This window comes from Halorubrum sp. DM2 (assembly GCF_901686465.1).
Lineage (GTDB): Archaea > Halobacteriota > Halobacteria > Halobacteriales > Haloferacaceae > Halorubrum.
This window is the reverse complement of the sequence record NZ_LR594487.1, coordinates 592894-648746: the sequence shown is the minus strand read 5'-3', so window position 1 is coordinate 648746 and position 55853 is coordinate 592894. Positions and strand designations below refer to the sequence as shown.

General features: G+C 68.2%; 55 protein-coding genes. 36 read left to right on the top strand and 19 right to left on the bottom strand.

Going from position 1 to position 55853, the window contains the following annotated elements; genetic code table 11:
* The first annotated feature begins 68 nt into the window (after positions 1-68).
* Positions 69-428, top strand: a complete 360-nt coding sequence (locus tag QOL69_RS03395; RefSeq protein ID WP_048076356.1) for a hypothetical protein — start codon at positions 69-71, stop codon at positions 426-428.
* A 1-nt stretch (position 429) separates the two neighbouring features.
* Here QOL69_RS03395 and gfo6 read toward each other — a convergent pair whose 3' ends face one another.
* Positions 430-1515, bottom strand: coding sequence for a D-xylose 1-dehydrogenase Gfo6 (gene gfo6, locus QOL69_RS03390; protein WP_283402035.1), 1086 nt, complete (start codon positions 1513-1515; stop codon positions 430-432).
* Between the two features lie 141 nt (positions 1516-1656).
* Here gfo6 and QOL69_RS03385 point away from each other — a divergent pair, with 141 nt between their 5' ends.
* Both QOL69_RS03385 and QOL69_RS03380 read left to right on the top strand, forming a co-directional pair.
* Complete coding sequence (locus QOL69_RS03385) at positions 1657-3105, top strand: 2,5-dioxovalerate dehydrogenase (protein ID WP_048076358.1); 1449 nt, start codon at positions 1657-1659, stop codon at positions 3103-3105.
* A 119-nt stretch (positions 3106-3224) separates the two neighbouring features.
* Positions 3225-3680, top strand: a complete 456-nt coding sequence (locus tag QOL69_RS03380; protein WP_283402034.1) for a universal stress protein — start codon at positions 3225-3227, stop codon at positions 3678-3680.
* 86 nt (positions 3681-3766) lie between these two features.
* On the opposite strand, the gene QOL69_RS03375 is transcribed toward QOL69_RS03380, so the two are convergent.
* Complete coding sequence (locus QOL69_RS03375) at positions 3767-5773, bottom strand: endo-1,4-beta-xylanase (protein WP_283402033.1); 2007 nt, start codon at positions 5771-5773, stop codon at positions 3767-3769.
* Between the two features lie 178 nt (positions 5774-5951).
* Here QOL69_RS03375 and QOL69_RS03370 point away from each other — a divergent pair, with 178 nt between their 5' ends.
* The 5 genes from QOL69_RS03370 to uxaC all read left to right on the top strand — a co-directional run bounded on the left by QOL69_RS03370 (position 5952) and on the right by uxaC (position 11248).
* On the top strand, positions 5952-6971 hold the full coding sequence (locus QOL69_RS03370; RefSeq protein ID WP_283402032.1) for a GDSL-type esterase/lipase family protein: 1020 nt from the start codon (positions 5952-5954) through the stop codon (positions 6969-6971).
* Between the two features lie 75 nt (positions 6972-7046).
* Complete coding sequence (locus QOL69_RS03365) at positions 7047-7817, top strand: SDR family NAD(P)-dependent oxidoreductase (protein ID WP_283402031.1); 771 nt, start codon at positions 7047-7049, stop codon at positions 7815-7817.
* 57 nt (positions 7818-7874) lie between these two features.
* A complete protein-coding gene (locus QOL69_RS03360) occupies positions 7875-8849 on the top strand; it encodes a mannonate dehydratase (RefSeq protein WP_283402030.1) in 975 nt (324 codons plus the stop codon).
* Between the two features lie 5 nt (positions 8850-8854).
* Complete coding sequence (locus QOL69_RS03355; RefSeq protein WP_283402029.1) at positions 8855-9820, top strand: polysaccharide deacetylase family protein; 966 nt, start codon at positions 8855-8857, stop codon at positions 9818-9820.
* A 60-nt stretch (positions 9821-9880) separates the two neighbouring features.
* Positions 9881-11248 carry a glucuronate isomerase gene (gene uxaC, locus QOL69_RS03350; protein WP_283402028.1) on the top strand — a complete coding sequence of 456 codons (1368 nt, stop codon included), beginning with the start codon at positions 9881-9883 and terminating at the stop codon, positions 11246-11248.
* Between the two features lie 322 nt (positions 11249-11570).
* Here the strand turns inward: uxaC and xacR are convergent, their stop codons facing one another.
* A complete protein-coding gene (xacR, locus tag QOL69_RS03345) occupies positions 11571-12326 on the bottom strand; it encodes an HTH-type transcriptional regulator XacR (protein ID WP_048076364.1) in 756 nt (251 codons plus the stop codon).
* Positions 12327-12471: 145 nt separating this feature from the next.
* On the opposite strand from xacR, the gene QOL69_RS03340 reads away from it, so the two are divergent.
* On the top strand, positions 12472-13401 hold the full coding sequence (locus QOL69_RS03340; RefSeq protein WP_283402027.1) for an NAD-dependent epimerase/dehydratase family protein: 930 nt from the start codon (positions 12472-12474) through the stop codon (positions 13399-13401).
* A 56-nt stretch (positions 13402-13457) separates the two neighbouring features.
* Here QOL69_RS03340 and QOL69_RS03335 read toward each other — a convergent pair whose 3' ends face one another.
* A complete protein-coding gene (locus QOL69_RS03335) occupies positions 13458-14396 on the bottom strand; it encodes an endo-1,4-beta-xylanase (RefSeq protein WP_283402026.1) in 939 nt (312 codons plus the stop codon).
* 93 nt (positions 14397-14489) lie between these two features.
* Between QOL69_RS03335 and QOL69_RS03330 the strand changes: the two genes are divergently transcribed.
* Positions 14490-15932 carry an MATE family efflux transporter gene (locus QOL69_RS03330; RefSeq protein WP_283402025.1) on the top strand — a complete coding sequence of 481 codons (1443 nt, stop codon included), beginning with the start codon at positions 14490-14492 and terminating at the stop codon, positions 15930-15932.
* 216 nt (positions 15933-16148) lie between these two features.
* Here the strand turns inward: QOL69_RS03330 and QOL69_RS03325 are convergent, their stop codons facing one another.
* Positions 16149-17663, bottom strand: a complete 1515-nt coding sequence (locus tag QOL69_RS03325) for a phosphoenolpyruvate carboxykinase (ATP) (protein ID WP_283402024.1) — start codon at positions 17661-17663, stop codon at positions 16149-16151.
* A 220-nt stretch (positions 17664-17883) separates the two neighbouring features.
* Here QOL69_RS03325 and QOL69_RS03320 point away from each other — a divergent pair, with 220 nt between their 5' ends.
* The 4 genes from QOL69_RS03320 (at position 17884) to QOL69_RS03305 (ending at position 21548) form a co-directional block, all read left to right on the top strand.
* Positions 17884-19455, top strand: coding sequence for an FAD-dependent oxidoreductase (locus QOL69_RS03320; RefSeq protein ID WP_283402023.1), 1572 nt, complete (start codon positions 17884-17886; stop codon positions 19453-19455).
* A 239-nt stretch (positions 19456-19694) separates the two neighbouring features.
* Positions 19695-20318, top strand: coding sequence for a rod-determining factor RdfA (gene rdfA, locus QOL69_RS03315; RefSeq protein ID WP_283402022.1), 624 nt, complete (start codon positions 19695-19697; stop codon positions 20316-20318).
* A gap of 199 nt (positions 20319-20517) precedes the next feature.
* Positions 20518-20895 (top strand): YccF domain-containing protein, encoded by a 378-nt coding sequence (locus QOL69_RS03310; protein ID WP_283402021.1) that lies wholly within the window; start codon positions 20518-20520, stop codon positions 20893-20895.
* Positions 20896-20984: 89 nt separating this feature from the next.
* Positions 20985-21548, top strand: a complete 564-nt coding sequence (locus QOL69_RS03305; protein ID WP_283402020.1) for a hypothetical protein — start codon at positions 20985-20987, stop codon at positions 21546-21548.
* A 49-nt stretch (positions 21549-21597) separates the two neighbouring features.
* Here QOL69_RS03305 and QOL69_RS03300 read toward each other — a convergent pair whose 3' ends face one another.
* Positions 21598-22338, bottom strand: coding sequence for a competence/damage-inducible protein A (locus tag QOL69_RS03300; RefSeq protein ID WP_283402019.1), 741 nt, complete (start codon positions 22336-22338; stop codon positions 21598-21600).
* Positions 22339-22425: 87 nt separating this feature from the next.
* On the opposite strand from QOL69_RS03300, the gene QOL69_RS03295 reads away from it, so the two are divergent.
* Positions 22426-24882: a penicillin acylase family protein gene (locus QOL69_RS03295; protein WP_283402018.1), complete on the top strand. Its 2457-nt coding sequence runs from the start codon at positions 22426-22428 to the stop codon at positions 24880-24882.
* On the top strand, positions 24879-25217 hold the full coding sequence (locus tag QOL69_RS03290) for a hypothetical protein (RefSeq protein ID WP_283402017.1): 339 nt from the start codon (positions 24879-24881) through the stop codon (positions 25215-25217). The genes QOL69_RS03295 and QOL69_RS03290 overlap by 4 nt, the downstream gene beginning before the upstream one ends.
* A 68-nt stretch (positions 25218-25285) precedes the next feature.
* Here QOL69_RS03290 and QOL69_RS03285 read toward each other — a convergent pair whose 3' ends face one another.
* Entirely contained in the window at positions 25286-25651 is a 366-nt protein-coding gene (locus tag QOL69_RS03285) for a cupin domain-containing protein (RefSeq protein ID WP_283402016.1), read from the bottom strand.
* 154 nt (positions 25652-25805) lie between these two features.
* Here QOL69_RS03285 and QOL69_RS03280 point away from each other — a divergent pair, with 154 nt between their 5' ends.
* The 6 genes from QOL69_RS03280 (at position 25806) to QOL69_RS03255 (ending at position 31488) form a co-directional block, all read left to right on the top strand.
* Positions 25806-26681 (top strand): DUF7260 family protein, encoded by an 876-nt coding sequence (locus QOL69_RS03280; protein ID WP_283402015.1) that lies wholly within the window; start codon positions 25806-25808, stop codon positions 26679-26681.
* 466 nt (positions 26682-27147) lie between these two features.
* Positions 27148-28203, top strand: coding sequence for a ring-cleaving dioxygenase (locus QOL69_RS03275; RefSeq protein ID WP_283402014.1), 1056 nt, complete (start codon positions 27148-27150; stop codon positions 28201-28203).
* A gap of 40 nt (positions 28204-28243) precedes the next feature.
* Positions 28244-29101, top strand: coding sequence for a TatD family hydrolase (locus QOL69_RS03270; protein ID WP_283402013.1), 858 nt, complete (start codon positions 28244-28246; stop codon positions 29099-29101).
* An 86-nt stretch (positions 29102-29187) separates the two neighbouring features.
* Positions 29188-29769 (top strand): DUF2150 family protein, encoded by a 582-nt coding sequence (locus tag QOL69_RS03265; RefSeq protein ID WP_048076377.1) that lies wholly within the window; start codon positions 29188-29190, stop codon positions 29767-29769.
* A gap of 281 nt (positions 29770-30050) precedes the next feature.
* On the top strand, positions 30051-30932 hold the full coding sequence (locus QOL69_RS03260) for a DUF7504 family protein (protein WP_052334909.1): 882 nt from the start codon (positions 30051-30053) through the stop codon (positions 30930-30932).
* A gap of 73 nt (positions 30933-31005) precedes the next feature.
* Positions 31006-31488: a DUF456 family protein gene (locus tag QOL69_RS03255; RefSeq protein ID WP_283402012.1), complete on the top strand. Its 483-nt coding sequence runs from the start codon at positions 31006-31008 to the stop codon at positions 31486-31488.
* A gap of 28 nt (positions 31489-31516) precedes the next feature.
* Here QOL69_RS03255 and QOL69_RS03250 read toward each other — a convergent pair whose 3' ends face one another.
* The 5 genes from QOL69_RS03250 to QOL69_RS03230 all read right to left on the bottom strand — a co-directional run bounded on the left by QOL69_RS03250 (position 31517) and on the right by QOL69_RS03230 (position 34883).
* Positions 31517-32326, bottom strand: coding sequence for a DUF63 family protein (locus tag QOL69_RS03250; RefSeq protein ID WP_283402011.1), 810 nt, complete (start codon positions 32324-32326; stop codon positions 31517-31519).
* The gene (locus QOL69_RS03245) at positions 32326-32775 is read right to left on the bottom strand and encodes a universal stress protein (protein ID WP_283402010.1); all 450 of its coding nucleotides are present in this window, start codon (positions 32773-32775) and stop codon (positions 32326-32328) included. Before QOL69_RS03245 ends, QOL69_RS03250 begins: the two co-directional genes overlap by 1 nt.
* Positions 32776-32963: 188 nt before the next feature.
* On the bottom strand, positions 32964-33386 hold the full coding sequence (locus tag QOL69_RS03240; RefSeq protein WP_283402009.1) for a hypothetical protein: 423 nt from the start codon (positions 33384-33386) through the stop codon (positions 32964-32966).
* 188 nt (positions 33387-33574) lie between these two features.
* Positions 33575-34495 carry a DNA adenine methylase gene (locus QOL69_RS03235; protein ID WP_283402008.1) on the bottom strand — a complete coding sequence of 307 codons (921 nt, stop codon included), beginning with the start codon at positions 34493-34495 and terminating at the stop codon, positions 33575-33577.
* A 94-nt stretch (positions 34496-34589) separates the two neighbouring features.
* A complete protein-coding gene (locus tag QOL69_RS03230; protein ID WP_048076381.1) occupies positions 34590-34883 on the bottom strand; it encodes a DUF7344 domain-containing protein in 294 nt (97 codons plus the stop codon).
* Between the two features lie 337 nt (positions 34884-35220).
* Here QOL69_RS03230 and QOL69_RS03225 point away from each other — a divergent pair, with 337 nt between their 5' ends.
* Positions 35221-35508 (top strand): hypothetical protein, encoded by a 288-nt coding sequence (locus tag QOL69_RS03225; protein ID WP_283402007.1) that lies wholly within the window; start codon positions 35221-35223, stop codon positions 35506-35508.
* A gap of 101 nt (positions 35509-35609) precedes the next feature.
* Here QOL69_RS03225 and QOL69_RS03220 read toward each other — a convergent pair whose 3' ends face one another.
* Positions 35610-36668: an NAD(P)/FAD-dependent oxidoreductase gene (locus tag QOL69_RS03220; RefSeq protein ID WP_283402006.1), complete on the bottom strand. Its 1059-nt coding sequence runs from the start codon at positions 36666-36668 to the stop codon at positions 35610-35612.
* 170 nt (positions 36669-36838) lie between these two features.
* Positions 36839-37387, bottom strand: a complete 549-nt coding sequence (locus QOL69_RS03215; RefSeq protein WP_283402005.1) for a universal stress protein — start codon at positions 37385-37387, stop codon at positions 36839-36841.
* Between the two features lie 476 nt (positions 37388-37863).
* On the opposite strand from QOL69_RS03215, the gene QOL69_RS03210 reads away from it, so the two are divergent.
* The 3 genes from QOL69_RS03210 (at position 37864) to QOL69_RS03200 (ending at position 41408) form a co-directional block, all read left to right on the top strand.
* Positions 37864-39579, top strand: a complete 1716-nt coding sequence (locus QOL69_RS03210) for an L-lactate permease (protein WP_283402004.1) — start codon at positions 37864-37866, stop codon at positions 39577-39579.
* Between the two features lies 1 nt (position 39580).
* Positions 39581-39763 (top strand): hypothetical protein, encoded by a 183-nt coding sequence (locus QOL69_RS03205; RefSeq protein WP_048076384.1) that lies wholly within the window; start codon positions 39581-39583, stop codon positions 39761-39763.
* Between the two features lie 220 nt (positions 39764-39983).
* Positions 39984-41408 (top strand): OFA family MFS transporter, encoded by a 1425-nt coding sequence (locus QOL69_RS03200; RefSeq protein WP_283402003.1) that lies wholly within the window; start codon positions 39984-39986, stop codon positions 41406-41408.
* Between the two features lie 71 nt (positions 41409-41479).
* On the opposite strand, the gene QOL69_RS03195 is transcribed toward QOL69_RS03200, so the two are convergent.
* Entirely contained in the window at positions 41480-41893 is a 414-nt protein-coding gene (locus QOL69_RS03195; RefSeq protein ID WP_283402002.1) for a hypothetical protein, read from the bottom strand.
* Positions 41890-42519, bottom strand: coding sequence for a class I SAM-dependent methyltransferase (locus QOL69_RS03190; protein WP_283402001.1), 630 nt, complete (start codon positions 42517-42519; stop codon positions 41890-41892). Before QOL69_RS03190 ends, QOL69_RS03195 begins: the two co-directional genes overlap by 4 nt.
* A 146-nt stretch (positions 42520-42665) precedes the next feature.
* Between QOL69_RS03190 and QOL69_RS03185 the strand changes: the two genes are divergently transcribed.
* From QOL69_RS03185 to QOL69_RS03175, 3 genes are all read left to right on the top strand, one after another.
* Entirely contained in the window at positions 42666-43466 is an 801-nt protein-coding gene (locus tag QOL69_RS03185) for a pirin family protein (RefSeq protein WP_283402000.1), read from the top strand.
* A gap of 381 nt (positions 43467-43847) precedes the next feature.
* Positions 43848-44021: a hypothetical protein gene (locus QOL69_RS03180; protein WP_283401999.1), complete on the top strand. Its 174-nt coding sequence runs from the start codon at positions 43848-43850 to the stop codon at positions 44019-44021.
* A gap of 602 nt (positions 44022-44623) precedes the next feature.
* Positions 44624-45142 carry a DUF7979 domain-containing protein gene (locus QOL69_RS03175; RefSeq protein WP_283401998.1) on the top strand — a complete coding sequence of 173 codons (519 nt, stop codon included), beginning with the start codon at positions 44624-44626 and terminating at the stop codon, positions 45140-45142.
* Between the two features lie 46 nt (positions 45143-45188).
* On the opposite strand, the gene QOL69_RS03170 is transcribed toward QOL69_RS03175, so the two are convergent.
* Positions 45189-46250 (bottom strand): succinylglutamate desuccinylase/aspartoacylase family protein, encoded by a 1062-nt coding sequence (locus QOL69_RS03170; RefSeq protein WP_283401997.1) that lies wholly within the window; start codon positions 46248-46250, stop codon positions 45189-45191.
* Positions 46251-46404: 154 nt separating this feature from the next.
* Between QOL69_RS03170 and QOL69_RS03165 the strand changes: the two genes are divergently transcribed.
* From QOL69_RS03165 to QOL69_RS03155, 3 genes are all read left to right on the top strand, one after another.
* Positions 46405-47760, top strand: a complete 1356-nt coding sequence (locus QOL69_RS03165) for a putative ATP-dependent zinc protease (protein ID WP_195155700.1) — start codon at positions 46405-46407, stop codon at positions 47758-47760.
* A gap of 72 nt (positions 47761-47832) precedes the next feature.
* Complete coding sequence (locus QOL69_RS03160) at positions 47833-48285, top strand: ribbon-helix-helix domain-containing protein (RefSeq protein WP_283401996.1); 453 nt, start codon at positions 47833-47835, stop codon at positions 48283-48285.
* 24 nt (positions 48286-48309) lie between these two features.
* Positions 48310-48573, top strand: coding sequence for a hypothetical protein (locus tag QOL69_RS03155; RefSeq protein WP_283401995.1), 264 nt, complete (start codon positions 48310-48312; stop codon positions 48571-48573).
* A gap of 18 nt (positions 48574-48591) precedes the next feature.
* On the opposite strand, the gene QOL69_RS03150 is transcribed toward QOL69_RS03155, so the two are convergent.
* Entirely contained in the window at positions 48592-49236 is a 645-nt protein-coding gene (locus tag QOL69_RS03150) for a DNA-3-methyladenine glycosylase family protein (RefSeq protein ID WP_283401994.1), read from the bottom strand.
* Positions 49237-49410: 174 nt separating this feature from the next.
* Between QOL69_RS03150 and QOL69_RS03145 the strand changes: the two genes are divergently transcribed.
* Entirely contained in the window at positions 49411-51393 is a 1983-nt protein-coding gene (locus tag QOL69_RS03145; RefSeq protein WP_283401993.1) for a 3-hydroxyacyl-CoA dehydrogenase/enoyl-CoA hydratase family protein, read from the top strand.
* Between the two features lie 476 nt (positions 51394-51869).
* Here QOL69_RS03145 and asd read toward each other — a convergent pair whose 3' ends face one another.
* Positions 51870-52916 carry an aspartate-semialdehyde dehydrogenase gene (gene asd, locus QOL69_RS03140; protein ID WP_283401992.1) on the bottom strand — a complete coding sequence of 349 codons (1047 nt, stop codon included), beginning with the start codon at positions 52914-52916 and terminating at the stop codon, positions 51870-51872.
* Between the two features lie 156 nt (positions 52917-53072).
* On the opposite strand from asd, the gene QOL69_RS03135 reads away from it, so the two are divergent.
* The 3 genes from QOL69_RS03135 to QOL69_RS03125 all read left to right on the top strand — a co-directional run bounded on the left by QOL69_RS03135 (position 53073) and on the right by QOL69_RS03125 (position 55773).
* On the top strand, positions 53073-54758 hold the full coding sequence (locus tag QOL69_RS03135) for a Na+/H+ antiporter NhaC family protein (RefSeq protein ID WP_283401991.1): 1686 nt from the start codon (positions 53073-53075) through the stop codon (positions 54756-54758).
* A 291-nt stretch (positions 54759-55049) separates the two neighbouring features.
* Positions 55050-55295 carry a UPF0175 family protein gene (locus QOL69_RS03130; protein ID WP_283401990.1) on the top strand — a complete coding sequence of 82 codons (246 nt, stop codon included), beginning with the start codon at positions 55050-55052 and terminating at the stop codon, positions 55293-55295.
* Positions 55285-55773 (top strand): PIN domain-containing protein, encoded by a 489-nt coding sequence (locus QOL69_RS03125; protein ID WP_048076396.1) that lies wholly within the window; start codon positions 55285-55287, stop codon positions 55771-55773. Before QOL69_RS03130 ends, QOL69_RS03125 begins: the two co-directional genes overlap by 11 nt.
* Positions 55774-55853 lie beyond the last annotated feature (80 nt).

The window sequence follows — 55853 nt, the reverse complement described above, 5'->3', positions numbered from 1 at the left end:
AGAGCCTCCCGCCGTTCTCGACTCCGGGCGACAACAGGATTATTACCCGCACGCCGTAACGGCAATCCATGACACGGTACGTCCCAGACTGCGACGACGGGCGGCTGACCCTCGTCTCGGAGGCGGGCGACGATCGCGTCGATATCGGCACGATCGACGACGTGATTACGGCGATCGGCGACTCGACGCACTCGATCGAGTACGACCAGAAACAGCGGACCCAGCCGTGGCTCGACACGGACGACGGAACGCTAGCGATCGACGTCCGCGAGGCGGTGACGACGCTGCCTCACACCGACGAGACCGTCGACGAGCTCCGCGAGTACGACATGAGCACGGAGCGCTACGGACTCCCGCTCCGGACCGTCAAGTTCGCAAACGAACTGTTGGATATTCTGGACGCGCAAGGAACGGCGGATCCCGCGTAGCTCACACCCGAACGGTGTCCCCGGTCTCCGCGGCGTCGTAGATCGCTTCGAGGGTTCGCATATCGACGAGCGCGTGGTCGCCGTCGGGGCCGATGGGGGCCTCGCGAAGCACGCGGTCGGCGAAGTAGTCGAACTCCTCGGTCATCTCGTCTCGCATCACGTCCTGCCGGCCGTCGGCGACCTCCAAGCGTCGCCCGTCCCTGTGGAGTCGGAGCGTCTGTTCGGGCTGTCCGAGGAAAGCCGGTTCGAGAATCAGTTCGCCGTCAGTGCCGACGACGCGGAGGTGACCCGTGTACGCGGCGTGTTGGCCGGCGGTACAGGCCGCCTGGGTCCCGTCGTCGAACCGAACGGTGAACGCGGCGTGTTGGTCGGGCACGTCGCGGAACGCCTCGTCGACGGACCGCATCTGGGCGGTCACGCTGACGGGGTCGGCGTCGAGGACGAAGCGCGCGGTGTTGAGCGGATAAATCCCGAGATCCATCACGCTCGCTCCGTATCCGACGAGGTCCGGGTCGAGACGCCACTGCTCGGCGTCGCCGGAGACCGTTTCGAGCATCTGCTGGCTCATGCTCCCGTGAACTCCCACGGGGTCGCCGATGGCCCCCTCCGCGATCAGTTCGCGCATCCGCCGGACCTGCGGGTCGGTCTGCATCCGATAGGCGACCATCAGCGGGACGTCTTCGGTGGCCTCGACGAGCCGTTCGGCGCGTTCGCGGGTCGCCTCTACGGGCTTTTCACAGAGGACCGCCTTCCCGTGTTCCGCCGCGGCTTCGGCGTACGGGAGGTGTAGCGCGTTCGGCGTACAGACGTACACCGCGTCGTACTCGTCGGTCGCTTCCCCGTCCGTGAACTCCTCGTAGGTGAGTGCGGTCTCGACTGACGGAATCCCCTCGGCGGCCGCGGTCGCCTTCTCGCGGCTACTGCTGACGAGGACGGTCGTCTCACAGAACTCCGTCTCCTCGACCGCGGGAATCGCCTGCTCGCGGGTCCACCACCCGAGACTGATCATCGCGACGCGGAGCGTCCCGGACTCCAACTGCTGCCAGTCTCGATCCCTCACGCTCGCAAGGTAGTCGGAAGCGGACATGGCAGCACGTTCACGGCGATTGAGAAAAGTGTATTGGACGACGCACGCCGCTGCGCGAGAACGGAATTCCTCCGTTCAGCTGACACCCGCCGACCCGTTAGAACCGTAAGAATAGTATGGGTCAACCACGCACATGGAAACGTGCCAGAGCTTAATCATAACTACGTCGGCGGAGAGTGGACCTCCTCGGAGACGGGAGAGACGTTCGACGTTCACAATCCCGCAGCCCCCGACGAGACGGTAGCGAGCTACCAGCAGTCCAGCGCGGCGGACGCCGCCGAAGCGGTCGAGGCGGCGGCCGCCGCACAGGACGAGTGGGGGGACACGCCCGGTCCGGAGCGCGGACGGATTCTCCGGCGGGCGGGGACGAGCCTCGCCGATCGGAAAGACGAGATCACCGAACTGCTCGTCGAGGAGGAGGGGAAGGCCCGTCCCGAGGCGGCCGGCGAGGTACAGCGCGCGATAGACATCTTCCACTACTTCGCGGGGAAGGCCTCGGACCTCGGCGGGACGGTGAAGGGGTCGAGCAGCCGTGACACGACGCTGTACACGCGCAAGGAGCCGGTCGGCGTCGCGGCGCTGATCACGCCGTGGAACTACCCCATCGCCATCCCCGTGTGGAAGCTCGCTCCCGCCCTCGCGGCGGGCAACTCGGTGGTCATCAAACCGGCGAGCGCCGCTCCGGGCGTCGTCCTCGCGGTCACGGAGGCCTTAGACGAGGCCGGGCTCCCCGACGGCGTGCTCAACGTCGTCACCGGGCCGGGCAGCTCGGTTGGTAGCGAGTTCATCACGAGCGAGGGGACCGACGTGGTCTCTTTCACCGGCAGCGGGCAGGTCGGCGAGATGGTCTACGATCAGGCCACGGACGCCGGGAAACGGGTCCAGACGGAGATGGGCGGGAAGAACCCGACGCTTGTCGCCGACTCGGCCGATCCCGCGGAGGCGGCCGAGATCGTCGCGACCGGCGGCTTCGGCACGACCGGTCAGTCGTGTACGGCGTGTTCCCGCGCTATCGTCCACGAGGACGTGTACGACGAGTTCGTCGACGAGCTCGTCGCCGCCGCCGAGGCCATCGACATCGGCCCGGGGCTGGACCACGAGATGGGCCCGCAGGTCAGCGCCGACGAGCTGGAGTCGACGCTGGAGTACGTCGACATCGCCCGCGACGAGGGCGCGACGGTCGCGGCGGGGGGCGGGCAGCCGACCGGCGACGCGGTCGAGACCGGCCACTTCGTCGAGCCGACCGTCCTGACCGACGTCGACAACGACGACACGATCGCCTGCGAAGAGGTGTTCGGCCCGGTGATCGCCGTCATCGAGGTCAGCGACTTCGACGAGGGGCTTCACGTCGCCAACGACGTGGAGTACGGGCTCTCGGCCAGCGTGGTCACCGACGACCACACCGAAGCCAAGCGGTTCATCGACGACGCGGAGGCGGGCGTCGTGAAGGTCAACGAGAAGACCACGGGGCTCGAACTCCACGTTCCCTTCGGCGGGTTCAAGCGCTCCTCGTCGGAGACCTGGCGCGAACAGGGCGACGAGGGGTTAGAGTTCTACACGATCGAGAAGACCGTCTACGACAACTACTGAACCGATCGTGTCCGTCTCGCAGGCACCGTCCGATAGATAACCGGCCTCGTTTGTCCCATTTCCGGCCGGTTCCCTTTCGAGAGACGAGTTTTATACGGGACGGGTTCGTGAAGACAGCCATGGAGGACGCATTCGTAGCCATCGACGACCCGGACCACAGCAGCGACTTACTCCGAGAAGCCGCCGCGTACGCCGTCGGGGCGGACGCCGAACTGGTGTTGTACTTCCCGCTGACGCCGGAGGAGTTCGAGGAGTCACAGGAGTCGCTCGACAAGATCGGACGTGTGGAACACAAAGACTACGCCGACGAGGACGCACAGACCGTCGCAAAGCAGTTCGTCGACGACATCGCGCGCGAGCCGCTCGCCGACTTCGACGTCGAGTACAGCGTCGTCACGGACGTGACCGAGGAGATAGACGCGGGTCGCATCATCGAGCTCGCGGAGGAGCGCGGCTGTGACCACGTGTACACGACGGGACGAAGACGGTCTCCGACCGGAAAAGCGATGTTCGGCGACACCACCCAACAGCTCATCCTCAACTTCTCCGGATTCGTCACCGTCCGCACGAACTGACCGGAGACGCACGGTGTCGAGGGCGGCCGTCGGGAGGGTTCGTCCGGCGATATCGCTCCCACTCTCGTCTGTGTTCCGATTCCCGATTACCTCACATTACCTTGCGGGGAACCGCCTCTGCGGTTCCCGTTTCCGCGCCCCTTGCCCCCGCCGTTTCCGGGCGGGGACAGTTCGACGGTGACGGTCTCGGTCTCGTCGTCGACGGTCGCCTCGACCGTCTCCGAGAGCGCGCCCTTCTCGGCCGTGATCCGGTACTCGCCTTTGAATCCTCCCGTGGCGTACGTCCCATCGCCGTCGGTCTCGCCGGACTCCTCGGTCCACCACTCTCCGAAGACGAGGTCGAAGTACTGCTCGCCGTTCTCTCGGAGCGTCCAGTCGGAATCGAAGTACGCGCCGGTCGGCCGCCAGTGGTCGTCTTCCCAGAACCCCCACGAGAGGACGCCCTCGACCGCCTCCTTGCTGAACGCCATCGTCAGGAAATCCCGCGTGTAGTCCGTCTGTACCGCGACGTCCTGAGCGTTCCGGCGGTCGAAGATCTCGATGTCGAACTCCGTAACCAGCAACGGGAGTCCGAACTCCGCGAACTGGTCGAAGCCGGCTTCCATGTCCGCGATATCGAGTATCTGATTGTACTGCTGCTGGTGGTGGCCCATGAACCCGATGCCGTCGATCGGGTAGTCGTTCTCGACGAGGTGTTCGATGTAGTCGAGATACTGATCGCGCTGCCACTGGCCACCGATAGCCCCCATCTCGTTGGTGTACAGCTCGGTGTCCGTGACGTCGTCGGCCGCCTGCCACCACTCGTCGACGGCCTCCCAGCCGAGGTCGGGGTCGTCCCGGAAGTTGGACTGCCAGACGGGGTGGTTGTGTACGTCCCACTCCGTGACCTCGCCCTCGAACTCGGCGGCGTGTTCGGCGATCTTCTCGGTGATCTCCGCCTGAATCTCCTCGGCGGACTTCTCCTCTGCGTCTTGGATGTTCATCCCGCCGCCGCCGTCAGTCTGGTACTCCTCCCAGAGGAGGTAGTGGCCGCGAGTCGGAACGTCACGCTCGTTCAGCCAGTCGAGGGTCGCCCGAATGTCTTCCCTATCCATGTCCCATTCGCCCTCCCACGCGGGGAACTTGAGGCCGTTCTCGACGACGGCCTTGTTGAAGTTCTCGCTGAACGTCTCCCGATAGATCCGGTCGTCTTCGCTGTCGCCGGTGACGTGTTCGACCGAGACGGCGCTCCCGAAGTCGAACTGGTGTTCGACCATCTCGACATTGACGGACGCACCGTTCATGGGCTGGCCGCCGGGGTTCCGTACCTCGACCTCGATGTCCGTCGTCCGGTGCTCCTCAATGCGTGCTTGGGCATCCTCGCGCCAGTCGGCGTCCGGACTCCGGCCGTCGTAGTGGTACGGCGGGAGCGTGTCGAGTCCGACACCGGTGTCGGCGTAGTCAAGGAGTGCGACGCCGCCGACCTCGATGGTCTGCTCCGCGGAGCCGACCTGCAGTTCCAGCGCGAGGGTGTCGCCGGCGGCGGGCGCGTCACCGACCTCGACGGGGAAGAAGTACCGCAGCCACTCCTCGGAGGCGTCGACGTTGTCGCCCCGCTGGACGAAGTTCTCGCCGACCGGCTGCCCGTCGGCATCAACGTATCCGAACCGCGCGCTCGCTTCGGCACCGTCGTCGCTACGGATCCACGCGACACCGAGAAGCCGGTCGCCGGGTTCGATGCTGTGTTCGGTCACCGGTCCGCGGTACGCGACCGCCGTCGAGTCGTCCGTCTCGGGGACGTCGAGGCGTTCTGCTCGCGTGTGTGGGACGCTGTCGCTGTCCACGTCGAAGGCTGTCGCCGAACCGCCGCCGACCAGCGAGAAGGCGTCGGTTGCTTCCGCTTCGGTGGAGCCGTAGACGTACGACCCCTCGGGGAGTTGTTTTTGCTGTCTGCTCGATGCCGTGAGTTCCGCCTGTAGCGCCTCGCGGTAGCTCGCGTCCGCGTCGGCGGCTTGGGCCGCGGTGGGTCTCGCGGCCGCCGCGACACCGAACGCGCCGAGCGCTTTCAGAACGGTTCGTCGACTACTCTTGCGGCTAGTGCTAGGTTCTCTCATGGAGTGTGATCACTCCATTCACACTAACGGAGTACTATTATTTAATTATTAATGCTATTATTCTATGCCGTTGCCCGCGTAATTCTCACTCGGTATCGGAGCAGATACAACGGTCACGACCGGCGTGAAGCGACCGCGCTCCGACAGTCTCATACCGTTGACCGCTGATGGCGTGTATATGAAATCGCCGGCGTATTCGTCCGTCTCGTTACACAACGTTACGGAGACCGTTCCAGCGGAGTGGACCGAGGAGGGGGAACGCCTCTGTCGGGTCCCCGCGGCGGTCGGCGCGGAGCTAAACGAAACGGCCCGCGAGCGCGTCCGGTGCCCGACGGGGAGCGAGATCCGCTTCGTTCCGGGGAGTGACGACACCGACGTCGAGGTGACCGTCTCGGCCGCCGAGGAGACGCACGTGCGGGTCTTCTGGGGTGTCTTCCAGCCGTGGGAACCGACCGAGATCGGGCCGGAGCCCGAAACGCTGACGCTCGGCGTTCCGGACCGCCTCGCGGACCTTTCGCCGGGGACGCGGGCCGGTCGCTTCGATCGGCGCGTCTGTCGAATCCGCTTCGAACGCCGAACGGGGGTCGCACTTCACGACGTCTCCGGGGCCTGCCGACCACCGCGCGAGAGCGAACTGCCCGACACGCGCTATCTCGCGTACGGAACCTCCATCACGGAAGGTGCGGCGGCGTCGGCGCTCCACACCGACTACGTCACTCACGTCGCCCGCCGACTGGGCTACGACGCGCTGAACCTCGGGTGTTCGGGCTCCGCGTACTGCGAGGAAGCGATGGCCGAACACGTCGCCGGCCGCGACGACTGGGACGTCGCGACGCTCGGGCTCTCGGTCAACATGGCCAACACCGGCGGGTTCGCCCCGGAGACGTTTCGCGAGCGCGCCGAGACCTTCGTCGACACCGTCGCCGGCGCACACCCGGATACGCCCGTCGTCTGTGTCACGCTGTTCCCGTATCACGACGACCTCACGGCCGCCGGCGACGCCGAACACGCCGCGGCGTACCGGACGGCGCTCCGCGAGGTCGCCGCCGCGTCTCCGCACGAGAACCTGTCCGTCGTCGACGGCCCGGACCTCCTCGATCCCACCGGGTTGACCGCTGACCTCCTCCATCCGGGTGACGCCGGGATGGCCACCATCGGAGACCGACTGGCGGAACGCCTCGACGCGGTCGTCGAGTGAGACACGTCTCGGACGTTGGGCCACCGAACGCGGCGTTCCACCACGTATAAATCACCGGCGACGGAACGGTCGCGTATGTCTACAGATAGCATGCCGTCCGTGAGTGTCGAGGGAAAGACCGCCGTCGTCATCGGCGGCACGAGGGGAATCGGCCGCGCCATCGCGCTCGGGTTCGCCGAGGACGGTGCCGACGTCGTCGCGACCAGCCGCTCCGCGGACGCCGTCGAGCGCGTCGCCGAGGAACTTCGCGAGCGCGGCGCGGCCACCGCCGAGGTGACGTGTGACGTGACCGACGCCGACTCCCTCGAAACCCTCCGTGACACGACCATCGAAGAGGTCGGCGACGTCGACATCCTCGTCAACTCGGCGGGGACGGTCGCTCAGTCGCCGATCACCGAGATGACCGACGAGGAGTGGCAACAGGACATCGAGGTCGATCTCACCGGCGTCTTCACGGCCTGCCGGGTGTTCGCCCGGGAGATGGACGCCGGGAGCATCATCAACATCTCCTCGATGTCCGCCGACCAGGCCCGGGAAGCCCGGGCGGCCTACTGCGCGGCGAAGAGCGGCGTGAACGGGCTGACGCGCGCCGCCGCGGCCGACCTCGCGCCCGACATCCGCGTGAACGCCATCGCGCCCGGCTTCGTCAAGACCGAGATGGCCGGCCCGAAGCTCGACGACGGCTCCGAGTTCCGCGAGACCGTCGACGAGCGCACCCCGATGGGTCGAGTCGCCACGCCCGACGAGATGGTCGGGACCGCGCTCTACCTCGCGAGCGACGCCGCCTCCTTCACGACCGGCGAAGTGATCACCGTCGACGGCGGGTACGACGACAGCGCACAGTAACTCGGGGCCGAACCCCGCACACGGAACTACTATTGGGAGCGTCCACGAAGCCGACGCATGGACACGTCACTGATGTTGCCGCCGCGACCGGACCGGCGATGGACGCTCGCCCGCCAGCTCGGCGTCAAGGCCGCGGTCGTCCGGTTCTGGGGCGAAGAGGAGTGGTGGACGTACGACTCGCTGCTCGCGACGAAGAACCGGTTCGCCGACCACGGGCTCTCCTTGGACGTCGTCGAGGACCGCCCGCCGATGACGAAGACGGTACTCGGTCGAGACGGTCGCGACGAGGAGATCGAGACGGTCAAGCGGCTCATCCGCAACATGGGGCGGGTCGGCGTCGACGTCTACTGCTGGGTGTGGACCGAGAACCCGGTCGGCGTCCTCCGCACCACAGACGAGGTGCCACTACGGGGAGACTCTCGGACGACCGCCTACGACCACGAGCAGTCCGAGCGCGCGCCCGACTATCCCGTGGACATCACCGAGGCGGAGCTCTGGGAGAACTTGGAGTACTTCCTCGACGAGGTCGTCCCGGTCGCCGAGGAGGCGGGCGTGAAGCTCGCGCTCCACCCCGACGACCCCCCTGTCGACTCCGTCCGCGGCGTCCCCCGGCTCGTCAGCTCCGTGGAGAACGTTCAGCGTATCTTAGATCTCCACGACAGCCCGAACCACGGGCTGACGTTCTGTCAGGGCAACTACGCCGCGATGGACGCCGACGTGCCGGAGACGATTCGACGGTTCGGCGACCGCATCCACTTCGTCCACTTCCGGGACGTCGACGGGACGCCCGAGGAGTTCGTCGAGACGTGGCAGGACGACGGCCCGACGGACATGCTCGCCGCGATGGAGGCGTACCGCGAGGTCGGGTTCGACGGCCCGATTCGCCCGGACCACGTCCCGCGGATGCTCGGCGAGGACCACCGCGACGACGCGCAGGCCGGCTACACCGACATGGGGCGGCTGTTCGCCGTCGGCTACATGACCGGCCTCTTAGAGCAGACCCGACCGGCCGGCGACGGGCGGGCGGAGTGAGCGCCGTGAACGACCCGTCCCCGCCTCCAGCGCCGCCACGCGACGACGTGTCTCGCCCGTCGGGCGAACCGGGGAATCTACGCGTCCTCGACTGGGCGGGCTTCCGGAGCGCGGTCTCGTACACCTTCGACGACGCGCTCCCGTCGCACGTCGAGCACTACGGGGCGCTTCGGGCTGCCGGTGCCGACGTCACCTTCTACGTCCCCAGCGACCGCGACGCCTCGGCCGACGCCTGGCGGGCGATCGCCGCCGACGGCAACGAACTCGGCAACCACACCGCGAGCCACCCGCACGGCGACCTCACGGGCGGTAGCTTCGGGACGCCGCGGGAGAGCCGGCGGGCGGAGCTGGATGCGTGTGCGTCGTACCTCACGGAGGACCTCGACCAGCCCGGCGTGTCGACGATGGCGTCGCCGTTCGGCGACCGCGGCTGGCGTGACGCCGCCCGAGAGACGGGGCTGTTGCTGAACCGCGGCGTCGGCGGCGGGACCGTCGCACCCGACGGCGAGACGGACCCCTACGAGCTGCCCAGTTACGTCGCTCAGGCGGGAGACACCGCGGAGACGTTCGACCGGCTGGTCGACGACGCGCGCGACGCGGGCGAGTGGCTCCTGTTCACGTTCCACAGTATCGCGCCGACCGACGAGGAGGGGTACGCGCCGGTCGCGGTCGACGAACTCGCGGCGAGCATCGAGCACGCGGCGACCGCCGGCGATGTCTGGGTCGACACGGTCGCTCGCATCGGGTCGTACTGGCGGGCACAGCGATTCTTCGAGGGAGTGACTCCGACCGAAGTCGGAGACGAGACCGTCTGGGAGTGGGAGTGTCCCGACGCGTTCCCGGACGGCCACCGTCTCCGGGTCACCGTCGACGGCGGCACGCTCGAACAGAACGGACGCCCCCTACCGTGGAACGGACGGGGCTACTACGAGGTTTCACTGGACGCGGAGTCGCTGACGTTGACGCCCTGATCGGACGCGCCGACCGCCAGTGTCGGGAGTTTTATTGTTGGTCTCGCTGGAACGGCCGGTATGGGATTCATCGACGAGGAGTACCTGCTCGACTCCGAGACCGCCGTCGACCTCTACGACGCTATCGCGGACCTGCCCGTCGTCGACCCGCACAACCACATCGACCTCCGGGAGGTCGTCGACGACGAGCCGTGGAACGACATCTGGGAGGTCGAGGGCGCAACGGATCACTACGTCTGGCAGCTGATGCGCAAGCGGGGCGTTCCCGAGGAGAAGATTACGGGAGCCGCCGGCAACCGGGAGAAGTGGGACGCGCTGGCCGAGGTGTTTCCTGACTTCGCGGGGAACCCGACGTACGACTGGGTCCAGCTCGACTTAAAGCGCCGGTTCGGTATCGAGCAACCGTTGAACGCCGACACCGCCGACGAGATCTGGACGGAGACGAAACGCCAGCTCGCGACCGACGCCATGCGGCCCCAATCGGTCCTCCGTGAGATGAACGTCGAGGTGCTGTGTAGCAGCGACGACCCGACCTCGCGGCTGGAGTACCACGAACGCGCCGAGACCGAGGTTCGGGGCGTCGAGGTCCGGCCGACGTGGCGGCCGGACCGCGCGCTGAAAGTCGAGACTCCGGCGTGGGAGTCGTTCGTCGACGAACTCGACGCAGTCACGGAGCCGGCCGTGGACGACTTCGAGGGCTTTCTGGACGCGCTCGCGGAGACCCACGACTACTTCGTCGATCACGGCTGTGTGGCCTGCGACATCGGGACCGGGACGACGCCGGTCTCGCGGCCCGTCAGCGTCGAGCGCGCCGGCGACGTGTACGCGAAGGCGCGCCGCGGTGCGAGCCTCTCGGAGGCGGAGGTCCGCGACTACAAGGCGTTCCTGCTGGAGTTCGTCGGCGAACTGAACAGCGAGGCGGGCTGGACGACCCAGCTTCACGTCGGCGCGGTCCGCGATTACCGGGAGTCGCTCTACGACGACCTCGGGAAGAACGCGGGCGGGGACGTGTCGACGCAAGACGTCGACCTCGTGGACGGGCTGGACTACTTCCTCGACCGCTTCGACGGCGAGATGGAGATCGTCGTCTACACGCTCGACCCGACGCACTACCCGAGCCTCGCGGTCGTCTCCCGCGCGTACCCGAACGTGAGCGTCGGGCCGGCGTGGTGGTTCAACGACAGCCCGATGGGGATCGAAACCCAGCTGGAACGGGTGGCGTCCGTCGACCTCCTCGCGAACCACGCCGGCATGGTCAGCGACTCCCGGAAGCTCGTCTCCTACGGCTCCCGCTTCGAGATGTTCCGCCGGTCGCTCGCGAACGCCGTCGGCAGGATGGTCGACCGCGGCCGGCTCCCCTACGACAACGCCGAGCGTCTCGTCGAGCACGTCGCCTACGATCGCCCGAAAGAGCTGTACGGGCTCTGAGGCGGCACCGGCGAGGATCCCGTAGACACAGGGCGATGTACCGCGGCTTTCGCGGTGGATCGAGACGCGGACGACGCCGGGCAGGCGCTCGGTTGGAGCGCGGGCGAGGGAGTGGCCTCGTTCGTCGAGTTATCTGATATATTCTGATATACAGAACATTTATCTGGATGTCTCGCCGGTAACCATTACAGTCGTACAATAGTAATAGTAAGCCAGAAATGAACGAGATACCCCGCCGAATTTCGGCGATTATCGCGGACAGCTCCCCCACCAACCGGAATCGAAACGCGTCGAACAACTGTTCTGTATAATAGAACGGGTATCAGTAGTTGATGTTCAGTTCGACGACGTTGGCCGCGCTGAGCACGCGTTCGGGGAGCCGGCCGTGGAGGTCGTCGTCGCTGACGCGGCTGGCGGGCGCGGACACGCTGATCGCGCCGAGGACCTCGTCCGAGGAGTCCTTGACCGGGGCCGCGATACAGCGCAGCCCTTCGAGCCGCTCCCCGTCGTCGATGGCGTATCCGCGGTCGCGGACGCCCTCCAGCGCGTCGAACAGCTCCTCGCGGGAGCCGACGCTCCGGGAGGTCTTCTGTTCAATTCCGTGCTGCTCGATGATCTCCTCGACGCGAGACTCGGGCAGGTACGCGAGGATCGCCTTCCCGAGTGCGGTGGTGTGGAGATGGGTCCGAAGCCCGGCGTATGTGTCGAGGTCGACGGCGTCCTCCCCCTTCGATCGCATCAGATAGACGCCCATCCCCTGTTCCTCGACGAGGAGGTTCGCGAGCTCGCCGGTCTCGTCCGCGAGCGACTTCACCTCCGGCTCGGCCACCTGATAGAACTCCATCGACTTCCGGGTAGACCCCCCGACTTCGAGGAACTTCAGCCCGAGCTGGTACTCGTCGCCGGATTTCAGCACGTATCCGTGCTTTCGTAGCGTCGTGAGGTGGTTGTGAACGGCGCTTTTCCCCATCTCCAGCCCGTCCGCCAGCTCCGTCACTCCGCACGGCTCGCGGTCCATCAGCTCCTCGACCAGCGCGAGGGTCTTTTCGGTGGTTCGAACCGGATGTTTTGCGTCCATACCGATCAATTACGACATATAGCAGTGATAAATGTTCTGGATAACAGAACAAAAATGAGATCACTCGCGGCGGTCGATGCGTGCTGAACGCACGGATCGCACCCGGACCCCGTGTTTCATTAGATTCCCCGTCGTGACTCCGAGCGTGAGTTCAGCATCAGCCGATGTCGTCGTCACGGGCGCGCTCGGTGGGGTCGGACAGTGGACGGTCGACAGACTCGTCGCGGACGGCCGCGATGTCGTCGGCCTCGACCGGCGACTCCCCGCCGAAGGCGGTCCCGAGGGTGCGTCGTTCTTCGAGGTCGACCTGACCGATCAGGGCGAGACGCTGGAGCTCGTCGCGAGCGCCGACCCCGACGCCGTCGTCCACCTCGCGGCGATTCCGGACCCGACCGGTCACGCCGAGTCACGCGTGTTCACGAACAACACGGAGAGCGCGTACAACGTCCTCGACGCCGCCGGTCACGCCGGTGCGGACGTCGTGTGGGCGAGCTCCGAGTCCGCCTACGGGTTCCCGTTCGCCGACGAGGTGCTGAAACCCGAGTACGTCCCCGTCGACGAGGCGCACCCGCTCCGGCCGGAAGACGCCTACGGCGTCTCGAAGGAGGCCGGCGAAGCAGTCGCCCGATCGATGGCGCGGAAACACGACGTCTCGATCGCCTCGATCCGGCCGTCGTGGGTACAGTACCCCGGCGAGTACCTGACCGAACAGAACCGTGAGGCCTTCGACGTCGACGCGCTGGCCGCTCGCTCGACGGACGACCCGCCGGACGGCGGTATCGGGAACTTCTGGTCGTACGTCGACGTCCGCGATCTCACGTCGATGGTCACGGCGGCGGTGGACGCGGAAGTCGACGGCCACGAGGCGTACCTCTGTCACGCGGCGGAGAACTACCTCGGCGTCGACACCGCCGCCCTCTTCGACGCGCTGTTCGACGAGGCTCCGCCGTGCGACACCGACGGCGACGAGTCGGCGTTCACCACCGCGAAGGCCGAACGCGACCTCGGGTGGACGCCCGAACACACCTGGCGGGAGGCGGCCGACGAGGACGTCGACGGCCCAGAGTTCGCGTAGCGTCGGCGGCCGGCGTCGCTGTTCGTCGAGTGCCTCGCTGTTCGTCGAGCGCCTCGCTATTCCCCGAGCGCGTCGAGGACGGCCCCGTGCGCGGGCTTGCGCCGGAACTCCTCGTCGAACAGGAGCGGCGCGTCACCGAATCCCCGAGCCGGGAGCCACGACTGCCCGTCGTCGACGCCCCACGTGACGACCGTGTCGACGCCGGCGTCGACGGCGGCCGAGACGACGTCGTAGTAGTACTCGGCCTGCTCGTCGCGGTCCGCGACCGCCTCCCCGATGCCGACGTCGAGTTCGGTGATGTGGACGTCCAGCCCGAGGTCGGTGAGACGCTCGACGTTCGCGGCCACGTCCGCGGGCGGCACCACGTCGTCGAAGACGTGTAACTGGAGGCCGACGCCGTCGACGGGGACCTCGCGGGCGACGAGGTCTGACACGAGGTCGTACACCTCGTCGGCCTTCGCGGACAGCCCGTCGGCTCCGTAGTCGTTGTAGAAGAGGTCGGCGTCCGAGACCGCGGCCGCGTGTTCGAACGCGCGGTCGATGTACTCCGGTCCGAGCGCGTTCAGCCACGCGTTCTCCCGGAGCCCGCCGTCGTCGTCGACCGCCTCGTTGACCACGTCCCACGCGTCCACCCGACCCCGGTACCGGCCGGCAACCGTGTGGATGTGGTCGCTGAGCAGCCGTCGCATCTCCGTGTCCGAGCGCGCCCACGGCCGGACCCACTCGGGGTACATTCGGTGCCAGACCAGCGTGTGGCCGCGGACGTACATGTCGTGGCGGGCCGCGAAGTCGACGATGTCGTCGGCGGCCGCGAAGTCGTAGCCGGACTCGCCGTCCGCCAGCGGCCCCCACTTCATCGCGTTCTCCGCGGTGACCGCGTCGAACTCGCGGGCGACGGTCTCCCGGTAGTCGGTGTTCGTCCGGAGCGATTCGACGTCGACGGCGGCACCGATGTGGACGTCCGCGTCCGCTGCGGCGTCGCGAAGCGTTCGCATAGCTGGTCTTTGCGGGGATTCGTCTTGAAACCGGGGGACTCCGGAGCTGCGTCGACAACACTTATTTAACGGCTGTGAGTGGCGTCGCGTACGGTGGTCCGGCTTCCGAACCCGCTCCGACTGCTTCTGCTGGGCATCGGCGCGCTGCTCGCCCGGCTCGGACTCGTCGGCCGCGAGCGAGCAGAGGAGACGACGGACCTCGCGTTGCCGCGCATCGTCACCGGCCTCGCGCGGATGTCCAAAAGCGTCGCGGACACCGCGATGGTCGGCGTCGCGCTCGGGCAGACGGCCATCGCCGGGATGGGGTTCGCCGGCCCGTTCTGGGGGGTGTCGTTCGCCGTCGGCGGCGGGATGGCGGCGGGCACCATCGCCTTGGTCTCCCAGCACTTCGGTGCCGACGACCGCGACGAGCTCGGTCAGGTCGTCCGGTCGAGCGTCGTCCTCGCGACGGCGATCGCGCTCCCGGTCGCGGCGCTGTTCTGGCTGACCCCCCGGTCGCTCGTCGGGGTGCTGTCGGACGACCCGGCGGCGGTCGCGTACGGGGCCGACTACCTCCGCGTACTCGCGGTCGGCGTGCCGTTCGCCGTCCTCAACCAGATCGGGTCTCGCGCGCTCGTCGGTGCCGACGACGCGTGGACGCCCATGGTCGTCCGCTCCGGCGGCGCGGCCGTCAACGTCGCCCTCAACGCGGTCTTCATCTTCGCGCTCGACATGGGCGTCGTCGGCGCGGCGCTGGGAACGGTCGTCGCGGGCGTCCTCGTCACGGTCGCGTTCGCGGTCGGCTTCGCCGCCGGTCGGCTCCCGCTGGTCGGCGCGTTCCCCGTCCGCGTCGACTGGTTCGGGGGCTACCTCCGACGGGAGATGCTTCGAGATCTGCTCTCCATCGGTATCCCCGTGGTTGGCCGGAGCTCCGTGTGGACGGTCGCGCGGTTTCCCCTTCTCGCGCTGTTGGCCGCGTTCGGCTCGCACGTCGTCGCCGCGTACGTCATCAGCCGCCGGGTCTGGGGGCTGATGAACGCGCCCGGCTGGGGGTTCGGACTCGCGGCGTCCAGCCTCGTCGGGCAGGCCTTGGGGACGGGCGACGAGGAGGCCGCCGAGCGGTACGGCCGCGAGATCACCGCCTTCACCGTCGCCACGTACCTCGTCGCGGCGGCCACGGTCGCGGTGTTCGCGCGACCCATCGTCCTCGTGTTCGTCGACGACCCGGCGTCGTCCGCCGTGCCCGTCGCCGTTCCGCTCGTGTACACCGCCTGCGTCGCCATCGTTCCGCAGGGAGTCACGAACGCAGTCGCGGGCGCGCTCGACGCGACCGGCGACACCAACTGGCCGTTCTACGCTCGCGCCGTCGGCATGTTCGGGTTCGCCATCCCGCTCGTCTACCTCGGCGCGACGACGACGCTGGGACTGTTGGGAGTGTATCTCTCCTTCCTCGCGGAGAGCGTCCCGGGCGCGGTCATCAACTACTACCGGTTCCGCTCCGGGGCGTGGAAGGCGATCAGTCGCGGGTATCGACCGGACGCCGCGGTCGACGACTGACTGCTCTGTCCGGAGTGGACTCGTGTCGACGATCAGCGATAAAGAGTTATGTGTCCGTCGAACACAGGGGAGTGTATGCGGTCGACGTGTCCACAGTGTGGCGGTAGCGTGACCCGAGAACACGGCTCGCTGGTCTGTCAGGCGTGTGGATACACGCCGAACCACGGCGCTGACTGATCCGACGGTCAATACCTCCGAGAAGCCGTCGTCTGACGCTCAGTACGTCGCGTCCACGATCTCCTCGTCGAGCGTCCCGAACCGCGCGAGGTACTCGCGGCGATCGGCGCGCAGCGCCGCCTGTGCGTCCGCGAACCCGTCGACGCGGTCCGCGACCGCGAACCGGTCGACGTCGACGCCGGGAACCGACGCCGGGACCGTGAGGTCGAGGTCGTCGTCACGGGTCCACTTGACGGTCCCGCGTGCGATCCCTTCCAGAATCGCGACCGTCTCCTCGACGCCGACATCGACCGGGTCGTCGGTTCCGACCACGCCCGTGTTGATGACGTAACACTGGACATCGAGGGTCGCGATGAGATCGCGGAATCGATTGCCCTCCTCGCCTTCCGGCCCGACGATGAAGGGGTTCGTGCCGACCACGCGGATCGACTCGCCGACCCGCGAGGGGTCGCCCGCGCTCGTCTCGACCGACTCCCCGAGCATGAACGCGACCGCCGCCTGCGCGTCGGTGAGCTTCGCGACCGGCGGCATCAGGGGGTTACGCGTGATGAAAAACACCTGATCGACGGTGGGGAGGTCGACGTCCTCGGAGGCGCTCGCGAGCCGGTCGCGGCGAATTACGGCGCGCGCATTTCGGCCGTGTCGGGGTTCGTCGAAGTGGACGCTCCCGTCATCGTCGACGGCGACGTTTTCGAGGGCCGCGCTCTCGTCGGTGGCCGCGTCGTGGAGTTCGGGCTGCTCGTCGGCCGCTAAGCCGAGCGTCTTGATGTAGAGGCCGCCGCCCTCGCTGCCCGCGACCGTCCCCGACGGGAGGAGCGCGCAGACGTCGTCTTGGATCATCTCGACGCCCTCCGGATCGTCGAGCCAGAGGCCGTGGCTCGTGAGCGTCGACTTCCCCGTCCCGGAGAGTCCGAGGAACAGCTGGCCGACCTCGCGGCGGCCGTCCGCGTCGTCGAGGGTGACGCGCTTGCTGCCGGCGTGGAGTCCGAGCCCGCCACGCTGTTTCGCGCGCAGCATGAACAACCGCAGGAACGACTTCTTCGCCTCGCCGGTGTAGTCGCTCCCGAGGACCGTCGTGACGCCGGCTTCCGGGAGAATACGGATCGTCGGTTCCGGCGTCGCGTCCGGTAGCTGTACGGTGACGAAGTCGGGGTCGGCTTCCTCGGCCGGTTCGAGGAGCTTCGCCCACGCGAGCGCGATGCGGCCGTACTCCTCGGGAACGAACAGCCGGCAGACGTGAGCGGCGTCCCCGTGACGACCGACCACGCGGTCGACACAGACGACGTCGTTGTGGGGGTCTCGAACCCAGTCGAGAGCCTGCTCGAAGACGCGGAAGTCGTCGGCGTCGAAGCCGTCGTCGACGGCGTTCTTCGTCCGCTCCGCGCTCCGAGAGCGGTACTCGCTGACGTACGCGGGCGCGCCGTAGTCCGTCGTCGTCTCAAGATGCGAGGAGTAGCCTCGCAGCGTCGCCAGCGACGGGTTGTACGTGATGTGGTCGGCCGTCTCCGGGTCGGGATAGTCAGTGACTGTCGGGCTGTCACGAACGTCTGCCATGGTACAGGGCTGTCAGAGCGAGGGTAATAAGGTTGGTATCCAAGCATATTTGCTCCAAAATAGTACTCCGAGTCCGTGTTCATCTCTCCGACTCCGTGTTCAGCTCTCCGACTCCGTGTTCAGCTGTCCGGCAACCGGACGGCATCAGTTATTTCCTACAGGATTGATCCACACAGAACCGTTGAACCTATTATCAGCAAGTACGAGTTGTGTGGTACCGATGAACAAGACGGTAGACGAAGTGACTATCGTGGGGGGCGGCGACGTCGGGTTGCTGACGGCACTGAGCGTCCGGCAGATGAACCCGGATGTGGACGTCTCCGTCGTCGACGACTTCCAACAGGCGGTTCCGCAGGTGGGGAAGAGCACGTACCGCGAAATCCAGGGCATCCTCCACGGCGCGCTCCAGCTCGACGAACACGAGTTCATCGCGGAGGTGAAGCCGATATGGAAAGCATCGGTGTACTTCCGGGACTGGTGTGACCGCCCGTCATTCCAGTTCCCGTTCGACGCGCCGACCAAATACCCGGACGCGAACACGCCGAACGCCGTCGAGCACTTCTATCACCACTACGACGAACTCTGCGACAGCCCCGACCACCGCACGCGAGGCGAACAGATTCTCGCGCAGGGCAAGTCGCCGTGGTACTACGGGTCGGACGGTGACCTCGACAAGTACGACGATGTCGCCTATCACCTCAACACCAAGCGGTTCAACGGATTCTTGCGGAAGCACTGCCGGGAGCGTGGCGTCTCACTCGTCGACGACGAAATCACCGCCGTCGAGACGGACGGTTCGCGAATCAACGCAATACAGGGCAGTCAGCGGCGCTACGAGGCGGACCTCTACGTGGATGCGACCGGATTCAACCGAATCCTCCGGAGCGAGCAGGATGTCGAATTCCGTGATTTCGATTTCCCGTTGGACGCGGCGCTTAACGTCCGGATTGACCGGTCGCTGTCCGATGTCATCCCGGCAACCGTCGTCGAGACGGGCGATCACGGGTGGTTCTGGCAGATCGACACGTACGACAACCGCGATCTGGGGTACGTGTTCAGCACCGAGTACACCGACGAGGAGACGGCGATGACGGAGTTCCGCGAGTTCGTCGCGGAGGTCGCCCCGGGCGATGCCGGAGACGCCCTCACCGACGCCGAGACGGAGGTCGATCGATACGACTTCGAGTCCGGCTACCACGACCGGGCGTGGGTCCGGAACTGTCTGGCCATCGGGAACGCCCAGGGGTTCGTCGAACCGTTACAGTCGACCGCGCTCACCGCCAACGCCTCGCTCGCGGTGCGGTTCGCGAACCTGCTGTCCTCGCACGGCCGAGTCGTCGACGACGCGATCCGAACGGCGTTCAACGAGTCGGTCCGCCGCGCTTGGGAGTCCATCCACGACTTCGTCGGTGTCCACTATAGATACGCGTCAGGCGAGACGCCGTTCTGGCGGGAAGTACGGTCGACGGGCGTCAACTCTCGCACAGACAGGATCACCGACGAGTTCGACCGATACGGGTACGACTGGACCGTCGATCACGAAGACGGCGGCGACCTCTCTGAACTCGATATCTTCCTGCTGCCGGATTTCTACACGGTCATGCGGAGCATGGGCGCTACGTCGGATTTTTACGATGAGAACGAGTTCAACGTGAGCGACGAGGTCGCCAACGAGCGAGACGGGTTCTACCGGAACGTCGAACGGCAAGTCGAGAACGACCATCTGACGGTCGAGGAGTTCTACACGGGGATCTTGAACTTCACGGCCCCGGAAGACGGTGTTGGCGCGTAGAGTATTTCTCGTATTTTTGCTGTCAACGAGACTCTGTGGCTACAAACATAAGATATCATATTATTCTACTAAAGTCAAAGAAGTTTGAAATATATTTCGGGTGGATCTTGGAGTGTCCTCGATTAGAACTGTGGACGGAGTCGACGAGTTATTCTCCGGAGTTTCGGTGCCGGCGTACTCCGGACGACGACGGGCTGGCACACCGGTGTTTTTGTCACCACTGCGGTCGAACTGTCGGTATGACCGCTGAAGCAAGCGATACGAACACGAAGGTCGCCCGAGTGATCCGGAAATACGACCTCGACGGGATGGGCGCGAACTTGGAGACGGCGTGGACGGGTGAGTCGGGCGAGCGAACGAGCCTGCGGGATCTCGCCGACGAGTTCAATGAAGCGGTGCTGGAGGCGGCTCTTCGCGAGGCGAACGTCTCATCGGTTAGCGTGAACGTTTCGAGCGCGTACGACGCTCTCCGAGGAGAATCCGGATCGTCGAAGACCCGGACCCGCCGTCACCTCGAACGTGAAGGGATTGATGTCGACGAGCTGACCGGGGATTTCGTTACCCACCAGGCGATCCACACGTACCTCACCAAGGAGCGGGAGGCGAGCCTCCCCGCGGCGGGCGACGGCATGGTGGAGCGGAAGGTCGAGACCATCGAGAAACTGGTGGGTCGCCTGTCAGCGGTCGCTGAGTCCGCTATCTCTTCGCTCGCGAGCGCGGACGAACTGGACACCGACGGGTACGACGTACTCGTCGACGTGCGCGCCGTCTGCCCGCACTGCGGCGCGGACGTGCCGATTGGAGAACTCATTCGCCGAGGTGGCTGCGGCTGTACGGCAAAATCCGAAGCCGCCGAGGAGTAAGTCGGGTCGCGGACGGTACCGTGGAGTGAAGTCCGTCTCTCAGGCGGAGCGTATCCGGCGACAGGGCGGCAGAACCGATTCCCCTCTGTGACCCAAATAGTAATTTTCCAAGGTATTATCTAAATCTGATATATGTCGTCCAGTCGGGGCAGTCGAGGGCGACGACACCGGTTTACCGTCAGGGGGGCAACCCTAGCCAATGGCACAACGATCGCTTCCGGTTCGCGCGCTGTGGTTCGTGTTCGTCGGCTGGTGGGCGACGCCGATCGTCGTCAACGTCGCGTGGGCGCTCAACGTCACGGTTCTCCTGCTGCCGGTCGGCATCAAACTGATCAACCTCGTGCCGACGGTGCTCACGCTCGCGGAGCCGCGGTCGCTCTCGGAGCCGGAGTCGGCGCGCGGGCAGCGCTCGCTCGCCGTCCGGGGAATCTACTTCCTCCTCGTCGGCTGGTGGCTGAGCCTGCTGTGGGCGAACGTCGCGTCCTTGCTCGCGATCACGGTCGTGGGGCTCCCGGTCGCGGTCTGGATGCTCAACCGGCTGCCGTACGTCACGTCGCTGTACCGGTTCCACGGCTAATCTCCGCGGACACCGCCCGGTCGGCAGAGCCAATCCGGCGGGCGGCGCGCGGGCACAAGAGGTAATTCGCTGGCACCGAGTGAGGACGCATGGACGACACGCCGCTGTACGAGCGGATGCGACGGTACGAGACGTTGGCGAGCGAGGCACGTAAGGCAACGAAAAAGCGCGACAAGATGGGCAAGGCGATCGGACGGCGACTGGCGACGTCGGTGACCGACGCCGTCGAGCGAGAGGGGGCGAACGTCGAGGTGCTGGGTCAGTCCGCGGACGGGGATCGGTATCGGTTCGCGGCGCGACTCGACCGGGCGGCGCTCGTCGCCGCGCTGACGGAGACGCTCCCCGACGGGTTCGTCGTCTCGCACGTCAACGACGACGGGACGCTCTCCGTGGAGTGGACCGGCGACGAGCGGACCCCATCGAAGCGCCAACACGGCGCAGTCTTGAAAGCCGTCATCGCCGAGGAGATGGTCGTAGACGACGACGGACTGGTCGAGTCGGTGCCGACGCGCGACCGGGTGCTCGCGCGGGCGGTCGAGTTGGGACTCGACGAGGACGACGCCGCCGCGCGGCTGGACCGGCTGGCGACGCTGGAGGTCGTCGACCTCGACGACGGGTACGTCTACCCGGACGAGAATTTCTCGCGGTACTGACCGCGGTCGGCGAGCGGGGCAGCCGAGGACGACTCCAATCCGGCCGCGGTCACCAGTCCCGCGAGACCGGCGTCTCGCTGGCGTCGACGTTCGCCAGCAGCCACGCCGCGGCGTCGCCGAGCGCGTCGTCGTCGGTGGCGGTCACCTTCAGCCGGTTGTGGTCGGCCTCGCGATCAGGATAACAGCCGACGGCGACGTCGAATCGGTCCATCGCCTCCTCCAAGGCGGCGATGATGTTCGACTCCGGCTCAACGGTGTAGAGGAACCGGGAGCGGCGGTCGCCCGCGAACTCGTCGGCAACCGTCTCGAACGTCGCCTTCAGCTCGTCCGGAATCCCGGGCATGACGTACACGCCCTCGATCACGCAGCCCGGCGCGAGCCCCGCCTCGGTCACGAGCGGCCGACTCCCCTCGGGGACCGCCGCCTCGGCCGCCACGTCGACGTCGAACTCGCGGTCGGGGACCCGCTCGCGGATCGCGGCGAGCCGGCGTTCGACCGACTCGCGCGTGAGGTCGGTGACGACCATCTCGCGGTCGAACGCGTCCGCGACCGCCTCCATCGTCACGTCGTCCGGCGTGCTGCCGATCCCGCCGGTGACGATCACGGCGTCGAACGCGGCGGCGTACTCCCGTACCCGCGCCGCGATCTCGGCCCTGTCGTCCGGGATCGACAGGATCCGCTCGACCGCGACGCCGCGCTCGCTCAGCTCGCCGGCGAGCCAGTTCGCGTTCGTGTTCACCGTGTCCCCCGAGAGCAGTTCGTCCCCGACCGTGATCAGCGCGACCTCCATCGAGCGAACGTTCGACCGGCCGAGGGATGTACGTTTCCCGCCGCCCTGACCCAAATAATAATGAGGGACGGCGGTCTCCGTCACGAGGTGACACGCGACACCACGCGGCGCGCGGTCCTCGCGAGCGTCCTCGCGGCCGGCACCGCCGGGCTGGCGGCCAGCGACGCGGCCGATCTCCTCGACTCGTTCGCGCCGCTGTCGGGCGAGGCGTGGGACGCCGCCGACCGGTCGCTCCCGGAGACCGTCGAGAGCCCGCACGGCCCGGCGGAGGTCGCCCGCGACGAGTTCGGCGTCCCGCAGGTCGAGGCCGACGACGAGTCCGCCGCGTACTTCGCGGTGGGCTACTGTCAGGCGTTCGACCGGCTGTTCGCCATGGACCTCCAGCGCCGGGTGATGCGCGGCCGGCTCTCGGAGGTGATCGGCGAGGCGACGCTCGACGGCGACGAGTTCAACGTCGCGATGGGGTTCGCCGAGGCCGCGGAGGCCACGTGGGAGGTCGTCGCCGAGAGCCGCGCCGGGCCCCTCGTCGAGGCGTTCGCCGACGGCGTCAACGCAGCGAGAGATGACCTGCCGCTCCCGCTGGAGTTCGAGCTGATCGGCTACGAGCCGGAGCCGTGGACCCCGGTCGACTCGATGCTGATGGAGAAACAGATCTCGTGGACGCTCACCGGCGACTTCGGCGAACTGCGGCGCGCGCTCGTCGCCGACCGGCTCGGCGAGGAGCGCGCCGAGACGCTGTTCCCGACGCGGTACGACCACGACGACACGATCCTCGACGGGACGGAGACCCGGTTGGACGAGTCGCGGGCGGCGTCGACCGCGGGGCGCTTCGATTTCGAGGCGGGCGGCGACGATCGGTCGACGGGCGGCTCGGTCGACCCCGTCGACCCCGCGTTGACCGACTGGCTCTCCGGCTTCGAGTCGCCGACCGGCGTCGGCTCGAACAGCTGGGTCGTCTCGGGCGACCACACCGCGAGCGGGACGCCGATCGTCGCGTACGACCCCCACCTCTCCTTACAAGCGCCGCCGCTGTGGTACGAGCAGTCGGTCGAGACCCCCGAGCGGTCGGTCCGGGGCGCGACGTTCTCGGGCGTCCCGTTCGTCATCGCGGGCGCGAACGACCGCGGCGCGTGGTCGTTCACCAACCTCGGCGCGGACGTCCTCGACTGCTACCGCTACGAGATCGACGACGCGGGCGACCGCTATCGGTACGACGGCGAGTGGCGCTCCTTCGAGGTCGACGAGACGCGGACGATCCCGGTCGCCGGCGGCGAGGACCGCGACCTCCGGGTGCGCCGCACCGTCCACGGCCCCCTCATCGAGCGCGAGGGGCGGACGGTCGGCGTGGCGTGGACGGGCCACACCGCGACGCGGACCACGGTCGCCATCGAGGCGTACGGGCGCAGCGAGGGGGTCGACGACCTGCTCGACGCGACGCGCGACTTCGACCTGCCCACGCAGAACCTCGTGTACGCCGACGCGGACGGCCGGACGCTCTACTTCGCGACCGGGCGGCTGCCGGTCTGCCGGATCGACGGCGAGGTCGTGGACGGCGACCGGGTCTTCGACGGCTCCGCCGGCGAGGGCGAGTGGGCGGGGTTCGAGCCGTTCGGCGAGTCCTCGTGGGACGGGTTCGTCCCCTTCGCGGAGAAGCCGCACGCGATCGACCCGGACGCCCTCTCGACGGCCAACCAGCGCCCGATCGACGACCCGACTCACTACGTCGGGACCGCCTACGCGACCCCGTACCGCGGGTCGCGGATCGCCGACCGGCTGGACGCCGCGGTCGACGGGGAGGGCGTCACGGACCCCGACTTCCACCGGGGCCTCCAGAGCGACGTGCGCGACGGCCGCGCGCCCGAACTCGTCCCGGAGGTAGTGGAGGCGGTTCGCGACGCCGAAGCTTCCGACGCGCCGGACCTCAGCCAATCGCTCGTCGACGCCGCCGACGCGCTCGATGCGTGGGACTACCGGATGGCCCGCGGCTCCCGCGCCGCGCTGCTGTTCGCCCGCTACCTGCCGGCGTTCCGCGAGCGCGTCTTCGGGCCCGCCTTCACCGAGGCCGACCTCGGCGAGTCGTACTACCCGAGCGACTGGACGCTCGCGCGGCTCCCGGACGACGACCCGCTGTTCGACGCACTCCCTCGGGCCGCCCGCGCGGTCGACGCCCTCCGGGCCGCGCTCGCCGAGATCGACGAGGAGGGCTGGGAGACGTACGGCGACTACAACACCACCCGAGCGATGGACCACCCGCTCGGCGGCGAGGCCCCGTTCCTGAACTACGGCGACCTGTCCGCCGACGGCTCGCCCGGGACCGTGAAGAACTACCGCGTCGAGTCCGCGGTCGGGTCGAGCTGGCGGATGGTGGTGCGGCCGGGGACCGACGCCACCGCGGTCCTGCCGGGCGGGAACTCCGGCGACTACTTCTCCGACCACTACGACGACCAGCTCCGGCGGTGGCTCGACAACGACCAGCGACCGATGTCGCTCGGCGGCGGCGACGACCCCGCCGTCCGGTTCGAGTCGACGGGGGAGTCGCGATGAGCGGCTCGGTCTCCCTGCTCGACCGCGTCAGGACCGAACCGCGCCCGCACGGCGTCGCGCTGCTCGTCGCCCTCGCCGTCGGCGTCGCGCTCGCGACAATTCACTGGATCGGACTGATCGCGGCGGGCGCGCTCGCGTCGCTCGTCGCGCCGACGGTTCGCCGGGGCGTCGTCTACGCGCTCGCCGCGGGGATAGGCGCGCTCGTCGCGTTCGCGGCGTCGCTCGGTCCCGCGGCCGCCGCCGTGCCCGGGATGCGGCCGATCGTCTACGTCACCGTCGGTGCCGGGCTCGGGCTGCCGCTTCTCGGGTCGCTCGCCCGATCCGTCGTCACGTGACGGGCCGGGCGTGGCCGGTTCGGGGGCTGGGGTCGGTTCGGGAGCGGGATCGGTCCGGCCGGGCCGACTCAGTCCAACGGCTCTATGTCGGTCACGGTCTCGTCGGTCTCGACGTCACCCGTGTTGCGCGTCTCGCTCGGTTCGAACAGCAGGATCTCCGCCTCCGGCTCCGCGACCGGGCGGTGTTCGGTCCCGCGCGGGACGACCGCGAACTCGCCCGGCTCCAACACGGTGTCGGACGCCTCGCGGAACTCGATCCGGAGTCGCCCGGAATGGACGAAGAACAGCTCGTCGGCCTCCGCGTGGCTGTGCCAGACGAACTCCCCGTCCCCCTTCGCCAGCTTGACCGCCTGCCCGTTGAGTTCGCCCGCGAGCCGCGGGGACCACGTCTCGTCGAACGAGTCGAACGCCTCGCCGAGCGCCACCTTCTCCATACCGCCGGTCCACGTCGCAGGGGTAAAGTCGCTGTCCACCCGCTCCGCGAACGGTCCCGAGACGTGAGATCGATATATACCGCTCCGGAGCGCTCACGCGGCGACGGTACCCCTATTATAAGCGCTTACGAGGGGTCGCCGCGAGCGGCGGCGTATGGCAGCGACTCACGCGGACGAGGGGAGCGACCCGACCCGGGCGGCGCGGTCTGCGCTCCGGGTCGAGCGGCGGCGGGTCGTCGACGAGCGGGAGGCGTTCCGGGCGTTCCGCGGCCGCGTGTCGTCGATCCCGGACGAGAGCGGGCGCACTGATCCGCCGAACGGCGCGGGGACCGGCGGCACGCGCGGCGCGCTCGGCGGTACAGGCGGTGGGTTCAGCGGCGCGGCGGACGGCGGGGTCGGCGTCGGCGGCGCGGCGACGCCCGCCGGCTCCCGGCTCGTGGCGGTGCGGGACGCGTACCGGTCGACAGTGATGTCGGTCCCGCACTACGAGGCGGAGTACGACGACACCTACGAGCGGAGCGTGGCCGAAGAGTTCGGTCCCGAACTCGCGTACGCGCTCACCCGCACGAACTGCTTTCACGAGGAGTACAAGCGCTCGCTGCTGAGCGCGGCCGAGACCGCGGTCCAAGAGCGCGAGGCGTTCCTCGACGCGCTGGAGTCGGAGATCGAGTCGGTCGAGCGCGCGCGGTCCAGACTCGATCCGATCCGGACGGAGATCGAGGCGATCGAGGTGGAACTCGGCTGTGACGGCGAGGGGAAGAAGGGGACCGCGGACTTCGGCGCGCTCGACGCCTGTCGGACCCGGACCGACGCGCTCCGCGAAGATTGCGACCGGATCGCGGCCCGCCGTCAGCGCGTGCTCGCGGACCACGAGCGCCGGCTCGCGTTGAGCGATGACCTCAATCTGCCGGCGTACTGCTATCAGGACCTCGACGTGACGTATCCAGTCCTCGCGGCCGTCGCCGCGGTCGGCGACCGCCTAGACGCGCTCCGCCGCCGGATCGAGAGCGAGATGGGTCGATCGCGCTGATTCGTCCGTTCAGACCGAGTCGACACGAACACCGCCCAACTGTACGCGGATGCGGTCGTTTATGACTCACCGATCAACACGAACACCACCGAAGCCCCAGCCGCGAGGACTCGCGCGACTCGCTGCGCTCCTCACTCGGTCGCTATCGCTCCCTCGTTGCGGTGCTTGCGTCGTCGTGCGTCGTCCTCGCGGCTGCCCCTTCGATTCCCGCCCCGCAACCGCACCTCACGCCTCCCCAGCCTCGTCAGTCGCCGTCGCTTCGCTCCGGCGACTGACTCCCTCGCGCGGTGCTGCCTCGCGGTCGCCACCGGCGACCGCTCGCAGGCACGCGCCACCGCCTGTTTTATGAGTATCATCGGTTTCGATCATAGCCGGTCGGACGGAACGACGCGATACGGTCCGTCTTCGTTCCCGGTAACACCCGTGTCCGCGCCGATTCAAGTTCCTCCGGGGCGTAGACGAAAGCATGACAGACGCATCCGATACCGCCGAAGTCGAGTCGGGAGACGGACCGACGCCCACCCCCGGAATCCACCACGTGACCTGCGTGGCCGGCGACCCGCAGCGGAACCTCGACTTCTGGGTCGAGACGCTCGGGCTCCGACTGGTGAAGCGGTCGATCAACCAGGACGACCCCGGGACGTACCACTTCTTCTACGGCGACGCTGACGGGACGCCCGGCACCAGCATGACCTTTTTCCCGTGGACGAACCTGCCGGACGGCGAGGTCGGAGCGGGACAGGTCTCCCGGACCGCGTTCCGGGTTCCGGCCGGGAGCCTCGACTACTGGGAGGAGCGGTTCGACGAGCGCGGCGTCGACTACGACGCCCGCGAGGAGCGCTTCGGGGAGACGGTCCTCCCCTTCCGCGACCCCGACGGACTCCCCGTCGAGCTGGTCGCCGTCGAGGTCCCGGACGACGACCCGACGACCGCGTGGACCGCGTTCGTCCCCGAGTCGGCGGCGATCCGCGGGTTCCACTCGGTGACGCTGTGGCTCGACGACGCCGAGCGCACCGAGCGCCTCCTGCGGACGATGGGGCTGACCGAGAGCGAATCCGCGGCGGACGCCGCGACCGGAAGCGATCGAACGCGCTTCGCCGCGAGCGGTCCCGTGGGCAAGTACGTCGACGTCGTCGAGACGGACCGACAGGGGCGGTCGGGCCGCGGCACAGTCCACCACGTCGCGTTCCAGACGCCGACGGACGCCGACCAGTCCGCGATGCGCGACGCGGTGGCGTCGATGGGGTTATGCCCGACCCAGCAGATCGACCGCCACTGGTTCCGGTCGGTGTACTTCCGGGAGTTCGCGGGCGTCCTCTTCGAACTCGCCACGAGCGACCCCGGGTACGCGAGCGACGAGCCGCTCGACGAACTCGGCGAGCGACTGGTGTTGCCCGGTCAGTTCGAGGACCGGCGCGACGAGATCGAGTCCGGTCTCGCCGACGTGATGGTCCCGCGGCCGGAGGAGGATAACAGAGTCGACCCCGACGCCGTCGAGACCGCCGAAGGCGACGACGACTGAGGACCGATCCTTCTAATCGGGCGCGACCGAACGCCCGTCCATGACAGAGGACCTCGGCACGCCCGTACTCGATAACCACCTCCACCTCGACCCCCGTCACGGTCGCGGGGTCGAGGCCGTCGAAGACTTCGTCCGGCTCGGCGGCACCCACCTGCTCGTGGTGAACAAGCCCTCGTGGCTGCTCGACGTCGAACCAGACGAACCGGAAGACTTCCGGGCCGTCTTCGAGGAGACGCTGGAGACGGTCGCGGCCGCGACGGAGGTCATTCCGGGGCGCGCGTGGCCCGTCCTCGGCGTCCACCCCGGGCTCGTCAGCCGGCTCGTCGACGAGCGGGGCTTCTCGCCGGAGGCGGCCCGCGACCTCATGCGCGGCGGGCTGGCGGTCGCGAGCGAGTACGTCGCCGACGGCGACGCGCTCGCGCTGAAGTCCGGCCGCCCCCACTACGACGTGAGCGACGCGGTCTGGGAGGCGTCGAACGCGGTGACTCGGCGCGCGTTCGAACTCGGTGCCGACGTCGACTGCGCGGTCCAGCTCCACACCGAGGCCACCGAGGACCTGACCGACCTCGCCGCGGTCGCGGAGGCGGTCGGACTCGACCCCTCGCGCGTCGTCAAACACTACGCCGCGGGCGAGCTGGCCGGCGTCACGCCGAGCGTGATGAGCGACAAGGACCGGCTGGAGCGCGCCACCGAGGCGGGCGAGCCGTTCCTGATGGAGACGGACTACGTCGACGACCCCGACCGGCCGGGGATGGTGCTGGGACCGAAGACCGTCCCGCGACGGGTGCGGTGGCTACTCGAACAGGGGTACGACGAGGCGGTCCGGCGCGCGCACGTCGAGACGCCCGCCGCGGTGTACGGGATCGACACCGAGTCAACGCTCGACCGAGCGCCGTGATTTTCCGGCGTCGAGCCGGGTGAGACGCGGTCTCGGGCGGCGATCGATAGGAAAGGCATTTGAGTTGGCCGGGCGACGTACGGGACATGACCGACGACGACGCCGTTGAAACGTTCTATACCGACGAACGCTGGCAGAACTGGCTCGACAGGCTGGCCGAGGAGGAACTCGACCCCGAAAACGAGGACTCCGCGCGGCTCCTGTTGAACCTCCAAGACGACGCGGCGATCGCGGTGGTGAAGGTGCTCGCCGCCTTCGACGACGACCGCATCGACGAGGAGCGCGCGGTCGAGGAGGTCCGCGACATCCGCGACATCGTCCTCGCCGACGTCGAGTTCGACGACGAGGACAAGGTGATGCTGATCGACGGCGTCCAGACCTCGCTCGTCCCCGTCTTCTACGCGGCCGAGGAGTACGTCGTCGGCGGCGTCGTCGAGGGCGACGTGAGCGAGTTCGTGCGCGCGGCCGCCGAGGCCGAGGAGGGCGACGACCTCGACGCCGCGCTCGGCTACGTCGTTCAGGCCGGCACGCGCGTCATCGACGGCGAGGCGCTCGACATCGAACTCGTCGAGGACCTCGAATACGGGCTGGTCTCCGAGTGGGTCAACGGACTCGACTCGCTCCAGTCGGCCATCGAGGATCCGGAAGTCGTCGAGGAAGAAGACTGAGCGCGCCGGACCATTCGACACGCGTCCCCGTGGCCTCCGCGGCGACCGTCGACGTTTTCGAAGGCGCTCGCCGCCTCTATCAAAATGTAGAATGAACGACGAAGTTTTCCGAGTGGCCTATCGAGAGGCCAGTAGTGACAGATTCGTCACAGGCGCTCAACAGCTATTTCAGCGGGGCGTCATCTATCCTTCTCCTCGCTCCATTACTCGGATCTGCCGATGACAGCGCCTGTGTCGACCTCCTAACCCGATATTTGCCCAGTGAGACGAACGTCTTGGCCGTGACCCTCTCGTCGTCTCCGACGGAGCGGCTGTCGATCTGGCAACGCGAATCCGGCACCGAACTCCCCGCGCGGGCGACGGTTGTGGACGGGAGACGGGACAAGACGACGTCACAGCCCGAAACAACCGACTGGGGAACGGTCTCCGTGCGTGGTGTTCCCGAAGACGGAGACCTCTACGACATCGGTCTCACGATCGCCAGTCAGCTGGGTGCGTGGAAAGACACCGACGAGCGGAGCGTTATGTGCCTCCACTCCGTGACGACGCTGCTCGCCTCCTTCGACATCGAACAGGTAGTCGGTCTGATCACCGCTCTCAACGATCTCTGCGAGGATATCGGCGTCGTCGCTCACCACCACGTCGACTCGGAGGAACACGACGAGGAAACGACAGCAACGCTTCGGCCGCTGTACGACGCGGTGATCGAACACACCCCGGACGACGGCTGGATCCCGACGGAGCGCGAGAGATCGACGACGGCACCGACGTTCCGTTCGACGACGTCACCGCCGGGCGGAACGGGGACGGCCGATCCGGACCGGTCCGAGACAGTACCGATGCGACACTCCTTCGAAACGGTACTGGATCTGGTGTCGTCCCCGCGCCGACGCACCCTCCTGTACAACCTGAAGAGCCAGCCGACCGAGGATGTCTCGCTCGATCGACTGGTCGAGGAAGTCCACAACATCGATCGGTCGCTGCCGATCCGCGACGCGCCGTCACGCGAGAAGGTTCGGATCGAAATCGTCCACGTTCACCTCCCGATGCTCCAAGACGCCGGAATTATCCAGTACGACACCGACACCGAGATGATCCAGTACACGGGGAATCAGGGGTTAGAGGCGTTTCTCCGATACATCGAGACGATCGAACTCGGGTAACAGTAGGTCGCAACGCGGCCGACGAGGCGGTATCTCGACGAAGCGTTTTGAACTCGCGCGTCGTTAGTCGCGTATGGCACTCCCCGCGGCCGAACTGGCGACCGCGCTGCTCGTCGTCTGGACGGCCAGCGCGTTCGTCCCGTTCGTGCCGAGCGGCGTCCTCGCGGCGCTGACCGTCGTCGGCTACGCGTACACCACCGCCTTCACCGAGCCGAGTCTTGCCGTGTTGCTCGCGCTCGTCCTCGTCTCACTGCTGGCCTCGGCCGTGGACCTGTTTTCGGGGATGGTCTCCGGGCGGCTCGGTGGCGCGTCGACCCGGACCGTCGTCGTCGGCACGCTGGTCGGCGTCGCGCTGCTGCTCCCGCTCGGGCCGATCGGTCTCGTCGTCGGGCTGTGCGGCACCGTCTTCCTCGTCGCCCTGTACGAGGATGACGCCGAACCGCGCGTCGCCGCCCGGCAGGCGGCGTACGCGGCCGTCGGCGTCCTCGCGAGCGCGTTCGTCCAAGCGGTCCTGCTGGGCGGCGTCGCGGTCGCGTTCGCGCTCTCGGTACTGTGACCGAAGGCCGGACCCGAAGGCTCGAACCTCACGCCGCCACGGAGAAGAGGACGAGGTTGTGGACCGCCGGGCCGAGCCCCATCGCTCCGACGAAGCCCAAGAGGAGATACCCCTCTGCCGGCGTCTCGCGCACGTACGCGGCGAACAGCCAGACGACGGCGGTCGCGACCGCGAGCTTCACGAGGAGGAACAGCCACCCCTCGCCGAGCACCGGCACCGGCGGGACCCCGCCGAGTTCCAAGAGGAACCGCGAGAGCGGCGTGCGCTCGCCGAAGCCGAGCTGCGTGGTTCCGACCGCCGTCGAGACGCCGTCGAGCGCGTGGCCGAACACCGCGAGCGCGCCGACGCCGCCGGTGACCGCGGCCTCGGGCCGGAGCCGCGTCAGACCGACCCACGCCCCGCCGGCGACCGGGACGGTGAGCGCGAGCGCGACCGCCGACCAGCGCGCCCCCTCGGGGGAGAGGCCGGTCCCGGCCGCGACCGCGACGACGGGGACGACGAGGAGCGCGCCGGCGGCCGCGAGGGTCGCCGCGACGCGGTTCGGGCGGGTCGCGTCGGCCGCGATCCACGCCGCGCCAGCGACCGCACCCACCGTGAGGTAGACCGTCGGCGAGCCGGCGAAGGGGGCGAGGACGGGCGGGAGCGCGTCGACGACGTAGAGGACGTGCGCGGCGGAGCCGAGCGCCATCCACGGGGCGAGCGCGAGGACGCGGCGGCCGGTGACCCGCGGGCGACGGCGGCGGAGCGCGGCGGCGACCCCGCCGGCCGCGAGCAGGACGACGAGGAGGTGCGGCAGGGGCGGGAGCGTCGTGCCCGCGGGGAGGAGACCGCCGACCATCAGACGGACAACACGGGCTGGCTCGCGTACAGCAGGACGTACTCCGCGGCCTTCCCCAGCACCTCGCCGGGGTCGCCGGAGACCGGCTCGCGCGGGACGACGATGAAGTCCGAGTCCAGTTCCTCGGCCGTGTCGAGGACGACGCTGCCGGGGTGGACCGTCTTCACCGAGGTGGAGAACCCGTTCGCGATGGAGTTGCTGTGGGGGACGCCGGCCGCGTCCGCGCGGCGGGCGACCGAGTCGGTGAACGCCTCTGAGTCGTCGGCCACCTCGCTCTCGTCGACCACGCCGTGGTCGATTGCGCGGACGACGTCCTCGTCGAGCACGTACAGCGCGTGGACGCTCGCGTCGTACTCGGCCGCGACCGCGATGGCGTAATCGACCGCCTCGTGTGACTCCTCGCTGCCGTCGACGGGCACGAGGACGAGGTCGATATCGAGATCGGTCATACCCGACCCGTCGGCGGGGGAGGGCAAAAAGCCCGCCCCAACGCCGCGGTCGGGTGACCGCGCGGTTCCGCGGTCGATGGGGTACCCGGGTCCGTTCGATTCCGGCGAGTCGGTCCCGTCGGATCCGCCGCTTCAGGCGGATTCGCGCCTGAAGCGACTGGTCGCTGAACAGTGCGTGTTGAACGGGTTCACGTTCCGGCCGTCGCGGTCCAGCTCGCGCTCGCTTCGACGCCAGACTCGAAGGTGAGACGAGCCACTTCCGGCGGCGTGTCCTCACCACCACCTGCGGGGAGGAACTGGAATCTGATTCGCTCACCGGTCTCTCCGAGCAGCGCTTCGAGAGTCACGATGTCACCCGTTTCGGCGGTGACGAATTCCCGGCGAACGACCGTTTCACCGCCGGCGACTTCGACGTCCAGCTGGGCATCGAACCGTTCCAATTTCGTGTCTACTGAGACTCTCACGGGACTGTCACCGGCATTCTCGACGACCAGCGTTCCACCCGGGTAGTCGGGGGGCGCGTTCCCACCGGGAAGCGTCTCGACGCATCCCGCGAGCGCCAGTATACCGGAACAGGCTCCAGCCGCGCGTAGGCATTGTCTCCGCCGCATACCCGACGACCAAACCGTTCCTGAAATGTCTTCTCCTCAATATCGGCGGAGTTCGTTGATTCACAGAGGAACAAGGAAAGCCCGCGGCTTCAGCCGCTGGGGGAATCCGACTGTACCGCTGTCGGACCGTACTGAGCTATCGAGAGGACAAAATAGCAAAATACGAGTATGTCAACGGGGCCGTTGGCTCAGAAGTCGGGCAGTTCGCGCTGCCCGCGCTCACGCCGCTCCGCGGGCGGGACGTTGGTGGCGACGATCTCGTCGACCGCGTCGCGGTTGTCGGCGTCGCTGTTGATCGAACGGGTCGCGTCCTCGCGGTCGACGCGGAAGCCCGCGTCGGCGTACGCGTCGTACATCACGCCGCTGTTCGAGAGCACGACCCAGACGCCGGCGTCGTCGAGGTCGCCGGCGACCTCCAGCAGGCGGCGCTGGTCCTCGCGGTCGAACCCCGACGCGCTGTACTCGTTGAAGTTCGCGGTCGCGCTCATCGGCTCGTAGGGGGGATCGAAGTAGACCAGATCGCCCGGATCGGCGGCGTCAAGGACGTACGCGAAGTCGTCGTTGCGGATCTCGGCGTCGGCGAGCAGGTCGCTCGCGCATCGGATCCGGTCGCGCTGGACCCAGTCCGGGTCGGCGTACCGGCCGATCGGGACGTTGAATCCGCCGTCGGCGTTCTCGCGGTACAGCCCGTTGTAGCAGGTGCGGTTGAGGTATAAAAGCAGGGCGGCCTCCTCCAGCGGGTCGAACTCCCCCTCGTACGGGCGGCGGTTGAACCGCGCGCGCTGCTGGTAGTAGTAGGCGTCCACGTCCCGGCCGCGCGCGGTCTCGTCGGCGTACGGCAGGTCGGGGTCCGAGTCGCTCTCGGGGTCGTCGAACGCCGCGAGCCGGGCGATCAGCTCCTCGGGGCGGTCCCGGACCTGCTCGTAGAAGTTCACGAGCCGCGGGTTCGCGTCGTTGACCGTCGCGCGGGCGGGTTCCAGATCGAAGAAGACGGCCCCGCCGCCGACGAACGGCTCGTGGTACCGGCCGAACGAGGCCGGGAACCGGGCATACAGCTCGTCGAGCAGCTGTCGCTTCCCGCCGGCCCACTTCAGGATCGGCTCGGCCATCGCTGTCGAGTGTCGCCCGCGGCCGGGGATAAACGTCTCGGGCCGCGTCCGCGACGGCGACTCCCGATCGAAGCGGAGATGTCGGCGACCGCGGTCAGTCGTCGGAAGGCTCCGGCATCGGGAGGTCGTCGACGTGCTCGGCGGCCTCCTCGAAGTTCGGCCCGGGTTTGATGGTCCCCGCCTCGCGGTCCCACTCGATGTAGCCCGCCTCCTCTAAGGCCGGGAGGTGGGTCTCGCGGAGTTCGGCCGCGATCTCGTCGGCCCGCCCGCGAACGCGCAGATCCGCGACCGTCTCGACGGTGCCGTCCGCGAGACCGGCGACCACGCGCTTGCGCTCCGACGCCGCGACGACGACCGCTGGATCGGTAGTGGGAGTATCGAGTGTCATCGTGTGGCTATCCGTATCTGCGCGTGGTATCGGACCGAAATAAAAGCACCGCCGAACCCGGGACGGGTCCACGGTCGCCGACGAGCGGACGGAGCCGACGGCGCGGACCGCGAACGCCGCATTCGTCCGTCAAAAACTCCCGGCATCGGAGCCGATCGCGACCGCGGTTCGACGGAAGTCACAAAATTATGAGAAGTATAATAACGTCTACCATGGTACGTCTTACACCCCATTAACAACCGTTTTAGAACCTCTAATTGGGAGAGGTGTGGTAGCATTTCTCAAAACCTATTTGAGAAGTGAAAGGTTTTAGTCGTCGGAGCGTGTACGGTGAGATATGTACCAAGGCTCTATCACCTCGGCGGAGCAGCACCGACCCGCCGGATCCGAATCGCCGCCCGCCGGACGCTCCCCGCTGGGGACGCTCGTGTACTTAGCGCTCGTCATCGTCCCGTTCGTCGCGCTCGCGTACCCGGTCGCCACCGTCGCGCTGCTGACCGGCACCGTCGCGCTCGCCGTCCTCTCGCGGTCCGTCCTGCGGACCCTGCGACGGCGCAGCGGCCGCGTCCAGACGCTCACGCTCCCCGGACTGGGCACCGTCGAGTACCGCATTACGACGAACTGACCGCGCGACCGTCCGGCTCCCGTCGGGCCGTCGTCGAACCGATTTCGAGAAGATCCCTTTTCCGACCGCGACGCGGTCGCCCGCGTCGCAGTCGGTCGTTTTCAGATCCCGTACGCGACGCGTTCGCCGACGTCGAGTCCGTTCGCGAGTGCGGCGTGGAGGCGGCCCTCGCCCGCGACCCAGTCGCCGAGGAGGTACAGCCCCGCGTCCCGCGCCGAGTCGACCGGACCGCGGTCGACGCCGTCCTCGGGGAGCGCGTAGCGCCACCCCTGATGATCGGTCCACGCGGGGTCGGCGAGTCGCTCATCGCCGAGGATGTCGGCGGTGTGCGCCGCCAGCGCGGCGACGTTCTCGGCCGGGTCGTCGTCGTAGTGCGTCGCCGACCACGCGCCGCCGGCCTGGACGACGAGCAGCGTCTCCCCGTCGGGGACGTGACCGGCCTTACATTCCTCGCGGGAGACCCACCCGACCGCGTGTTCCTTGTCGGTGTTGACGAGCGCGTAGTAGGGGACATCGAGCGCGAACGGGTAGTGTAACACCGCGGTCCAGACGCTGCCGTACTCGACCGCGCCGACCGCCTCGACGAGCGTCTCTCGGAGCGGGTCGTCCCACTCGGCCGTCCGGAGCAGCTCGGCGGTCTGCGGGGCCGGCGGATTCATGAGGAGGACGTCGAACGGCCCGTGCGTCTCCCCGTCGGCGTCGTCGAGTTCCCAGCGTCCGTCGTCGGTCGGGTTCGCGCCGTCGACTCGGCGGACCGTCTCGACGCGGGTCCGTCGGTGGACCGTCGCGTCGGTGCGGCCGAACAGCCGCTTGGCGATCTGCGTGAGCCCCCGCCGGTAGCTCCACTTGTGCTCGTCGGCGTCGCGGCCGGGCGACACCGTCCCGTCGACGTCGAAGGTGTACACCGGCTCGGTCGCGTCGACGAGCCCCTCGTCGTCGAGCGTCTCCGTGATCAGTTCGACGACGCGGTCGTCGTCGCTCTTCAGGTAGTTCGCCCCGTAGTCGTACGTGAGGTCGTCGTGGCGGCGGGTCGCCGCGCGCCCGCACAGCCCCCCGGACTTCTCGACGACGGTCACGTCCGCGTCGGGCACGGTCCGATCGATGACGAACGCCGCCGCGGCCGCCCCGGCACCCGCGCCGACGATGCCTACGTCAGTCACACCGACCGTTGGGACCGTGACCACTTAACCGGTCGCGTGCGGCGGGGACGCCCGCCCAGGACGGATCGAAAGGAGGAGGCGCACCGAGTGAAGGAACGCACCGAGTGAAGGAACGCACCGAGTGAAGGAACGCACCGAGTGAAGAAACGCGCCGAGAGAAACTGCCCCGGTCAGTGGTCGTCGGGACCGACGACGAGCACCGGTGCGTCGGCACCGCGCTGGAGCCGACCTGGGAGCGGGTTCGGGTGTATCAGGCGGTCGAGACCCGTGCGACGGGCCGAACCGACCACGATCAGGTCGGCGTCGTGCGCCGCCGCGAAGTCGATCACCTCCTCGTGGGTGGCACCGTAGCGGAACCACTTCGCCACGTCGACGCCCGCGGCCGCGCCCCGGGCCTCGACGGACTCGACGAGGTCTTCGCCGGTCCGCTCGCGCCGCTCGACGACCATGTCCCAGTCGGTCGCCGTGTCGACGACGTACAGCGCGTCGACCGCCGCGCCGTGGGCCGCTGCGAGCTCGACGCCGGTCGCCGCGGCGGCGCGGCCCGCGGGACCGTCGTCGGTGACGACCAGCACGCGCTCGAAGACGGACTGGCCGACGCCCGCCGGGTGCGAGCCGGCCTCTGTCCGGCTCCGGGCGTCGGCCCCGCCCGGGGCGACGGTACTGGACGCGTTTGGGGTTTCGTTCGTCGGGTCGGTCGGGTCAACGTCGGCGGACATAGTGTGGTGGTGCGGCTCGGCGGATCGAGCGCGCCTCGTTCAGCTCAAAGTACGGTCGGCGTCCATTTAACGATTTTCGACAGGATAGACGATTATCATTATTTACTGCCCCTCTGTTCTACATACGGTGCTTTCTCAGGACAAAAGGCGTACGATCATATGTGTGAACACCCGACAAACGTGACGGACGAACCGGACGAGACCGACGAGGCGAGCGGGGCGGGGGATCGGAACCGCGGAGATATCCGGAATCGATCTCCGCGCTCGATTTCCTAATACGTCCTTCCAGAAGAATACCACATCATCACACGACCATGGTGTATTATGGGTGTCTTTTTCCTACTTGTCCCGAACTCGTTCGTCGTAGATGTTGGAATCGATAACGGACGGGCGTGAGGCTGATCGAACAGGCTCGAATACGCGCACAGACTGAATGGAAGCGCAGTCTCCGGAGACCGCGCCGACCGGAACGGGGGGTGTACGCGTTGCTGCCAGTTAGTCCGCTGTACGCGGGCCTCGCGCTGGTGCCGCTCGCGCTGCTTCTGTTCACGCTCGTGGTGTTGCGGTGGCGCGCCCACGAGGCGGCGTCAGTGGGGATGTTCGCCGCGGCCGCCGTCGCGCTGGCCGCGTACGGGCTGTCGCCGGAGGCGCTGTCGGTCGCGAGCGGGAAGGGGGTCTGGGACGCGGTGTTCGTGCTGTACGTCATCGTCCCTGCGCTCGTCTTCTACCACGTGATCGAGCGGGCCGACGGATTCGAGGCGCTGCGGACGCGGATCACGGCGTTCACCGAGAACGAGCTGTTCCTCGTGTTGGCGTTCGGCTGGGTATTCGTCTCGTTCATGCAGTCGATCTCCGGGTTCGGAACGCCCATCGTCGTGGTCGCGCCGCTGCTGCTCGCGCTCGGCGTGAAGCCGGTGTACTCGGTCGCGATCCCGCTCGTCGGACACGCGTGGGCCAACACGTTCGGCACGCTCGGCGTCGCGTGGCTCGCGCTGGTACAGGTGGTGGAGATGCAAAGCGTCGCCGCGACCGCGCTGGCGCTCGGCGTCCTGCTGTGGATCCCGAACCTCGTCGGCGGGCTCTCGATCGCGTGGCTCTACGGCCGCTGGGAGGCCGTCCGCTACGCGTTCCCGATGGTCGTCGTCGTCTCGCTGATCCACGGCGGCGGCCAGCTGGCCGCGGTGACGGTCATCCCGCCGGAGTTCGCCAACTTCTTCGCGGCGTCGGTGGGCCTGCTCGCGCTCGCGCCGCTCGCGGCGTGGAGCCGCTACGCGACCCCGACCGACGCCATCGAGCGCCGGCCGGTGATGACGGAGTCGGTCGCCGAGACGGAGTCGGAGGGAACCGGTCCCGCCGCCGTCGCCGACGGCGGGACGGCGACGGCCGCCGACGCGGCGGACCCCGTCGACGACGGGCTGATGAGCCTCCCGATGGCGGCGCTGCCGTTCGTCGCGCTCGCGGCCGCGGCGTTCGTCACCGCGGTCGTGACGCCGCTCGGTGATGCGCTCGGGGCGCTACAGGTCGGCCTCTCGTTCCCCGAGATCGCGACGTCGTTCGGCGTCGTCACCGAGGCGACCGCCCCGTACTCCCCGTTCTCGCCGCTGACGCACCCGGGAACGTTCCTGCTCCTCAGCGCGGTCGTCGCCTTCGTCGCCTACCGCCGGAAGGGGCACTACGAGGCGGCCACCGCCCGCGCCGACGAGCCGCGCGGGGCGTTCTCGCGCACCGTCCTCGCGACCGCGATCCCGGCGTCGATCGCGGTCGTCTCCTTCCTCGTCATGGCGAAGGTGATGGACCACAGCGGGCAGGTGCTCGTGCTCGCGGAGAGCGCCGCGAACGTCGCGACGCCGACGACGTACGGCTTCTTCTCGCCGCTCATCGGATCGCTCGGCGCGTTCATGACGTCGAGCAACACGGCGTCGAACATCCTGTTCGGCGGGCTCCAACAGCAGACCGCCGCGCAGTTGGGCGGGCTCTCCGAGCCGCTGATCCTCGCGGGGCAGAGCGCGGGCGGGGCGATCGGTAACGCGATCTCGCCCGGGAACGTCATCCTCGGGACGACGGCGGCCGGTATCGTCGGCCGCGAGGGGGACGTGCTCCGGGTGACCATCCCGTGGGTCGCGCTCGTCGGGGCGCTCGTCGGGGTGGCCATCGTCGCGCTGAACGCCGCCGGACTGCTGGGGGTGGCCTGAGATGGACGTTCTGAGTCGGTACACGCTCGCGTTCGTGCTCATGGCGCTGTCGCTGCCGGCCATCAGCTACGGTGCCTCGGCGGGGATCGCGATCGCGTGGGGCGTCGGTCTCGCGATGCTGTTCGTCGGCGGTCTCGTCCCGCCGGCGATGCGGTTTGCGGCCGCGGATCCGGACGCGATCTGAGTCGGGGCGGTCCCTCCGCGGGACCCGCTCGGGCAGACTCCGACGACCTCCGACGACCGCTCCGGCAGCCTTCGACGACCGGGAGCAAGAACGACCGCAACGACGCGTTTTAATCGGTGAGTGCGATGAGTATCGGACGAGCCGCTGCGACGACCGACGACGGACCCAGACGCCATGACACGGATCAACACCACGGACGCGACAGACGGGACCGACGACGATGAGTGAACCCGGGGAATCGAGCGGGGATCCGGAGTCGGAACCCGACGGATCGGCCGCGGATCCGGAGTCCGACCCCGACGCCTCGGCGTCGCGCGACGGCGTCGACTACGCGGGACGTGCCGCCGACATCCTCGGCTTCTCGCGGTGGTGGCAGATCGCCGCCGCGGCCGGGATGATGGCCGCGGTGAGCCCGTACCAGTACGTCTGGTCGTCGATCGAACAGCCGCTCTCGAACAGCCTCGACATCGCGCTGCCGGCGCTGGGCGCGGTGTTCTCCTTCTACGTCGTGTTCCAGTCGCTCTCGCAGTTCCCCGCCGGCAAGTGGCGCGACAGCCGCGGCCCGGGCGCGATCACGTTCCTCGCCGCGCTCCTGGCCGGCGGCGGATACGTCGGGCTGGCGTACGCGACGAGCCTCTGGCAGCTGTACCTGCTGTACTCGCTCGGCGCGATCGGCGTCGGCATCGTCTACACCGTCGCGGTCAACACGGCGGTCAAGTGGTTCCCGGACCGGACGGGGCTGACGACCGGCGTCGGGACGATGGCGTTCGCCGCCGGGAGCGCCCTCGTCGTCCCGTACGTCCGCGCGAACGCGACCGTGGCGGCGTACAGCGACGTGCTCCGCAACATCGGGATCGGAATCCTCGTCGTGACCCTCGTCGGCTCGTTCCTCCTCCGGGACCCGCCGAAGGACTGGCTGGACCGCCACGGGGACGGCGAAGAGGGCGAAGGGGGCGAGAACGCCGAGGGCGGCAAGGACGCCGGGAGAAACGGGGGCGACGGTCTCGCTCCCTCGATCCGCGGCCGCAACTACACCTCCCGCGAGATGCTCTCGACGTGGCAGTTCTGGCTGCTGTACGCGATGTTCATCGCGATGGCGAGCGCCGACCTCCTCGTCATCGCGAACGTGGTCCGGTTCGCGGAGAACTTCGGGCTGGCGGCGCTCGTCGCGACGCTCTCCGCGACGCTCCTGCCGGTCGCTGCGGGGGTCTCGCGGCTGATCCTCGGCGAGGCGATCGACCGGTTCGACCGGAAACGCGTGATGGCCGGGTCGTTCATCCTCGCCGGGCTCTTCCGGGTCGCGCTGGTGGGGGCCGGTCAGACGGGCAACGGCTTTGTCTTCGTCGCGTTCGTTCTCGGCGCGATGTTCTTCTCGTCGCCGCTTTTCGTCTACTTCCCGTCGCTGCTCACCGACTACTACGGCGCGGCCAACTCCTCCGGCAACTACGCCGTGCTGTACACCGCGAAGGTCGGCGGCGGCGTGTTCTCCGGGGCCGTCGCCGGCTACCTCGTCGCGACGCTGGGGTGGACCCCCACGTTCGTCCTCGGCGGCGGACTCGCGGTCGCCGCGGGGCTGGCGGTGTTCGTCCTCCGCCCGCCGAGCGGGTCCGGGTTACGATCGACCGAGCCGGCGGCCGCGGACTGATCGGGACGCCTTGCGGGTCGCGCCCCCGCGTTCTCTTCTCCCCTTCGTTTCACTTCCCTCCCTTCCCCCCGTCAGGACCCCGAGCGCGTCGCGCGACGGACGGCGAGCGACCAGAGGCCGACCGCGACGCCGCCGATTGCGAGTACGCGGTTGACCCCCGTCGGAGTGAGTCCGAACGGTGTAAACGCGGGTGCCTGCGAGGCGTGGAGCAGGAACCCGGCCGCGACCGCGACGGCGATCGATCGGGGGCGCACGACCAATGTGTCGGCGTCTCGCCCCGCCGGAGTGACGACGCGGTCGCCGGAGGCGACGAGGAGGTGTCCGGCCGCGAACACGACTCCGACGGCGACCGAGCCGGCGAGGTCGACGGCGACGCTCGACTCGAACGTGCGGTACCAGAAGACGTGCGCGAGCCGCGCCGCCGCACCGAGGAACGCGACGAGCGCGAGGTCGAAGAGGGCGACCGCGACCCGGCGCGGCGTCACGGGCCGGCTCCGGCGCGTCGCGGGAGCGACCCCACCACGGCGTAGAAGGGGTCCTCGCCCGGGCGCTCGGCGATCCGTTCCGAGACGGCGAAGCCGCCGGCGTCGAGGTAGCGCTCGACGAGGTCGGCCCGCTCGGGCATCGACGCGGCCCGCCACGCGCGGACCGCCTTCGTCGGGAACACCCGGTTCGAGAAGGACACGACGACCGTTCCGCCGGGCGCGAGGACGCGGGCGAACTCCGCGAACGTCGGCCCGGGATATTGGAGATACTGGACCGACAGCGCACAGCAGACGACGTCGAAGGCGTCGTCGGCGAACGGGAGCGACTGGTCTGCGTTGAGGTCGCTGACGACGAACTCGTCGAGCCGGTCGTTCGCCGCCAGCTCCGCCTCGTTGAGGCCGTGCCCGACGACCCGGTCGTACTCGACCGCCGGGAGGTGTGAGACCCAACTGCTCATCGCGTCGAGGACGCGGTCGCCGGGGTCGGTCACGGAGGCGTACAGCGCCGTCAGCCGCTCTAAGAAGGCGTCGTCGGCGTGGGTGACGAACCGCGGCTCGTCGTAGAACGTTCCGTCCGGGCGGTCGTCGCGCTTCCGCCGGTCGCGGTCCGAGAGAACGGTCGTCACGGTACCGGAACGCGGGGCTCCGGGGAAAAGAGGCCGTCGCCGCTCGCGGCGCGAACGCGGCTCGCCGGCACACGCGGCCCGCCGCCGGCCCCCGGCGCTCAGCGCCACCGGACGACTTTTGCCCGGTCGGATTTTACCAGTTGGTAATGGAATCCACTACCGCCGCCGACCGCGACCTCTTTCCGGCCCCCCGCTCCGAAGTCTTTCAGAATCAGGGGAAGTTCCGCACCCGATTCAACTTTCCCGGCCGGAACCTCCCGGACCACGACGACCACGGCTACGGGCCGCTCTCGACGGTCGTCGAGTCGTTCATGGACCCGGGCACGCTGATCCGGATGCACCAGCACCGCGACGAGGAGATCGTCTCGTGGGTGCCCGCGGGCGTGATGCGCCACGACGACCGCGAGGGGAACGAACTCGTCACCGACTCGGAACACCTCCTCGTGATGAACGCCGGCTCCGGCTTCTGGCACGCCGAGGAGACGCTCGCCGACGACCCGCCGCTCCGCATGCTCCAGATATTCGTCCGGCCGCAGGAGCTCGGCTTAGAGCCCGGCATCCAGCACGGCCCGCTGCCCGACCCCGAGCCGAACGAGTGGCGGCGGGTGTTCGCGCCCGCGGGCTCCGACCACCCGTTTACCGTGCGCAACGCGGTCGACTGCTTCGACGTCCGCCTCGACGCGGACGCGGGTGCGACGCTGCCCGAGATCGAGGGGAGGGACGCCTACGTGTACGTCTTCGAGGGGTCAGTCGGCGTCGGCGGCGACCCCGCAACCGGGGGAGACGAGCCGACCGACGGCGTCACGCTCGACGAGACGGAGAGCGTCGTCTGGACCGGCGGCGGCGACCCGCCGACCGTGACCGCGGGCGAGGAGGGGGCGACCGTCGTGGCGTTCCTGATCGACCCCGACGCGCCCGTGACGCGGCAGGGCACGATCGGGCGGTAGTTGAGTCGGCTGTCGGTAAGCGATGCGGTGGCGCGTGCCTGCGAGGCCGCCTCGCGGCCGAGCAGCACGCGCGAGGGAGTCGGCGGTCCGAAGCGAAGCGGAGGACCGGCGACGAGGCTGGGGAGGCGTGAAGTGCTGTGCGGGGTGGGAATCGAAGGGGCAGCCGGGAGGATGGCGCAGGCGACGTAAGCACCGCAAGGAGCGAGTGAAACGAGCGACTGAGGAGCGCAGCGAGCGTGCGCCATCCTCCCGGCTGGGGCTTCGGTGGTCGTGTCGATCACTCGGGAATAACCAGAAGCACTATCGTATCTTTGCGCTCCCCGACGGGTCCGATCTCGATCGGCCGAAACACCTTACTCGGAGGCGTCAGCACGGATCCGCGTGACCGAATCGGAGCCGGAACGGTGTTCGAGACCGAGCGCCGTCGACATCCTCTTTCCGCTGGTGTTCTCCTCGCTCGTCGGAGGGTTGTTCTTCGGTGTGTTCGGCGCGGCGGTCGGCGGAGCCCTCGGGGCGACTATCGGCGGACTCGTCGGCAACAGCGACGGGCTGTAGGCACAACGCGACTTCGACAATCTCTCAGCGACTGGCGATTCTACTGGAGCCAAATTGACTCTAGACAGGGCTTGTCAGTCGGGCTCGTCAGTTCGACCACGCTATCTAAAGTGGGCGATATCGCCGGTGTATCGCCTGAGTAACTCAGAAGAGTTCAAACAGCTCTGAGTACCGACCAGCTTTTAGCGTACAGTCCGGATAAAAACCCCCTGCGACCAAATAGTAACTTGCTGTCAGTTTCACTCCCGATTCCGAATATCATAGATGTAGTACAAGGCATTGTGTGATATTACTGCGTTTACTGTCACGTACAGCAGCGATCGTCGGCCGGTCATATATAAAACAACGAAGAAGATAGTCCAAATTGCTACAAGTAATGCGGCATACCGAAGTATACCATATGAGACGCTGTTCATATTTCTTTTTCAATGAGTAGTCGAGGTATGCTGAGATAGAACTTCTGTGGACTGTATTTTCACGCCCCGTATAATAAATATCACCATATTATAAGATGATATGATCTCGCCACCGCCCGGTCGGCCTTCGACCGGCCCGCCGAGTCGGAAAGGCTCAACTCCCGGCCCGTCGAACCCGAAAGCGACATGCGCACCCCGCTCGCCGTCGTCGGCCTCCTCGCGCTCGGCGTCTGCCTGATGGCGAACCCGCTGTATCTCCCGGTCGCGGTCGGCGAGCCGGACCCCGCGTACACCCACACCGTCCAGCCGGCGGGCGAGGGCTCTCCGGTCGGTCCCGAGTCGCCGATCGATCCGGACGCCGGCAACGACTCCGACGCGGTCGTCGCCTATGCCGACCTCTCGCCCGACGCTCGGGCGGCCTTCGACCGCGCCCGCGGCTCGCCCGAGGGCGGGTTCGGCGTCGAGGACCCGGACGAGCGCGTCAACTCGCTGTCGTACCCGGTCGAGCCGACGCCCGGCGACGGGCTGTTGATCGTCGAGCACGAGGGCGAGCGGTACGAGTTCTGGACCCGGACCGTCGAGCGCGAACCCGGGGGCGTGGTCGCCCAGCGGGCCCTGCTCCAGCCGGTCGCGTTCCTCGGCGGCTTCCTCGCTGTCCTCGCCGGCGTCGCACTCGGACTCCGAGGGCGACTCGGCGAGGACTGACGGAATCGGAGATCGCTGCGACGGCGACCGCCCAGGCCAGCGCCGCCTACTCGGTGGCGGTCGGCTCCGGCTGGCCGGCGGGTTCCGGCTGACCGACGGGTGTCGGCGCGTCGCCGGCCTCGATCGCCCGGCGGGTCGACTCGCCGATTTCCACGAGGTGACACAGGGGGTTGCCCGGGTAGACGACCGGGTTCTCCAGCAGGCCGATCAGGAGGCCGGTGAAGGGGGCCTCGACCGCGACGGCGTCCTCCTTGAACGGGTTAGTGATCGTCGCGATCCGGTCGCCCTCGCGGACGAGCGAGCCGCTCTCGAAGTGGGTGTCGACGATGCCGCCGGAGTCGGCGCGCAGCCACGTCTTCTCGCCCGCGCCGGCGACGATCGTCCGCCAGCCGGGCCACCGGACGGTGTCCGTCTCAAGCAGGCCGTACTCCGCGAAGACGGAGCGGACGCCGGCGAGGGCGTCGTCGATCAGCGGGCGCTGGAACCGGTGGGCCTCGCCCATCTCGATCGTGATGGTGGGGATCCCGTCGTCGGTCGCCTCGCCGCGGAGGGTGCCGCTCGGCCCGTCGCTGTCGATCACCACCTTCGAGCCGAACGCCAGCGCGAGCCGGTGGACCGCCTCGTCGGTCATGTCCGCGCGGACGTGGAGCATGTTCGTCCGCCCGCGGGTGGAGGTGTGGAAGTCGAGTCCGAAGTCGCACGGCGCGATGAAGTTCTCGTAGATCCGGTGGGCCATGCGCTTCGAGCTCGTCGATCCCGGTTTCCCGGGGAACGACCGGTTGAGGTCGCGGTCGTAGACGGGGAGATAGCGCTGTTGCGCGAGGAAGCCGGGGACGTTGAGGACAGGGAGACAGACCAGGGTCCCGGCCAGCTTCGAGAGGTCCCACTCGTGGGCGACCTCGCGGACGACCTCGATTCCGTTGAGTTCGTCGCCGTGGGCGGCCGCGGTGAGGAACGCGGTCGGGCCGTCGCGCTCGCCGTTGACGATGGTGACCGGGATCCGCACCGGGTCGCCGAGGTACGTCTCGCTGATGCCGTAGCGGATGTTCTGGGTCTCGCCGGGCGGCACCGCCCCGCCGTTGTACGTGAACGCCCGGTCGTCGCTCATGCCGGAGCGGAACACGGCGGCGGGTATATATATGGCGACCCGGAGACGGGGCCTCCTCTCGGGCCCGGAACCGATCGGTTCCGGTCGTCGAACGCGCCGGTCGTCGAACGGACCGATCGGTCGAACTTTGAGGACTCCCCGCGCAGGGACGCGTATGAGTTCGGACTCGGTTCGAGTGGGAGTGCTGTCGTTACACAACAGCAAGGAGACGAAGGCGATCTGCAACGCGGTCGAGGACCTCGGCCACGAGCCGGTGTGGCTCCGCGAGGAGAACGCGGCGATCAGCGTCGAGGACGGCGACGTGTCGGTCGAGCCCGACGTCGACGTGATCGCGAACCGCCTGCTGCTGTCGAACACCGACCAGCCCGCGGAGCTGCTGGGTCTCGCGACGACCTTCGAGCGCATCCGGCCAATGTTGAACGAGCCGGACGCGGTGCTGGCGTCGATCCACAAGTTCGCGACCGCCGCGACGCTCGCCGACTGGAACATCCGCGTGCCCGACGCGCTGCTCGCGCTGTCGAACGACCGACTCAACGAGGGCCGGGAGCGCTTCGGCGACGTGGGCGTGTACAAGACCGCGATCGGGACCCACGGTGGCGGGACGTGGAAGGTAGATCTCACGGAGCGCGTGAACCCGAAGGTCGGGAACCGACAGGCGTTCCTCCAGAAGCTCATCGAGCGCGACTCGGAGAAGCACCGCGACCTGCGGGTGTACGTCGTCGGCGACGAGATCGTCGGCTCGATGTACCGCTACGCGCCCGAGGGGGACTGGCGGACCAACGTCGCGCTCGGCGGCGCGGTCGAGGACGCCACCGACGACATGCCCGAGGAGGCCGCCGACACCGCCCTCTACGCCGCCGAGGTGATGGACCTCGACTACGCCGGCGTCGACCTCGTCGAGGGGTACGACGGCTGGTACGTCCTCGAAGTGAACCCCACCGCCGGGTTCAAGGGCCTCTTCGAGGCGACCGGCACCAGCCCCGCGCCGCACATCGCGAAGCTCGCGATCGAGACGGTCGGCGGCGAGGTGGACGACGACGCGGTCGAGCGCGTCGCCGCGACGCTCGACGACTCGCGGCCCTCCTGTGCCCCGAAGCCGAAGGCGTCGCCCTCCGAGCAGCCGGACATCGGCTACATCGAGGAGGTCGTCGTCACCGGCACCTCCGGCTCCACGCAGGCGATGGCGAAGTCGGACACGGGCGCGACCCGGACCAGCATCGACACCCAGCTCGCCGCCGAGATCGGTGCCGGTCCGATCAAGAGCATGACCCGCGTCAAGTCGGGTAGCGTGAAGGGCGGGAAGGCGCGCCCGGTCGTCGATCTGGTCATCGGCGTCGGCGGCAACCAGCACACCGTCACCGCCAGCGTCGAGGACCGCGGCCACATGGAGTACCCGCTCCTCTTAGGCCGCGACATCCTCACCGACTACCGGGTCGACGTCCGGCGGCGCGCCGACACCGACGAGGCGGAACGCGGCGAGGCGGGCGAGATATTAGAAGAGGAGGAGTGACGCTCGGCCGCCATCGAGCGGTCGCGAGCGTCTGACCAACCTATAAGACGGCGGGTGTCAATGACACGGCACATGGTGAAGAGCACGGTCCGGTTCCCCGAGCCGGTGGTCGAGGAGATCGAGTCCCTCGTCGAAGAGGGGCAGTTCGAGAGCAAGTCTGAGTTCTACCGCTTCTCGGCCGACTACGTGCTCTCCCGAACGCTCGACGAGTACGAGCCGGAGACGATCGACTACGACGCCATCGAGGCCGAGGTGATCCCGGCCGAGGAGCGGGAACTGGGCGGCGACGGCGACGGCGACGACGACGGCCCGCCCTTTTTCGACTCCGTCGCGTTCGTTCGGAAGCTCGCGCTCAGGGGGAAGTTCAGCGACGCCGAGGACTTCATCGACCACCAGTACGTCCCGGGCGACCGTCACGCCGTCCTTCTCGAAGAGATCCTCCAGTTGTACCGCGAGGACGCGGCGACCGAGGACCGGCCGCCGGCCCCGGAGCACGATCCTGAGCCGACAACCCGAAGCCGATAACGCGTTCGAGGTCGCCGAACGCGCATGAACCCCGTCACCCGCAAACGGACCCGGACCTGTATCCGGTGCCACGAACGATTCACGGAGCTCGCCGGAACCGTCACGCGCGTCTGTGACGACTGTTCGGAGCGCGGGCTCGGGGCGTCTCCCGACGCGACGGGCGGAAGCGTCGCGGGCCGCGACCGGGAACGGATGTGTATCCGCTGTGAAGAGCCGTTTCTCGAACGGCCGGGCGGGATCTCGCGGCTCTGTCGGTCGTATGATCCCGACCACGTCGCCCTCGACTGACGGCGGGCGGTCCGCCGGTCAGGACTCGTACTCGGCCCAGATGTACCGCGTCCCGTAGCTCCGGTAGGGCCGCCACGCCTCCGCGATCTCGCGCATCTCCGCCCGGCTCAGTTCCTCGCCGTCGTTGTAGACCCGCTCGATCCCCGTCCGCACCGCGAGGTCGCCGAGCGGGAGCACGTCCTCGCGGCCGAGCGCGAAGATGAGGTACATCCGCGCGGTCCACTCGCCGACGCCGCGGATCTCCGTGAGTCGGTCGACGACCGCCGCATCGCTTTCGCCCGCGACCCTCTCCCGGGTGAGCGCGCGCTCGTCGTCGCGGAAGGCGGCGGCGACGTTCCGCAGGTACTCGACTTTCGTGCCGCTGAGTCCGGCCTCGCGCAGGGCCGCCTCGTCGGCGGCGAGGACGCGGTCGGGCGTCGGGTCACCGCCGAGGACGTCCACGAACCGCTCGTGGATGGCCGCCGCGGAGGCGGTGGAGAGCTGCTGGTTCACGATCGAGGTACAGAGTCGGGCGAACTCGTCGTCCGCGGGCGCGATGTCGAGGGGCCCGTGGCGGTCGATCAGCGCCGCCATCGTCGGGTCCTCGCGCAGGGTGGCCGTGACCGGGTCGTCGGCATCGTCGGTGCCGTCGGTGCCGTCAGCGTCGTCGGCTCCGTCGTCCATGCTCAATCGAGGGAGACGCACGCGGGAGTACGTTCGGTTCCGCTCCGCTCGGAGCCTCCGGATTCGATTCCGATACCGCTCGGTCCGGAGCCGCGGGCCCGTCAAATAAACTCACCGCGCGTTTTGCGTTTGGAAGATGGAAACGTTCAACCATGACGGTTCCGACCCTCAACCATGAAGCTCGAAGACGTCCAGCGCGTGACGGTGCTCGGGGCCGGAAACATGGGACACGGCATCGCGGAGGTGGCCGCGCTCGCCGGCTACGACGTGTCGCTGCGCGACATCAACGACGAACTCGTCCAGAAGGGGTACGACCAGATCGAGTGGTCGCTCGGCAAGCTCGCCGAGAAGGACCGGATCGGCGACGACGAGGCCGATGCCGCGCTCGACCGCGTCGACGCGTTCGTCGACCTCGGCGACGCGCTCGACGGCGCGGACGTCGTCGTCGAGGTCGTCCCCGAGAAGATGTCAATCAAGAAGGACGTGTACGACGAGGTCGTCGAACACGCGCCTGACGAGGCGGTCTTCGTCACCAACACCTCCAGCCTCTCTATCACCGAACTGTCGGAGGTCACCGACCGTCCCGAGCGGTTCTGCGGGATGCACTTCTTCAACCCGCCGGTACGGATGGACCTCGTCGAGGTCATCTCCGGGAAGCACACGAGCGAGGAGACGCTGGAGCTGATCGAGGGGCTCGCGGAGTCGATGGGGAAGACGCCCGTCCGCGTCCGCAAGGACAGCCCCGGCTTCATCGTCAACCGCATCCTCGTCCCGCTGATGAACGAGGCGGCGTGGGTCGTCGAGTCCGGCGACGCGACGATCGAGACGGTCGACTCGACGACCAAGTTCGGGATGGGCCTGCCGATGGGGTCGTTCGAGCTCGCCGACCAGGTCGGCATCGACGTGGGGTTCCACGTGTTGGAGTACATGTACGAGGTCCTCGGCGACGCCTACCGCCCCTGCCCGCTCCTCGCCGAGAAGGTCGAGGCGGAGACCCTCGGCAAAAAGACCGGAAAGGGCTTCTACGACTACGAGGACGGCGACGGCGCGCAGATCCCGAGCGACGCGGTCGATGAGGCCGTCAGCCGCCGCCTGCTCGCGGTGATGGCCAACGAGACGGCCGGCCTGATCGGCAACGACGTGGCCGACGCCGACGACATCGACGAGGCCGTCAAGCTCGGCGCGGGCTTCCCCGACGGCCCGGCCAAGCTGGCCGACGCCGAGGGGCTCGACGCCCTCGTCGAGACACTCGACGAACTCGCCGAGGAGACCGGCGAGGAACGCTACGAGGCGACCGACTACCTCCGCGAGGCCGCCGAGGCGGGCGGGTTCCGCGGCGGGAGCGGTGACGGCGACGACGCCGGCGAGGGGCCCGTCTACGAGGTGCTGAACGTGAGCGTCGACGACCGGGTCGGGCACGTCGAGATCGACCGCCCGCACCGGATGAACACGATCAGCGGCGAGGTGCTCGACGAGCTGTCGGACGCGATCGATCAGCTCGACGGCGACGACGAGGTGCGCGCAATCTTGCTCTCCGGCGCGGGCGACCGTGCCTTCTCCGCGGGCGCGGACGTCCAGAGCATGGCCGCGGGCGGCGCGGACCCGATCCACGCCGTCGAGCTCTCCCGACAGGGCCAGCAGACGTTCGGGAAGCTCGAAGGATCGGACAAGCCCGTGGTCGCCGCCATCGACGGCTACTGTCTCGGCGGCGGGATGGAGCTCGCGACCGCCGCGGACATGCGGATCGCCTCCGAGCGCTCGGAGCTGGGCCAGCCCGAACTCGACCTCGGTCTGCTCCCGGGCTGGGGCGGCACGCAGCGGCTCGCCCGGATCGTCGGCGAGGGGCGCGCGAAGGAGATAATCCTCACCGCCGACCGCTACGACGCCGAGACGATGGCCGAGTACGACTTCGTCAACGAGGTCGTCCCGGACGACGAGCTCAACGAGCGGGCGCTGGAGCTGGCCGAACAGCTCGCCGGCGGCCCGCCGATCGCACAAAAGTATACGAAGCGCGCGATCCACGCCGGCCGGACCGACAACGAGGCCGGACTTGAGGTCGAAGCGATGGGCTTCGGCCACGTGATGAACACCGACGACCTCATCGAGGGCGTCACGGCGTTCATGGGTGACGGCGAGCCGGAGTTCGAAGGGAAGTAGAACGCGGCTGAATCTGATGTGAACGGCTCCGTTTCACCGGGTGACCGGTGAGACGCGATCGGGACAGAGTCGGGGGCGACTACCGTCGAAGTCTCGGTCGCTCGGCTGTACGTGACTGTTTTCGGCGGGGTCGATTTCGTGACCGAGACCGCCGAAGCCCCAGCCGCGAGGACTCGATGCGCTCGCTGCGGTCCTCAGTCGTTCGCTCCGCTCACTCCTTGCGGTCCTTGCGTCGCGCGTCTTCGTCCTCGCGGCTGCCCCTTCGAGTCCCGCCCCGTCCCGCACCGCCCAGCACCTCACGCCTCCCCAGCCTCGTCGGCGGCTCCCGTTGGTCGCCGCCGACTCCCTCGCGCGACGCTCCTCGCGCCCTTAAAAGGGCGCTCGGAGGCGCGCGCCGCCGCACGACGGAGCTGTCGCTTTGCGGTCCTGTCTCGGTCGAAAAATTGCGGTCAGAGTTTCGGCGTCGGATTCGCGGCTTAGACGTACCCTTCCTCGACGAGCAGTTCGCCGTTGAGGAGGGACGCGCCGGCCGCGCCGCGGATCGTGTTGTGCGCGAGGCAGTTGTACTTCGCGCCGGCGTCGGTCGACTGGACGCCCCCGGCGACGATGCCCATTCCGCCCGCGTACGTGCGGTCGAGGCGGGGCTGCGGTCGGTCCGGCTCGTCGTCGCCGTACACCTTGATGAGCTGGTCGGGGGAGCTGGGCAAGTCGCCCGCGCCCTCGAACGAGCGCATCGCCTCGCGGAGGTCCGCGGGCGAGGGGTCGTCGGCGAACTCGGCGAAGACGTTCTCTAGGTGGCCGTCGAGCGTCGGGATCCGGTTACAGGAGGCGGCCACGTCGGCGTCGTGGAGGCTGACTTCCGCACCGTCGAACTCGCCGAGCAGCTTGCGCGACTCCGTCTCCATCTTGTTCTCCTCGCCGCCGATGTGCGGGATGGCGTTGTCGATGATCTCCATCGAGGTGACGCCGGAGTAGCCCGCCCCCGAGACGGCCTGAAGCGTCGAGACGCGGACGCTCTCCAAGCCGAACTCGTCGATCGCCGCGAGCGTCGGCACCATCGTGATCGTCGAGCAGTTCGGGTTCTTCACGAGGGCCCCGTCCCAGCCCCGCTCGTCGCGCTGGACCTCGATGAGATCGAGGTGGTCGGGGTTGATCTCCGGGATCGTGAGCGGCACGTCCGCCGCCATGCGGTCGTTCGAGGAGTTCGAGGAGACGACGTACCCTTCTTCGAGGAACGCCGGTTCGACCTCGGCGGCGACGCCCGAGGGCAGCGACGAGAAGAGGAGATCCACGTCGTCGTCCGCGATCCCCTCAGGCGTCGTCTCGGCGACCTCCATCTCGGCGACGTCGCCCGGGATGGGCGTGTCGACGCGCCACTTGGCCGCCTCGCGGTAGGTCTCGCCCGCGCTCTCCGAACTCGCGGTGACCGCCGCGAGGTCGAAGGTGGGGTGATCGTCGAGCAACTGGATGAACCGCTGGCCCACAGCGCCCGTCGCGCCGAGGATACCGACTCGGACTGACATTGCGCGTGGGTCCGTGACAGGGACGTAAGTGCGTTCGGATACGCGTCGATTCCGCCGGGTGCGACAGGCGCAGTGCCGGAACGTCGGTCCGATCGCGCGGCGTGGCGTTCCGGTCGGCAGCCCATATTAAATACCTATGCGTGGTACTCCCACGGTATGTCTGAGTTCGGAGCACTGTCGGTCGTCCCGCCGCTGCTCGCCATCGCGCTGGCGATAGCCACCCGGAAGGCGATCCTCTCGCTGTTTCTCGGGATCTGGTCGGGGGCCGTGATCTACACGGGCGGGCTCGGGATCGTTCAAACGTTCGACTGGATCGTCGCGGCGATCATCGCCGACGACGGGTTCCAGGCGACGATCCTCGTGTTCACGCTGCTGCTCGGCTCCGGCGTCGCGATGGTGTGGAACCTCGGCGGGACCTACGCCGTCCGCGACTGGGCGGTCGAACGGCTCGACACGCAGCGCAAGGCGGGGCTGGCCGCGTGGGCGCTCGGGGTCGTCCTCTTTTTCGACGACTACGCCAACACCGCCATCGTCGGCTCGGCGATGAAAGACGTCTCCGACCGGCTCCGGATCTCCCGCGAGAAGCTCTCGTACATCGTCGACTCGACCGCCGCGCCCGTCGCCACGCTGGGCATCTCCTCGTGGGTCGCGTTCCAGCTGTCGCTTATCGACGACGGGTACGCGGAGGCGGGCGTCGCCGAGGTGAACCGCCCCAGCACCTTCGAGGTGTTCCTCGCGTCGATCCCGTTCAACATGTACGCGATCCTCGCGGTCGCGATGGTCGCCATCGTGGTGCTGTGGGGCCGCGACTACGGGGAGATGCTGACCGCCGAACACCGCTCGTGGACGACCGGTCACGTCACCCGCGAGGGCGCGGAGCCGATGCAGGACGTCGCCGGCGAACTGGGCGAGCCGCCGGCGTCGACGCCGCGGCTGATCAACTTCTTCGCGCCGGTCGCCGTCCTGATCGCCGTCACGGTCGCGACCGCGTTCTGGTCGGGCGGCTTCGCGCCGGCGGGCTTCCTCTCCGACCTCCTCGCGGCCGAGTTCGGGAGCGCGGGCGACCGCCTGTGGAACGCCGTCATCGGGGCCGACTTCGCGACCGCGCTGATGATCGGCGCGTTCGGTATGGTGCTGTCCGGGTTCGCGCTCGGGAAGATCTACGGGATCTTCGGCGTCGGCGACGCGACGGAGTACACGGTCGACGGGTTCGGCATCATGCTCACCGCGGTGTCGATCCTCGTGCTCGCGTGGGGGATCGGCGAGGTCATCTCCGCGCTGGAGACGGGTCGGTACGTCGCGGAGGCGACCGTCGGGACGGTCCCCGAGCCGGTCCTCCCGGCGCTCGTGCTGGTCGTCGCCGGGTTCATCGCCTTCTCGACGGGCACCTCGTGGGGGACGATGGGGATCATGACGCCCATCGCGGTCCCCATCGCCTGGGAGATCAGCGGCGGCGGCGCGGCGGGCCACACCCTCGTCGCGGTCATGGTCGGCGTCATCTTCTCCGGGGCGATCTTCGGCGACCACAGCTCTCCGATCTCCGACACGACGGTGTTGTCGGCGACGTTCACCGGCGCGGACCTCGTCGACCACGTCCGCACCCAGATCTACTACGCGGTCACCGTCGGGCTGGTCTCGGTGGCGCTGCTGCTCGTCTGGGGCTTCTTCGGGGTCACACCGTTCGTGTTGCTTCCAGTGGGCGTCCTGACGCTCGTCGCGCTCGTCTACCTCCTCTCCGAGTTCGACGCCCGCCGCCGGGGGATCGACCCCGTCTCGGTCCGCGAGGCGCAGACCGACGACGGCGAGCGAGTCGTCGTCGCGGGGACCGAACAGGACGATTAAGCCGCTCGACGCCGAAGTCCGGGTGCGCGCCATCAGTCCCCGCCCGAGTACTCCCCGATGGGAGCGATGACAGCGCGGAGAACCCAGGCGCGTCACACCGGTCGCTGACGCGACCCGCCCGTCGCCGCGCAGGCGACCGCCCGCCACGAGGGTTTCCCGGTCGACGCGGCACGCCGCCGGAGATGAGACCGGTCGTTAGTGTCGCGGGCGTACATTCAATCCACTGAGCAACCGCTCTGTTCGTCTTCGACCGGCCAAACACTCAAGACTCACGTGCGCTTACGTTTCGCTATGGCGACGATCGAGATCGACGATGACGTCTACGAGGCGTTACAGCTTCCGGAAAGGGAGCGTTCGCCCGCATTGAAGCGGGAGTTGGCGGTCTCACTATACGCCCAGGATGTGCTCTCGTTCGGGAAGGCCCGAGCTCTGGCGGGCCTGTCGAAGCGAGAGTTCCAAGACCTTCTGGGCGAGCGCGAGATTCCCCGACATTACGGCGAACGGGAACTCGAAGAAGACCTCGGATATGCGGAATAGCGGGCTGGTCGTCTCGGATACGTCCCCGCTCCTGAACCTCGCGCTTATCGACCGGCTCGATCTCCTCCAGTCTCAGTTCTCCGACGTCACGGTTCCACGGCAGGTCTGGGATGAATTGACCGACGGGCAGGATGGACTGGAGGCACTGCGTGAGTTGCGCGACGACGGGTTTCTACATCTTGTCGAGGTGGAACGCTCGGACTTGTTCGTGGAACTTTTCCACGAGCTCGACCTCGGTGAGACGGCGGCAGTCTGCTATGCCGTCGAGGAGAACGCTGACCTCGTTTTGCTCGACGAGCGGGACGGCCGGCGCGTGGCCCGCAGACACGACCTGGATGTCACGGGTGTAATTGGCATCCTGCTTCGCGGAGCGAAGACGGGCGAGGTGAACCTACAACACGAACTCGACGCGCTCCGTGAAGCCGGATTCTGGATTTCCGACAACCTCTACGAACAGATTCTCTCCGAAGTCGAGTAGTCGTCCTTCACCGAATAGACAGCCGCAGCCACCAGATTCCCCTTCCATTGAGCCTACTAGTAGATTGTCGCCCGGTAGTG

Excerpts from the sequence above, each read along its gene's own strand:
- QOL69_RS03395 (WP_048076356.1), top strand. The coding sequence starts at position 69 with ATGACACGGTACGTCCCAGACTGCGACGACGGGCGGCTGACCCTCGTC.
- gfo6 (WP_283402035.1), bottom strand. The coding sequence starts at position 1,515 with ATGTCCGCTTCCGACTACCTTGCGAGCGTGAGGGATCGAGACTGGCAG.
- QOL69_RS03380 (WP_283402034.1), top strand. The coding sequence starts at position 3,225 with ATGGAGGACGCATTCGTAGCCATCGACGACCCGGACCACAGCAGCGAC.
- QOL69_RS03375 (WP_283402033.1), bottom strand. The coding sequence starts at position 5,773 with ATGAGAGAACCTAGCACTAGCCGCAAGAGTAGTCGACGAACCGTTCTG.
- QOL69_RS03370 (WP_283402032.1), top strand. The coding sequence starts at position 5,952 with ATGAAATCGCCGGCGTATTCGTCCGTCTCGTTACACAACGTTACGGAG.
- QOL69_RS03365 (WP_283402031.1), top strand. The coding sequence starts at position 7,047 with ATGTCTACAGATAGCATGCCGTCCGTGAGTGTCGAGGGAAAGACCGCC.
- QOL69_RS03360 (WP_283402030.1), top strand. The coding sequence starts at position 7,875 with ATGGACACGTCACTGATGTTGCCGCCGCGACCGGACCGGCGATGGACG.
- uxaC (WP_283402028.1), top strand. The coding sequence starts at position 9,881 with ATGGGATTCATCGACGAGGAGTACCTGCTCGACTCCGAGACCGCCGTC.
- xacR (WP_048076364.1), bottom strand. The coding sequence starts at position 12,326 with ATGGACGCAAAACATCCGGTTCGAACCACCGAAAAGACCCTCGCGCTG.
- QOL69_RS03335 (WP_283402026.1), bottom strand. The coding sequence starts at position 14,396 with ATGCGAACGCTTCGCGACGCCGCAGCGGACGCGGACGTCCACATCGGT.
- QOL69_RS03325 (WP_283402024.1), bottom strand. The coding sequence starts at position 17,663 with ATGGCAGACGTTCGTGACAGCCCGACAGTCACTGACTATCCCGACCCG.
- QOL69_RS03320 (WP_283402023.1), top strand. The coding sequence starts at position 17,884 with ATGAACAAGACGGTAGACGAAGTGACTATCGTGGGGGGCGGCGACGTC.
- rdfA (WP_283402022.1), top strand. The coding sequence starts at position 19,695 with ATGACCGCTGAAGCAAGCGATACGAACACGAAGGTCGCCCGAGTGATC.
- QOL69_RS03310 (WP_283402021.1), top strand. The coding sequence starts at position 20,518 with ATGGCACAACGATCGCTTCCGGTTCGCGCGCTGTGGTTCGTGTTCGTC.
- QOL69_RS03305 (WP_283402020.1), top strand. The coding sequence starts at position 20,985 with ATGGACGACACGCCGCTGTACGAGCGGATGCGACGGTACGAGACGTTG.
- QOL69_RS03300 (WP_283402019.1), bottom strand. The coding sequence starts at position 22,338 with ATGGAGGTCGCGCTGATCACGGTCGGGGACGAACTGCTCTCGGGGGAC.
- QOL69_RS03290 (WP_283402017.1), top strand. The coding sequence starts at position 24,879 with ATGAGCGGCTCGGTCTCCCTGCTCGACCGCGTCAGGACCGAACCGCGC.
- QOL69_RS03285 (WP_283402016.1), bottom strand. The coding sequence starts at position 25,651 with ATGGAGAAGGTGGCGCTCGGCGAGGCGTTCGACTCGTTCGACGAGACG.
- QOL69_RS03280 (WP_283402015.1), top strand. The coding sequence starts at position 25,806 with ATGGCAGCGACTCACGCGGACGAGGGGAGCGACCCGACCCGGGCGGCG.
- QOL69_RS03275 (WP_283402014.1), top strand. The coding sequence starts at position 27,148 with ATGACAGACGCATCCGATACCGCCGAAGTCGAGTCGGGAGACGGACCG.
- QOL69_RS03270 (WP_283402013.1), top strand. The coding sequence starts at position 28,244 with ATGACAGAGGACCTCGGCACGCCCGTACTCGATAACCACCTCCACCTC.
- QOL69_RS03265 (WP_048076377.1), top strand. The coding sequence starts at position 29,188 with ATGACCGACGACGACGCCGTTGAAACGTTCTATACCGACGAACGCTGG.
- QOL69_RS03255 (WP_283402012.1), top strand. The coding sequence starts at position 31,006 with ATGGCACTCCCCGCGGCCGAACTGGCGACCGCGCTGCTCGTCGTCTGG.
- QOL69_RS03250 (WP_283402011.1), bottom strand. The coding sequence starts at position 32,326 with ATGGTCGGCGGTCTCCTCCCCGCGGGCACGACGCTCCCGCCCCTGCCG.
- QOL69_RS03245 (WP_283402010.1), bottom strand. The coding sequence starts at position 32,775 with ATGACCGATCTCGATATCGACCTCGTCCTCGTGCCCGTCGACGGCAGC.
- QOL69_RS03240 (WP_283402009.1), bottom strand. The coding sequence starts at position 33,386 with ATGCGGCGGAGACAATGCCTACGCGCGGCTGGAGCCTGTTCCGGTATA.
- QOL69_RS03235 (WP_283402008.1), bottom strand. The coding sequence starts at position 34,495 with ATGGCCGAGCCGATCCTGAAGTGGGCCGGCGGGAAGCGACAGCTGCTC.
- QOL69_RS03230 (WP_048076381.1), bottom strand. The coding sequence starts at position 34,883 with ATGACACTCGATACTCCCACTACCGATCCAGCGGTCGTCGTCGCGGCG.
- QOL69_RS03225 (WP_283402007.1), top strand. The coding sequence starts at position 35,221 with ATGTACCAAGGCTCTATCACCTCGGCGGAGCAGCACCGACCCGCCGGA.
- QOL69_RS03215 (WP_283402005.1), bottom strand. The coding sequence starts at position 37,387 with ATGTCCGCCGACGTTGACCCGACCGACCCGACGAACGAAACCCCAAAC.
- QOL69_RS03205 (WP_048076384.1), top strand. The coding sequence starts at position 39,581 with ATGGACGTTCTGAGTCGGTACACGCTCGCGTTCGTGCTCATGGCGCTG.
- QOL69_RS03200 (WP_283402003.1), top strand. The coding sequence starts at position 39,984 with ATGAGTGAACCCGGGGAATCGAGCGGGGATCCGGAGTCGGAACCCGAC.
- QOL69_RS03185 (WP_283402000.1), top strand. The coding sequence starts at position 42,666 with ATGGAATCCACTACCGCCGCCGACCGCGACCTCTTTCCGGCCCCCCGC.
- QOL69_RS03175 (WP_283401998.1), top strand. The coding sequence starts at position 44,624 with ATGCGCACCCCGCTCGCCGTCGTCGGCCTCCTCGCGCTCGGCGTCTGC.
- QOL69_RS03170 (WP_283401997.1), bottom strand. The coding sequence starts at position 46,250 with ATGAGCGACGACCGGGCGTTCACGTACAACGGCGGGGCGGTGCCGCCC.
- QOL69_RS03165 (WP_195155700.1), top strand. The coding sequence starts at position 46,405 with ATGAGTTCGGACTCGGTTCGAGTGGGAGTGCTGTCGTTACACAACAGC.
- QOL69_RS03160 (WP_283401996.1), top strand. The coding sequence starts at position 47,833 with ATGGTGAAGAGCACGGTCCGGTTCCCCGAGCCGGTGGTCGAGGAGATC.
- QOL69_RS03155 (WP_283401995.1), top strand. The coding sequence starts at position 48,310 with ATGAACCCCGTCACCCGCAAACGGACCCGGACCTGTATCCGGTGCCAC.
- QOL69_RS03150 (WP_283401994.1), bottom strand. The coding sequence starts at position 49,236 with ATGGACGACGGAGCCGACGACGCTGACGGCACCGACGGCACCGACGAT.
- QOL69_RS03145 (WP_283401993.1), top strand. The coding sequence starts at position 49,411 with ATGAAGCTCGAAGACGTCCAGCGCGTGACGGTGCTCGGGGCCGGAAAC.
- asd (WP_283401992.1), bottom strand. The coding sequence starts at position 52,916 with ATGTCAGTCCGAGTCGGTATCCTCGGCGCGACGGGCGCTGTGGGCCAG.
- QOL69_RS03135 (WP_283401991.1), top strand. The coding sequence starts at position 53,073 with ATGTCTGAGTTCGGAGCACTGTCGGTCGTCCCGCCGCTGCTCGCCATC.
- QOL69_RS03130 (WP_283401990.1), top strand. The coding sequence starts at position 55,050 with ATGGCGACGATCGAGATCGACGATGACGTCTACGAGGCGTTACAGCTT.
- QOL69_RS03125 (WP_048076396.1), top strand. The coding sequence starts at position 55,285 with ATGCGGAATAGCGGGCTGGTCGTCTCGGATACGTCCCCGCTCCTGAAC.